Annotated in this window: 52 protein-coding genes and 2 tRNA genes (1 of these 54 running past the window's edge); 22 read left to right on the forward strand and 32 right to left on the reverse strand. The window is 34.6% G+C overall.

The window, feature by feature from the left end:
- Positions 1 to 333 precede the first annotated feature (333 nt).
- Together IWX84_RS05330 and IWX84_RS05335 are read right to left on the reverse strand one after the other, a co-directional pair.
- Positions 334 to 837, reverse strand: coding sequence for an SRPBCC domain-containing protein (locus IWX84_RS05330; RefSeq protein ID WP_196849720.1), 504 nt, complete (start codon positions 835 to 837; stop codon positions 334 to 336).
- A gap of 277 nt (positions 838 to 1114) precedes the next feature.
- Entirely contained in the window at positions 1115 to 1513 is a 399-nt protein-coding gene (locus IWX84_RS05335; RefSeq protein ID WP_196849721.1) for an NUDIX hydrolase, read from the reverse strand.
- Between the two features lie 321 nt (positions 1514 to 1834).
- Between IWX84_RS05335 and IWX84_RS05340 the strand changes: the two genes are divergently transcribed.
- Entirely contained in the window at positions 1835 to 3379 is a 1545-nt protein-coding gene (locus tag IWX84_RS05340) for a hypothetical protein (protein ID WP_196849722.1), read from the forward strand.
- 177 nt (positions 3380 to 3556) lie between these two features.
- Here IWX84_RS05340 and IWX84_RS05345 read toward each other — a convergent pair whose 3' ends face one another.
- The 7 genes from IWX84_RS05345 to IWX84_RS05375 all read right to left on the reverse strand — a co-directional run bounded on the left by IWX84_RS05345 (position 3557) and on the right by IWX84_RS05375 (position 8688).
- Positions 3557 to 3823: a hypothetical protein gene (locus IWX84_RS05345; RefSeq protein WP_231385421.1), complete on the reverse strand. Its 267-nt coding sequence runs from the start codon at positions 3821 to 3823 to the stop codon at positions 3557 to 3559.
- A gap of 393 nt (positions 3824 to 4216) precedes the next feature.
- Complete coding sequence (locus IWX84_RS05350) at positions 4217 to 4966, reverse strand: hypothetical protein (RefSeq protein ID WP_196849724.1); 750 nt, start codon at positions 4964 to 4966, stop codon at positions 4217 to 4219.
- Positions 4967 to 5121: 155 nt separating this feature from the next.
- Complete coding sequence (locus tag IWX84_RS05355) at positions 5122 to 5340, reverse strand: hypothetical protein (protein WP_196849725.1); 219 nt, start codon at positions 5338 to 5340, stop codon at positions 5122 to 5124.
- Between the two features lie 416 nt (positions 5341 to 5756).
- Positions 5757 to 6305, reverse strand: a complete 549-nt coding sequence (locus tag IWX84_RS05360) for an REP-associated tyrosine transposase (RefSeq protein ID WP_196849726.1) — start codon at positions 6303 to 6305, stop codon at positions 5757 to 5759.
- Between the two features lie 290 nt (positions 6306 to 6595).
- On the reverse strand, positions 6596 to 6877 hold the full coding sequence (locus IWX84_RS05365; protein ID WP_196849727.1) for a hypothetical protein: 282 nt from the start codon (positions 6875 to 6877) through the stop codon (positions 6596 to 6598).
- A 167-nt stretch (positions 6878 to 7044) separates the two neighbouring features.
- Complete coding sequence (locus tag IWX84_RS05370) at positions 7045 to 8082, reverse strand: ATP-binding protein (protein WP_196849728.1); 1038 nt, start codon at positions 8080 to 8082, stop codon at positions 7045 to 7047.
- 6 nt (positions 8083 to 8088) lie between these two features.
- Complete coding sequence (locus IWX84_RS05375) at positions 8089 to 8688, reverse strand: response regulator (protein WP_196849729.1); 600 nt, start codon at positions 8686 to 8688, stop codon at positions 8089 to 8091.
- A gap of 458 nt (positions 8689 to 9146) precedes the next feature.
- On the opposite strand from IWX84_RS05375, the gene IWX84_RS05380 reads away from it, so the two are divergent.
- The 5 genes from IWX84_RS05380 (at position 9147) to serB (ending at position 15178) form a co-directional block, all read left to right on the forward strand.
- The gene (locus IWX84_RS05380; RefSeq protein ID WP_196849730.1) at positions 9147 to 10472 is read left to right on the forward strand and encodes a trigger factor; all 1326 of its coding nucleotides are present in this window, start codon (positions 9147 to 9149) and stop codon (positions 10470 to 10472) included.
- Positions 10473 to 10891: 419 nt separating this feature from the next.
- Positions 10892 to 11566 carry an ATP-dependent Clp endopeptidase proteolytic subunit ClpP gene (clpP, locus tag IWX84_RS05385; RefSeq protein WP_126458632.1) on the forward strand — a complete coding sequence of 225 codons (675 nt, stop codon included), beginning with the start codon at positions 10892 to 10894 and terminating at the stop codon, positions 11564 to 11566.
- 86 nt (positions 11567 to 11652) lie between these two features.
- Positions 11653 to 12885 (forward strand): ATP-dependent Clp protease ATP-binding subunit ClpX, encoded by a 1233-nt coding sequence (gene clpX / locus IWX84_RS05390; protein WP_196849731.1) that lies wholly within the window; start codon positions 11653 to 11655, stop codon positions 12883 to 12885.
- A 290-nt stretch (positions 12886 to 13175) separates the two neighbouring features.
- Entirely contained in the window at positions 13176 to 13406 is a 231-nt protein-coding gene (locus IWX84_RS05395) for a hypothetical protein (protein ID WP_196849732.1), read from the forward strand.
- 542 nt (positions 13407 to 13948) lie between these two features.
- A complete protein-coding gene (gene serB, locus IWX84_RS05400; protein WP_196849733.1) occupies positions 13949 to 15178 on the forward strand; it encodes a phosphoserine phosphatase SerB in 1230 nt (409 codons plus the stop codon).
- A 320-nt stretch (positions 15179 to 15498) separates the two neighbouring features.
- On the opposite strand, the gene IWX84_RS05405 is transcribed toward serB, so the two are convergent.
- Positions 15499 to 16023 (reverse strand): ORF6N domain-containing protein, encoded by a 525-nt coding sequence (locus tag IWX84_RS05405; protein ID WP_196849734.1) that lies wholly within the window; start codon positions 16021 to 16023, stop codon positions 15499 to 15501.
- A gap of 118 nt (positions 16024 to 16141) precedes the next feature.
- Entirely contained in the window at positions 16142 to 17668 is a 1527-nt protein-coding gene (locus IWX84_RS05410) for a GH3 auxin-responsive promoter family protein (protein WP_196849735.1), read from the reverse strand.
- A 256-nt stretch (positions 17669 to 17924) separates the two neighbouring features.
- Here IWX84_RS05410 and IWX84_RS05415 point away from each other — a divergent pair, with 256 nt between their 5' ends.
- On the forward strand, positions 17925 to 18719 hold the full coding sequence (locus tag IWX84_RS05415) for a DUF2797 domain-containing protein (RefSeq protein WP_196849902.1): 795 nt from the start codon (positions 17925 to 17927) through the stop codon (positions 18717 to 18719).
- 54 nt (positions 18720 to 18773) lie between these two features.
- Here IWX84_RS05415 and IWX84_RS05420 read toward each other — a convergent pair whose 3' ends face one another.
- Both IWX84_RS05420 and sppA read right to left on the reverse strand, forming a co-directional pair.
- Positions 18774 to 21371 (reverse strand): AsmA-like C-terminal region-containing protein, encoded by a 2598-nt coding sequence (locus tag IWX84_RS05420; RefSeq protein ID WP_196849736.1) that lies wholly within the window; start codon positions 21369 to 21371, stop codon positions 18774 to 18776.
- 176 nt (positions 21372 to 21547) lie between these two features.
- On the reverse strand, positions 21548 to 23308 hold the full coding sequence (sppA, locus tag IWX84_RS05425) for a signal peptide peptidase SppA (protein WP_196849737.1): 1761 nt from the start codon (positions 23306 to 23308) through the stop codon (positions 21548 to 21550).
- Positions 23309 to 23444: 136 nt separating this feature from the next.
- Between sppA and folK the strand changes: the two genes are divergently transcribed.
- A complete protein-coding gene (folK, locus tag IWX84_RS05430) occupies positions 23445 to 24578 on the forward strand; it encodes a 2-amino-4-hydroxy-6-hydroxymethyldihydropteridine diphosphokinase (protein WP_196849738.1) in 1134 nt (377 codons plus the stop codon).
- Between the two features lie 16 nt (positions 24579 to 24594).
- On the opposite strand, the gene IWX84_RS05435 is transcribed toward folK, so the two are convergent.
- The 3 genes from IWX84_RS05435 to IWX84_RS05445 form a co-directional block, all read right to left on the reverse strand.
- Positions 24595 to 27678, reverse strand: coding sequence for a T9SS type B sorting domain-containing protein (locus IWX84_RS05435; protein WP_231385422.1), 3084 nt, complete (start codon positions 27676 to 27678; stop codon positions 24595 to 24597).
- 102 nt (positions 27679 to 27780) lie between these two features.
- Positions 27781 to 28317 (reverse strand): RNA methyltransferase, encoded by a 537-nt coding sequence (locus tag IWX84_RS05440; protein WP_196849739.1) that lies wholly within the window; start codon positions 28315 to 28317, stop codon positions 27781 to 27783.
- A gap of 73 nt (positions 28318 to 28390) precedes the next feature.
- Positions 28391 to 28849, reverse strand: a complete 459-nt coding sequence (locus tag IWX84_RS05445; RefSeq protein ID WP_196849740.1) for a DUF1573 domain-containing protein — start codon at positions 28847 to 28849, stop codon at positions 28391 to 28393.
- Between the two features lie 161 nt (positions 28850 to 29010).
- Between IWX84_RS05445 and mutS the strand changes: the two genes are divergently transcribed.
- The 6 genes from mutS (at position 29011) to IWX84_RS05475 (ending at position 33206) form a co-directional block, all read left to right on the forward strand.
- Positions 29011 to 31617 carry a DNA mismatch repair protein MutS gene (gene mutS, locus IWX84_RS05450; RefSeq protein WP_196849741.1) on the forward strand — a complete coding sequence of 869 codons (2607 nt, stop codon included), beginning with the start codon at positions 29011 to 29013 and terminating at the stop codon, positions 31615 to 31617.
- A gap of 148 nt (positions 31618 to 31765) precedes the next feature.
- A tRNA-Gly gene (locus tag IWX84_RS05455) sits at positions 31766 to 31841 on the forward strand.
- 11 nt (positions 31842 to 31852) lie between these two features.
- Positions 31853 to 31938 (forward strand) — tRNA-Leu (locus tag IWX84_RS05460).
- 51 nt (positions 31939 to 31989) lie between these two features.
- The gene (locus IWX84_RS15540; RefSeq protein ID WP_196849742.1) at positions 31990 to 32271 is read left to right on the forward strand and encodes a GIY-YIG nuclease family protein; all 282 of its coding nucleotides are present in this window, start codon (positions 31990 to 31992) and stop codon (positions 32269 to 32271) included.
- Between the two features lie 95 nt (positions 32272 to 32366).
- Positions 32367 to 32648 carry a GIY-YIG nuclease family protein gene (locus IWX84_RS05470; protein WP_196849743.1) on the forward strand — a complete coding sequence of 94 codons (282 nt, stop codon included), beginning with the start codon at positions 32367 to 32369 and terminating at the stop codon, positions 32646 to 32648.
- Positions 32649 to 32858: 210 nt separating this feature from the next.
- Entirely contained in the window at positions 32859 to 33206 is a 348-nt protein-coding gene (locus IWX84_RS05475) for a DUF1508 domain-containing protein (RefSeq protein ID WP_196849744.1), read from the forward strand.
- A gap of 161 nt (positions 33207 to 33367) precedes the next feature.
- Here the strand turns inward: IWX84_RS05475 and IWX84_RS05480 are convergent, their stop codons facing one another.
- Together IWX84_RS05480 and IWX84_RS05485 are read right to left on the reverse strand one after the other, a co-directional pair.
- Positions 33368 to 33610, reverse strand: a complete 243-nt coding sequence (locus IWX84_RS05480; RefSeq protein WP_196849745.1) for a hypothetical protein — start codon at positions 33608 to 33610, stop codon at positions 33368 to 33370.
- 282 nt (positions 33611 to 33892) lie between these two features.
- On the reverse strand, positions 33893 to 35134 hold the full coding sequence (locus IWX84_RS05485) for a 3-deoxy-D-manno-octulosonic acid transferase (protein ID WP_196849746.1): 1242 nt from the start codon (positions 35132 to 35134) through the stop codon (positions 33893 to 33895).
- Positions 35135 to 35311: 177 nt separating this feature from the next.
- On the opposite strand from IWX84_RS05485, the gene IWX84_RS05490 reads away from it, so the two are divergent.
- Together IWX84_RS05490 and galE are read left to right on the forward strand one after the other, a co-directional pair.
- Positions 35312 to 36442 carry a DegT/DnrJ/EryC1/StrS family aminotransferase gene (locus IWX84_RS05490; RefSeq protein ID WP_196849747.1) on the forward strand — a complete coding sequence of 377 codons (1131 nt, stop codon included), beginning with the start codon at positions 35312 to 35314 and terminating at the stop codon, positions 36440 to 36442.
- A 54-nt stretch (positions 36443 to 36496) separates the two neighbouring features.
- Complete coding sequence (galE, locus tag IWX84_RS05495; RefSeq protein ID WP_196849748.1) at positions 36497 to 37510, forward strand: UDP-glucose 4-epimerase GalE; 1014 nt, start codon at positions 36497 to 36499, stop codon at positions 37508 to 37510.
- Positions 37511 to 37602: 92 nt separating this feature from the next.
- Here galE and IWX84_RS05500 read toward each other — a convergent pair whose 3' ends face one another.
- The 11 genes from IWX84_RS05500 to IWX84_RS05550 form a co-directional block, all read right to left on the reverse strand.
- Complete coding sequence (locus IWX84_RS05500) at positions 37603 to 37854, reverse strand: hypothetical protein (protein WP_196849749.1); 252 nt, start codon at positions 37852 to 37854, stop codon at positions 37603 to 37605.
- A 115-nt stretch (positions 37855 to 37969) separates the two neighbouring features.
- Positions 37970 to 38842 (reverse strand): ACP S-malonyltransferase, encoded by an 873-nt coding sequence (gene fabD / locus IWX84_RS05505; protein WP_196849750.1) that lies wholly within the window; start codon positions 38840 to 38842, stop codon positions 37970 to 37972.
- Positions 38843 to 39084: 242 nt separating this feature from the next.
- Entirely contained in the window at positions 39085 to 39312 is a 228-nt protein-coding gene (locus IWX84_RS05510; protein ID WP_196849751.1) for a (4Fe-4S)-binding protein, read from the reverse strand.
- A gap of 2 nt (positions 39313 to 39314) precedes the next feature.
- Complete coding sequence (locus IWX84_RS05515; protein ID WP_196849752.1) at positions 39315 to 39722, reverse strand: OsmC family protein; 408 nt, start codon at positions 39720 to 39722, stop codon at positions 39315 to 39317.
- 36 nt (positions 39723 to 39758) lie between these two features.
- Positions 39759 to 40034 carry a GNAT family N-acetyltransferase gene (locus IWX84_RS05520; protein WP_196849753.1) on the reverse strand — a complete coding sequence of 92 codons (276 nt, stop codon included), beginning with the start codon at positions 40032 to 40034 and terminating at the stop codon, positions 39759 to 39761.
- Positions 40035 to 40055: 21 nt separating this feature from the next.
- Positions 40056 to 40772 (reverse strand): pirin family protein, encoded by a 717-nt coding sequence (locus IWX84_RS05525; RefSeq protein WP_196849754.1) that lies wholly within the window; start codon positions 40770 to 40772, stop codon positions 40056 to 40058.
- A gap of 175 nt (positions 40773 to 40947) precedes the next feature.
- Positions 40948 to 41523: a Crp/Fnr family transcriptional regulator gene (locus IWX84_RS05530; RefSeq protein ID WP_196849755.1), complete on the reverse strand. Its 576-nt coding sequence runs from the start codon at positions 41521 to 41523 to the stop codon at positions 40948 to 40950.
- Between the two features lie 5 nt (positions 41524 to 41528).
- Positions 41529 to 41855: a DUF6370 family protein gene (locus IWX84_RS05535; RefSeq protein WP_196849756.1), complete on the reverse strand. Its 327-nt coding sequence runs from the start codon at positions 41853 to 41855 to the stop codon at positions 41529 to 41531.
- A 2-nt stretch (positions 41856 to 41857) separates the two neighbouring features.
- Positions 41858 to 43018 carry a formate-dependent phosphoribosylglycinamide formyltransferase gene (gene purT / locus IWX84_RS05540; protein WP_196849757.1) on the reverse strand — a complete coding sequence of 387 codons (1161 nt, stop codon included), beginning with the start codon at positions 43016 to 43018 and terminating at the stop codon, positions 41858 to 41860.
- Positions 43019 to 43276: 258 nt separating this feature from the next.
- Positions 43277 to 44461, reverse strand: coding sequence for a pyridoxal phosphate-dependent aminotransferase (locus IWX84_RS05545; protein WP_196849758.1), 1185 nt, complete (start codon positions 44459 to 44461; stop codon positions 43277 to 43279).
- 77 nt (positions 44462 to 44538) lie between these two features.
- On the reverse strand, positions 44539 to 45636 hold the full coding sequence (locus tag IWX84_RS05550; protein WP_196849759.1) for a fatty acid desaturase family protein: 1098 nt from the start codon (positions 45634 to 45636) through the stop codon (positions 44539 to 44541).
- Between the two features lie 108 nt (positions 45637 to 45744).
- On the opposite strand from IWX84_RS05550, the gene rsmG reads away from it, so the two are divergent.
- Positions 45745 to 46374 carry a 16S rRNA (guanine(527)-N(7))-methyltransferase RsmG gene (rsmG, locus tag IWX84_RS05555; RefSeq protein ID WP_196849760.1) on the forward strand — a complete coding sequence of 210 codons (630 nt, stop codon included), beginning with the start codon at positions 45745 to 45747 and terminating at the stop codon, positions 46372 to 46374.
- 172 nt (positions 46375 to 46546) lie between these two features.
- On the opposite strand, the gene pruA is transcribed toward rsmG, so the two are convergent.
- From pruA to IWX84_RS05570, 3 genes are all read right to left on the reverse strand, one after another.
- The gene (gene pruA, locus IWX84_RS05560) at positions 46547 to 48175 is read right to left on the reverse strand and encodes an L-glutamate gamma-semialdehyde dehydrogenase (protein WP_196849761.1); all 1629 of its coding nucleotides are present in this window, start codon (positions 48173 to 48175) and stop codon (positions 46547 to 46549) included.
- 296 nt (positions 48176 to 48471) lie between these two features.
- A complete protein-coding gene (gene apaG / locus IWX84_RS05565; RefSeq protein WP_196849762.1) occupies positions 48472 to 48858 on the reverse strand; it encodes a Co2+/Mg2+ efflux protein ApaG in 387 nt (128 codons plus the stop codon).
- Positions 48859 to 48940: 82 nt separating this feature from the next.
- Positions 48941 to 50200 (reverse strand): DUF5103 domain-containing protein, encoded by a 1260-nt coding sequence (locus IWX84_RS05570; RefSeq protein WP_196849763.1) that lies wholly within the window; start codon positions 50198 to 50200, stop codon positions 48941 to 48943.
- A gap of 175 nt (positions 50201 to 50375) precedes the next feature.
- On the opposite strand from IWX84_RS05570, the gene IWX84_RS05575 reads away from it, so the two are divergent.
- The 5 genes from IWX84_RS05575 to IWX84_RS05595 all read left to right on the forward strand — a co-directional run.
- Positions 50376 to 53186 carry a M16 family metallopeptidase gene (locus IWX84_RS05575; RefSeq protein ID WP_196849764.1) on the forward strand — a complete coding sequence of 937 codons (2811 nt, stop codon included), beginning with the start codon at positions 50376 to 50378 and terminating at the stop codon, positions 53184 to 53186.
- 256 nt (positions 53187 to 53442) lie between these two features.
- Positions 53443 to 53847: a hypothetical protein gene (locus IWX84_RS05580; RefSeq protein WP_196849765.1), complete on the forward strand. Its 405-nt coding sequence runs from the start codon at positions 53443 to 53445 to the stop codon at positions 53845 to 53847.
- 169 nt (positions 53848 to 54016) lie between these two features.
- A complete protein-coding gene (locus IWX84_RS05585; protein ID WP_091202687.1) occupies positions 54017 to 54538 on the forward strand; it encodes a DUF6252 family protein in 522 nt (173 codons plus the stop codon).
- A 95-nt stretch (positions 54539 to 54633) separates the two neighbouring features.
- Positions 54634 to 54861 carry a hypothetical protein gene (locus IWX84_RS05590; RefSeq protein WP_196849766.1) on the forward strand — a complete coding sequence of 76 codons (228 nt, stop codon included), beginning with the start codon at positions 54634 to 54636 and terminating at the stop codon, positions 54859 to 54861.
- Positions 54862 to 55041: 180 nt separating this feature from the next.
- Positions 55042 to 57671 carry the 5' portion of a T9SS type A sorting domain-containing protein gene (locus tag IWX84_RS05595; RefSeq protein ID WP_196849767.1) on the forward strand. It continues 169 nt past the right edge of the window, so 2630 of the gene's 2799 nt are visible here — the first part of the coding sequence; it begins with the start codon at positions 55042 to 55044; its stop codon lies beyond the right edge, outside the window.

Genomic DNA, 57671 nt, shown 5'->3' on the forward strand with positions numbered 1-57671 from the left:
CCTTCGTTTGTTCCTTGCAAGACAAAGATATTGACTAATTGCGTATGTTTGTAAAACTTAAAATGTTAAAGTCCGATTATTAGGGGGCTAAACCATCCGATTGTGCGAATAAAGTTAAATTGGAAATTAAAATTAAAAAAGTAAATAGTGCTTTCATAGGATTCTTTTTAAGTGCATTACAACCGTTTTTATCTGTTCTATTTTAAAAGTCAAAAAAGTACATTTCGCGGTCCCATACTATTTTATTTGGCGTTCTTTGAAAACAAACAACAACCTTGCGGCAAGCCTATATTAGTTATGTTTAATATATGGTTTAACTAGCAAATTTTCTTTCTACTGTTGTTGTGATAAAGTTTCCAACAGCTTGTCCAAGAAGTTCAATGTCATCGTAAAACCTCCTTGGAAGCCCATTTCAATCATCTTCTCGAAGCGCGCAAGGGATTCGTTTTTAATAATAATACTAACTTTTGTAATTCCGTTTTGTTCGCTGAAATTCAAATCCCAATCAGAACCGGGTAATTCTGCGTTTTCATCCTTGTCTGCAAAAGCATTATTCATTTTGAAATTAGTTTTTGGACTAATAGAAGAATATTCCTGAATTGACCAATGCTTTTGTCCTTCCGGGCTTACCATAGCATAAAATCGTCGTCCGCCAACTTTGAAATTCATAAATTTTGTTTTGGATTCCCAAGGAGTAGGTGCCCACCATCGGTCAAGAATTTCTTGTTTGGTAAAAGCATCCCATACCAGAGAAAGATCGGCAGCAAATTCTCTGTTTACGAATACAGTTTTGCTTGCTTTGTCAACGGTAAAATCAAATAACAAATTAGTCTTCATTTTTCGGAATATTAAAAAGGTTATTAGTAATTGTCGATTTGCTTGGTCGTCCTAAATTACTGCTGAATTGTGGATTAATAGAATAAAGTGTCACCAAAACAAGCGGATAGAAGTTGATAATTCTACCAAATAGCATCCTTTTTCGGTTTATCAAATATAACAATTAATCGTACAGCAAATAAATCATTGTCTTTATTTGGTGTTAGTTTGTAGAACGAGAAAGCCAAGTTCTAGAATAGTACACCATCTAGCGCATGCCCTCAAAAAAATAATATTGTCAGTCTAATAAATTATGTTGTTTCAGATAGTCAAAAATTAATTTATCCACTTCTGAAATTTTGTCTTTGTCCGCGTATGTAAGCCACATTATTTCTTCAATTTCTGAACTTGCTTTTAGTTCTCCGGAAAATGCACCAGAATAACAAGTCATTTTTACCAAAACGCCTTCCGGATGTCCGTGAGCTTGCGCTTCAAAAACGCCAACAAATTTTAATGTATTTGTATCAATACTCACATTAAGTTCTTCTTGAATTTCTCTCACTAAAGCTTGCTGGTCCGTTTCGCCAATTTCTCTTTTACCGCCAGGAATATAATATTTGTCCTTTCCATAACTTTTTGTAGAGAGAATGGATTTGTTTTGCATTTCAATCCAAGCCAGTTTGTCAATTGATTTCATATATGGATACTGTTTTAGTTTTTGAGTGTTTTGTAAGTGTTCCTATTGTTGACGTTTGTGAATGTAACAAAAATGTTAGCATGAAACTAGCTATTCCAGTATAGCCGAAAATGCACTTCCTTTTTTGTTTAATTCTTTTGCGATTAATGATACTTTTTTTTGTAATTATTTTGCAGCTATGCTAAAATCCACTTATATCTTTATAATTCTATATATCAGTTGGTTAAAATTAAATTTTACTTATTTAAACAAAATATTAGTTGGATTTAAAAAAAAATAATATTAAATTTGTTTAACATTAACCTGAAAATAATAAACAAAATGAAACATTTAAAAAAAAGTCTAGTAGTACTAGTGATGTTGGTTCCCTTCATTTTTAGTAGTTGTAACAATGATGATGATGCTCCAGCCCCAACAGTTTTGAATTCAAAAGTGTATGATTTAGGTGCGGTTGGGACTTCGGGAGTAACCGGAACAGCAACTGTAATTGAAAAAAGTGATGCCACATTAAGTATTGAATTAGATTTAAAAAACACTGTTGCAGGTGGTTTACATCCCGCACACATTCACTTGAACACGGCTGCTGAGGGTGGCGATATTGCACTTACCTTAAAACCGGTCGATGGTACGACTGGAAAAAGTGTTACTACATTCAAAGCACTGGATAACGGCAGCCCCATCACATATCAAGGGCTACTTGATTTTGACGGGTACATCAATGTGCATTTGAGTGCCGACAAATTGACTACACTTGTTGCACAAGGTGATATTGGACAAAATGACCTTACAGGGGTTTCTAAAGTATATCCTCTAGGCAGCGTCGCTGTTCCGGCAATATCTGGTACTGCTACTTTTTACAAACGAGTAAATGGAGAAGCATTAGCGATAGTACAATTACAAAATACTCCAGCTGGTGGATTGCACCCTGGACACATCCATACCAATACAGCCGCTCAAGGAGGTGGAATTGCTTTTTCATTTAAGCCCGTAAATGGGGATACAGGATTGAGCGCAACTAACGTCTCTAAACTAGATAATGGTACTGCTTTTGGGTACGATCAAGTATTGGCCTATAATGGCTACATCAACTTTCATTTAAGTGCAACTAATTTAGCTACGCTAGTTGCTCAAGGGGATATTGGTCAGAATGAATTGACTGGCAAAAAAGTAAGTTACGTATTAGCCCAAAAAGACGTTGCCGGTATCAATGGAACGGTTGAATTTGCGGAACGTGTCAACCAAACGACATTGGTAACCATTAAACTTGTAGGCACTCCTGCTGGCGGAAGTCATCCAGCGCACATTCATGAAAACAATGTTGCTACATCAGGAAATATCATTGCTGGTTTGAATCCTGTAAACGGAGACACTGGGATTAGTAAAACACAAGTAGCTAGTTTAGTAGGCGGTGCTGCGGTAACTTACACTCAGTTTTTAACACTTAGCGCTTATGTGAATGTCCATTTAAGTGGTGCTGATTTAACTACCATAGTGGCGCAAGGGAATATTGGTTCAAGCGTAGGAAGTGGTTCTGGAAGTGTGGAAACAAAAACTTATAGTGTAACCAATAGTGGGACTACTGCTTATATTTTTAACGGTGAAGGATTAACTAACGTAAGCAATCCAAACTTTACTTTTAAAAGAGGTGGCACCTACACTTTCAATGTTAACACTCCGGGTCACCCTTTCTATTTGAATACAGTACAAGGAACTGGTACAGCCAATGCCTTTACCTCAGGAGTTACAAATAACGGTGCAGTATCAGGATCAGTAAAAATCGTTGTTCCTGCAAATGCTCCAAATACCCTTTATTATAACTGTGAATTTCACGGTTTGATGACGGGAACGATTACCATTACCAACTAGTTTTAAATTTGTAGATTGTAAATGGGGGATGGTAAAACATCCCCTTTTTGCGTTTTTAGTAGCGGAGTAAAGTAGGATTGCTTCTCTATTTTAGGATGGTACGTACTTGTTGACCAAAGCAGAACGGCTGCTCGAGCAGGAGAAATAATTGTCGTTGTACGCGCTTATTTTTCTATTTTAGTTGCCGGCAAAAGGAGTCCCGAAGATACCAACAGCTAGTTCTGCCCATACAAGCATCAAAGCTATACAAACGACAGCGCCAGCTATAAATCTGGATCGGGTTGTTTTTACTTTTTGCAGAATAAGTTCTAATGCAAGTCCGGAACTAAACAGTAAAACAGCTGCTGCGATAAAGTCAAAGAATGTCCATTTTACTTCATCAGTGAATTGCATGGCTACCAAAGGAACGAGTAGTATAAAAGCTATGCCAACTAAAATAGCCAACAGTCTTTTGTTGGAGGTAATCGGTATCGTTGGATTCTTTTTCATGTTAGATATTATTTAAAAGTGTTTTACTTTATAATTTTTGCCGTCAGAAGCAGTTGCCGAGAAAACCTCGGTAACTGAATTTTCTTCTTATTAATTAGATTCAAAAATATTTTTTAAATACAATGAAACATCATCGGTACTACTATCAAACAATGCCGCCATCGCTTTTTGCGAGAGCCATAACATTTCGTTTTGCAATAATACATCCACACGAACTTCGCCGGTGGCAAAATCTCCCGACTTTGTGACAAATCCAATATACCATTAACACTTTACACTTGCTGTATTTTATTTGCTCATTATTGTGGGCGCAAAGTCAGAGACATTTACGCAGCTTATACGACAAATTTATTCTTTGAATGAACACTTTGCGGAGCGGGATTGAGAATCTGTCGAAAGATTTTCAACCTTTTTTTTATCATTTATAATGAATCGATAAATGAGATAAAACGAAGTGAAATGCAATATTCTATCAAAGGTGTTCAAAACTACATCTTCAATAAAATAAGTTCCAATAGCGGCAAAAATATCGTTAAAAATTAAAGCAAATGCACCAAAAAAGTAATAGTACGCTTTTTTGTTTCCAAATTTCCCCAGATATAAAACTGCTGTAACTCCAAGAAATACAGCTACTATTGCATTAAAAATCAAAATGATGTTAAGAAAATTATCATCAATAATAGACATTAAAACATATAAGATTGCTACTAAAAACACACAATTTATGACTAATATAAAAAGTGAAAATCCTTTTGGTATCGTGTAAAGTTTTTTAGTTTTGATTGAATTGTAGCCTAAATTTATTATTGCTGAATAACAAAAGAAGGATGCCACTAATGCAGTTCTGTACAGCGGTATTGCATCTTCCCACAACAAAAGTAATATCTCATTTAGATAAAAGAAAAAAACGTATAAATAATAATTTAGAGTAAGTTTCTCAAAATTACTCAATACGGCATAAATTATAAAAGTTGGAATTATAAAAGGTTTAATATAAATTATATGTGCCGGATTATAAAAAACTCCAGCACAAAAATAGACTATTAATAGAGTAATAGGTATAAATATTAATGATCTTCTAGTATTGATTGTGTACATAGATGTTAAGTTTGACGACATTGTTGATAGCGGGACGCTCGCCCTCGCGGGGCAAAACTTTTCAAGTTTCTGCTGGCAGGTTTTAATTTTTAAACTTCGTTCTGCTACTTCAACGTGTTTGGACCTAAATTGCTTATTTAAAATATTTCAATTTTTTACAGAATAGGAATTCCTATCCAATGCATAATAAGCATTATTACAACAGTTATTCCAAAACTGCACAAAGTAAGAATTCGCCAATAAACAGACCTTCCATTCCCAAATCTCCAAATTCGTTCACCAGCTTCTTCTCTGTTTGATTTTAAAGTATATTTCGCCAGTATATATGTTGAAACAATAAAAATTAGAATTGCAATTATCCAAAATTTCATCATAATTTATATTTTTAAAATGCTGTTAAATTTACGCCTTTTTTCCAAAATATTACCAACTTTCCTGCTGCGCAAAGTCTCTCGACTTTGTACCAAATCCTATATGCTGGTAACACTTTACATCAATTGATTATTGGCTCATTATTGTGGGTGCAAAGTCAGAGACGTTTGCGCAGCTTAAACGATAAATTTATTTTTTAAATGAACACTTTGCGGAGCTGTGGGGCGCAAATTCAGAGACGTTTACGCAGCTTATACGACAAATTTTTTCTTTGAATGAACACTTTGCGGAGCTGGGTTCTTCGTGTTTTGCTATCCATTCAATTTTCATTATTTAATATTTTTTGATTAACATTTTTTTTTTTGCTTTTGTTGAAGCGCCGCTAGCGCGAGCGTCCCGCTCGTGCCCATTATCAAAATCAATTCAAATCAATTTCTAAGATGGTTTGATCATTGTTTCCATAATTTCTCGCACTGCTATACTTCCAATCTATTGGATCTGTTACAAAGCCAGATTCTACGGGATTGTAATGTATATAATCAAGTTTTTGTTCAAAAACCTTTAAGGACCAAATTTCAATTGGATGATTATCTTGTTGCCAAAATTGTCTATTCGTCACATTACTATTCTTTTTACCTGCTCGTTCCATCATCCAGAGCATCCATTCTCTTCGGCTTTCTTGAGTATTTTCTTCGATTGTTTGGAGCATTTTTTTTGATGTAAATCCTTTGAAATCTCGCATCAGTCCCGAAGGATCACCATTTCCGGAACGAAAAATTAAATGAATATGGCTTGGCATAATACAATATGCGTAAATTTCCATTGCTTTATTTTTTCTGCAAAAGTCTAATGATTCAATGATATTCCCAAAATACGCATCTCTAGTAAATACATCGATCCAATTTACTGTGGCAAAGCTTACAAAATATGCTCCTGTACTTTCTCCAAATTTATATTTTGTGCTCATAGATTTAGCTTTTGGTTTTCTAACTCTTTTTTGTGGGCACGAGCGGGACGCTCGCGCTAGCGGGGCAATGAAACATTATCAGTACTACACCCAAACACTGCCGGGATGGCTTTTTGCAAGAGTCATAACATTTCGTTTTGCAATAATACATCCACACGAACTTCGCCGTTTGGAGCAGAATATAATAGGAAATTTTTTAAATTTTCATCCATTGTTGTTGAGTTTCAATTTAATCAATTGGTTTCGTCAGTTTGTTTTTTTTAAACCAATAAATGAAGTGGTTTTATTTCTCATAAATTTATGTCTTTTTCGCTAATTCCATTTAAGTTCATAAGGGAGAAAATAGTTTTTTCGGTTTTTTTGCAAAGCGAAACTAATTTTTTCACGTTTTCATCTTCAACATTTTCAAAATGAGAGAGAGTAAAACTATATTCTTCTCCAATATCAAAAGCACTTTCGATACCACTCATTTCTCCCGACATTGCAAGGTTTACAATTTGTGTAAAAATGATATCTCTTGCTTCAACTAGATTCTTAATCGTTTCGAAAATTTCATGTTTTTTGTCTCTCATTTTTTATGTTTTGTTGATTTACGTTGAGTTCCTGTAAGCTTGCATATAATGTTTTGCTACTTACCGCGGTTGTGAACTTTTTAAAACGAGTACTTTCGGCTGAACGTAATCGTCATTAAAAACTGAAATTTTACTAAACCCACAATCTCGCTAAATGGCGTTTAGGGCTAGTACTTTTTGAAAGATAGATTGAATCGATTTTCGCTAAATTGTATTCCTCTTAATTTTTCCGAATTCTCACCACAAACAATTTCAAATGTACCTTCATTTAATTCCATCATTTGTTTGATTCTCCACATTCCAATTCCATCACCACTTTTCCCAATTGATTTCGCTAAGCTGCCAGATATACCTTCTAAAAATATTTTCTCTCTTTCTAATGGACTAATATATAAACTTATCATTACTATAGATAAAGTAATTGAATCGAGATTGTCAACAAAATTAATATCTATTGTAGAATTTGGTTTTGCATATTTTGACGCATTTTCGATTAAATGATAAAAAGCAACCTGAATTGTCTCATAATCGAACTTTACTTTACCAAAAAAATCGTTTACTTGAACGTAAATTCTGTTTTTTGTGAAATCTGCAAAAAAAGTATGCAGAACATTTAGCAAAACATTTCGAACTGACCAACTTCTAATTTCAAGAGATACTGCATCAGTTCTATCAAGTTTTCTGTAAATTGAAAATTCTGACTTCATGTGTATATTATGTTTAGCAATTCTTAAAAACATCATTGATGCTTTTTTTGAATTTCTCTTTAGTTCATTTTCAATATACTCAATTTGTGTCCGCCAATTAGAAGAAAGTATTTCTTGAGGGATTAAGTCATAAATTTCTTGGATATTGTGTGCGTTTATTGAAGTTAAATTATGTACTAGGCGATTTACTTTTTGCTGCTCAGATTTCTTTATATCATCCTCAATTTGCTTTTTCGGAATTATAAGGTCGTAATAGGCATAAGACAGTCCTTCTAATTTACTTTTAAATAGTTTTGTTGTTTTAGTTGTGTCACAACATAAAAATGTAATGCCTTTATTATTAGTTATTTTACCTTGACGTCTTTCTCCGCTATATTTTGGACAATTTGGAATTAAATTGCCTCTTGTATTATTATTGTCAAAACAGACCTTGCATTCTTTTTCTAAATTATCGGAAATTACAACACCAGAAAAATCTATAATTGAAAAATGTTTCATATCTGATTATTTAGCAAATTCCTCAATTAAATTAATAAACTGATATGGTTCAGCATTTTTTGATAAGCACCCATCAACTTCTCTTAAGGCTCTATGAAACCTATCTCCAGTAATTTCTGCGGAATACAAAATGATTTTTTTGCTCTCATATTTCTTTTTTAATGCTGAGGCCAATCCTAACCCTTGATCTTGAAACATAGTAGTTCCAACTCCATTAATATCAACAAAAATAATATCTGCTTCATTAACTTTAGGGTCATCAAGGTCGATAACATCTTTTACAGATTTGGTATTTATCCATCCAGATTTTTTTAGAATTGACACCATTTTATATTCTGTATGATTATCGTCAATAAATAAAATTTTAGTTTTTCCTTTTAATCGATCATCAGTATTTTCTGTACTTGATTTGTCAATTTGGTTTGTATTTCCCATAATATTATTAACTACGAAAGAATTAGTATTTGTGTTTGTACTAGGTGTATTGATTATTGGAATTTCTTGTTTCTGATTTTTATGTGATAAAAAAAATGTGATAATGTAGCCAATTATTAAAACTCCGACTCCGCTAAATATCCATTCGTAATTATTTCTAATGATTTCCATTTTTTATTTTGGTTTGTTTTTTGGTTAAATTATTTTTCATTATTTATTTCAAGCTTTACCTAGTATTAGCCCTAACTAGCATATAACATCAAATGTATACAACTTTTTTCGCTTTTGGTGTAATACTTGTAATTTTTTTCTGTCTTTTAGTATTCGTTGTCAACAATTAGATTGTGTCTTTTCTGTTGGAACTTTCTAACTTTTGACTTCCCAGCGTGAAGGATTGCAGTGGAAATCCTTTTATGAAGCGTAGCGTAATAAAAGATTGCAGCGCAAAGCCTGACGCGCCGCAGTGAAACGAAGGCGGGACACGCCCAAAACAATCGAAATATCCTAGATTTCTGGCTTTAGAATCCGCTGAAATTCAATCAAGAAGGTTCAGCGGTAAAAAACTTGGTTGGCTTGGAAAAATTTTATAATTTTGCACACCGAATTTATAATGTAAATTAAAGAAGAAGATGGATATCAAAAGAGTAGCAATAGACGCAGTAAACGAGACAATTGTAATGACTGTAGTTCCTATGGATTACAAAGGTCAAGTAGCAAAAAGAATAAACGAAAAAATGCCTTTGGCAACCGTTAAAGGATTTAGAAAAGGGGCTGTGCCTAAAGATCTTGTTGAAAAACAATACGGGAAAGCGATAAAACAAGAAGAAATTACTAAAGTAGTTGACTTGGCTCTAGAGCGTTTTGTACAATCAGAAAGATTAAACCTTCTTGGAACGCCACTTGCTAAAGTAAACGAGGATTTCTCTTGGGATGCTGACGAATTGGTTTTTGAATATGAAATTGGTTTAGTGCCTAACTTCACTTTAGACTTAGAGGCTAAAAACGACATCGTAAAATATGTAGTTTCGGCTGATGATAAATTGATTGAAGGTCAAGTGGAAAGAATCCAAAAACAATTTGGTAAAGCCATTCCTCAAGAAGTGGTTGAAGCAGGATCAGATATTACTGGTACATTCACAAATGAAGAAGCTGGAATCAACAATGCAACGACTATTGCTTTGGAACTTTTCAAAGACAAAGCGACTGCTGATAAATTCATCGGTAAAAAAGTAGGCGATGTGGTTACGGTAAATACTAAAGGTTTATTTGAAGACGCTCATCAATTGATGGACGTAATGAAAGTAGGTCATGATGAAGTTCATACACTTGAGGTTGATGTAGATTTTACTATCGAAGCAATCAACGGTGCTGAATTAGCAGAATTGAACCAAGAATTGTTCGACAAACTTTTTGGAGCTGGAACGGTAGCTTCTCTAGAGGAATTGAAAGCAAAAATCAAGGAAGATGCTGAAAGCCAATTTGCGCAACAAGCTGACCAAAAATTATTAGCTGATGTTCAGGATTTCTTGATCGAAAATACAAAATTCGACTTGCCATCTGAATTCTTGAAAAAATGGTTGCAAACTGTAGGTGAGAAAAAATTGTCTCCAGAAGAAGCTGAAGTAGAATATGCAAGATCTGAAAGAGGATTGCGTTTTCAGTTGATCGAAGGTAGAGCAATGGCTACAAGCGATATCAAAGTTACGTTTGAAGACTTGAAAGCATTCACAACTAAAAATATCCGTCAACAAATGGCGCAATTCGGACAAACAAATCCTACTGACGAAGAAGTTCAAGGAATTGTAGCAAGAGTTTTGTCTAACCAAGACGAAGTAAAAAGACTTTCTGACCAAGTTGTAGGAGAGAAAATGCTTGAATTATTTAAAGAAAAAGCAAATCCAACGACTAAAGAAGTTACTTACGACGAATTTATTGCTGCGTCTTACGGAGAATAAATCGAGTCTGTAATGTCGTAAAGTCGAAAGTCAAAAGCCCTAAGAGCGCAAGTGATTATTAAAACTTTATGATTTTATTACAGATTGTAAACAATAAAAAATAGTTATATTTGAGCGTCAGAAAAATATTTTTTTGGCGCTCTTTTGTTTGAATTTATTCTGGATTTTTTTTTCAGGAGCCAATCCAGCTATTCGTTGCAAGTTTTTTCATCTTGTTCCCTTTTTTCTAAGCAAGAAAAGGAGCTTCCGTTGGTCGCTCTTTTCGTGCAAGAAAAAATGAGACAAGATTTCAAAAAGCTTTTCACTGCTATCTGGGCTAAAAATAAGACATATTGACATTATTTGTAAAGAGGTACGACCTTTGCGTTATGTTTTACGACTTTCAAACTTAAGATATTCAAACTTTTAAACTTATATAAATGAACTACGGTAAAGAATTTAAAAAATTTGCTACAAAGGACCACGGCGTAAACTCCATGTATTACGATAAAATCGTAGGCGCAATGACTCCTAAAAACATGACTCCATATATCATTGAAGAACGTCAGTTGAATATTTCTCAATTAGACGTTTTCTCAAGGCTGATGATGGACCGAATTATATTCCTTGGAACAGGAATCGATGATCAAATTGCAAACATTGTTCAAGCACAGTTATTGTTCCTTGAAAGTGCAGATGCTTCTAAGGACATTCAAATTTATTTGAATTCTCCAGGAGGAAGCGTTTACGCAGGATTGGGAATTTATGACACAATGCAATACATCAAACCAGATGTTGCAACTATTTGTACAGGAATGGCAGCTTCTATGGGAGCGGTGCTTTTATGTGCAGGTGCAGCAGGAAAACGTTCGGCATTACCTCATTCAAGAGTAATGATTCACCAACCATCAGGAGGAGCGCAAGGAGTTGCTACGGATATGGAAATCAACTTACGCGAAATGTTGAAACTGAAAGATGAGTTATACAAAATTATCTCTCACCACTCCGGACAAACATTTGACAAAGTGCATACGGATAGCGAACGCGATTATTGGATGATTGCCGAAGAAGCAAAAGCATACGGAATGATTGATGAAGTTTTAGTAAGAGGATAAAAATAGTTACAAGTTTAAGGTTTAAGGTTTAAGGTTGCTGCGGGAACTTTAAACTTTAAACTTTTTAAACTTTAAACAAAAAAAGAATGGCAAAAGTAGTATTAGAGTGTTCGTTTTGTGGAAGAAAGAAACCAGAAACCAATTTATTGATTGCTGGAATCAATGCACATATTTGTGATAAATGTATCGAACAGGCACACGGAATTGTTTTAGAAGAATTAAAATCCAGCGGAAGTTCAAAAATCGTTGGTGATTTGATTTTGAAAAAACCAAAAGAAATCAGAGCGTTCTTGGATCAATATGTAATTGGACAAGACCAAACTAAAAAAGTAATGTCGGTTGCGGTTTACAATCACTACAAACGTTTGATGCAACAGCAATTAGACGATGAGGTTGAAATTGAAAAAAGTAACATCATCATGGTGGGACAAACAGGAACAGGAAAAACATTAGTGGCTAAAACCATTGCAAAAATGTTGGATGTGCCTTTAGCCATTGTGGATGCGACAGTTCTTACTGAAGCAGGTTATGTAGGGGAAGATGTCGAAAGTATTTTGACTCGTCTATTGCAAGCCGCTGATTATGATGTAGCCAAAGCCGAACGCGGAATCGTATTCATTGACGAAATAGATAAAATTGCGCGTAAAAGTGACAATCCATCTATTACTCGTGATGTTTCGGGTGAAGGAGTGCAACAAGCATTATTGAAATTACTAGAAGGAACCGTTGTAAACGTACCACCAAAAGGTGGACGTAAACACCCAGATCAAAAATTTGTTGAGGTAAATACACAGAATATTTTGTTTATCGCCGGTGGTGCTTTTGATGGAATCGAAAGAATTATTTCGAAACGATTGAATCGTCAAGCAGTTGGTTACAGTACTTCAAAAAATGTGGATAATATTGATAAAGACAATTTGTTGCAATATATTATTCCAAAGGATATCAAAGATTTTGGATTAATTCCGGAGATTATTGGTCGTTTACCAGTATTGACACACATGGATCCTTTAGACAGAGAAACCTTGCGTGCGATTTTGACACAACCTAAAAATGCCTTAATCAAACAATATGAGAAATTATTTTTGATGGATGATGTGGAATTCACCATTACAAATGAGGCATTGGATTTTATCGTTGACAAAGCATTGGAATACAAATTAGGGGCTCGTGGATTGCGTTCATTATGTGAAGCAGTCTTAACGGATGCGATGTATGAATTGCCAAGTTCTGATACTAAAATATTAGAAATCGACGTGGATTATGCCAAAGAAACTTTGAATAAAAATTTATTGAAACGATTGGAGATTGCTTCATAAGTTTTAAGGTTAGATTTAAATTAAAATAAAGCTCAAAAACAATCGTTTTTGAGCTTTATTTGTTTTAGAAGTGCACTTAATTAGAAGGTTTTATTTTTTGATTTTACTTGTTTTCTTTTTTATTTGAATTGTCTTTTAGTTTTAAAAAATGAGGGCGAAATTTTTTGAGCTGATTTAACTTGTACAATTAATGTGTTGGGAGTCAGTAGTTATTTTTAGATGTGTTAATAAACAATAGGCAGAAGTTAGCGTATTGTAAATTTGCTTAACTTTGTTAAAAATACAACAAAATGAATACTCAAGTCACAAAAATAGAATTGATTGAAATGCTTTTGAAGGAAAATAATCAGTCATCATTACTGGCGATTAAAAAAATATTGCAAAGTAGTTCTGAAAGCGAGACTGATGTGATTGAAATAAAAAAACAATTAGAAAAAAGCGAAAAACAATATCAAAACGGGGAAGGAATCGATTACGAAAGTATTCTAAACGAATCGGAAATGAAGTATTTTTCTAAATAAAAGTAGTTTGGACACCAATTGCTAAAGAATCCTATAATGAAATTGAGGAATATTTAATGGTTCGTTGGAATTTTAAAATAACTCAAGAGTTTATAATTTCGGTGAGGCAAATTATGCTTACGATCAAAAAATATCCGCATTGCTTTCAAAAATGGGAGCATGATAATTCTTATTTAAAAGGAGTTATAAATTCAAAAACAAGTTTCTTTTATACCTTAGAATCAGACGAAATTGTGGTTCATTTATTTTGGAAAAACCTCGAAAATCCTGAAAATTTAGAACAAAAATTAAAGTGATGCTTTTTTTGGTTTCAAAAGAGGGAATTATTTCATTATGGTAATATTAAATTGATTCAAACTACTGGAGATTGCATTCTAACAATTGCATTTTTCTCAAAAACAGAAGCCCGTTCATTCAATTGGACGGGTTTTTTTGTGGGTAACTTGAACTATTTGCTATTGTTTGAAAAAACAAAGGATATTCTTTTCTATAAACAAATAGATTGCCGATTTTTGTTACTGTTAAATCAATATGGAGTTAAAATGACAATGGAACATAAGGAGATTATTTTATTAAAAGTTTCTGGACAAGATAAACCCGGGGTAACTGCTGGTTTAACCTCTGTGTTGGCGACGTACAATGCGATTATTTTAGACATCGGTCAGGCAGATATTCATGAAACATTATCCTTAGGGATTTTGTTCGAAATTGAAGCAGGTTCTAGTTCTGCACCCGTTTTAAAAGACTTGTTGTTTAAAGCATATGAATTGGGGATTAAGGTGAAGTTTGTTCCCATTTCTATTGATGATTACGAAAGTTGGGTACAAACACAATCGAAACAACGGTACATCATTAATATTCTTGGCGAAACATTGGCTGCAAAGCAATTGGCTGCTGTTACCAAAATAATGTCTGACCAAAATTTGAATATTGATTCCATCAAAAGGTTGACGGGTAGAGCGTCTATTGTTATTAAAGAGGAATATCCTAGATCTTGTGTGCAATTATCTGTATCAGGCACAATTGTAGACAAGACTTTAATGACTGCCAATTTTATGGAGATTTCCAGATCTTTAGATGTGGATATTTCTTTTCAAGAAGACAATATGTATAGAAGAAACAGACGATTGGTTTGTTTTGATATGGATTCAACCTTGATTCAAACCGAAGTAATTGATGAACTGGCGGAACTGGCAGGTGTAGGGGAGCAGGTGAGAGCAATTACAGAATCGGCGATGAATGGTGAAATTGATTTTAAAGAAAGTTTTAAACAACGAATGGCATTGCTAGAAGGTTTAAGCGAAGATGTGCTGCAAACTGTTGCCGAAAATCTTCCCATAACCGTAGGAGCGCACCGCTTGATGAGAGCTTTAAAATATTACGGATATAAAACCGCTATTTTATCGGGAGGATTCACCTATTTTGGTCATTATTTGCAAAAAGAATTGGGGATTGATTATGTTCATGCCAATGAATTGGAGATTATAGATGGAAAATTGACGGGTAAATATTTAGGGGAAATTGTAGATGGCGACAAGAAAGCTGAATATTTACAAGCGATTGCCGAAAAAGAAGGGTTACACATCAACCAAACCATAGCTGTTGGCGATGGAGCAAACGATTTGCCCATGTTGAACTTAGCGGGTTTAGGAATTGCTTTTCATGCAAAACCTACGGTAAAGGAAAGAGCAGAAAGTTCTATTTCCAGCCTAGGCCTTGATGGTGTTCTGTATTTATTGGGTTATCACGACAGGCATATTGATATGATGTAGTTAAATGTCAAAATTATAAATCAAAAGCCTATTTCATTGATGATGAAATGGGCTTTTTCTTGATGTTGAATGGATTGTTTCTTATGTTTCTTTTGTATGAAGTATCTCTTTGTTTTCAATCTGTACGCATCTTTTCCCGCCGCGTCCACCACACACTTTTGATGAGGAACATGAAAAGATAAAAAACGTTATAATTACTAAGAAAGTTATTTTTTTCATTTTTAGACTTTTATTTTAACCTGCATATTTTTCAATTGTTCCAAATAATCTCAGCTCCGTAAAGTTTCTAACTTTGAAATAGAGATAATCTTGTAATCCTATCAATCATTTTTATATCCAATTTTTTTTCTAGGTTCAGTATTTTCTTTTTTATCAATCAATTCATCAAGATAATTAAAAACGAGTTCAATATTTTTGCTGTTGTTCGTCAATTTTTTTTTGATTTCTTCAATCTCAAGTTTCATACCCAGAGTATCGGTAAGCATTTCTCTTATTTTGGTAAATACGCGAATGATTTGGATATTGACTTTGATGGATGTTGCACTATTAAGCACGCTCGATAACATCGCTACTCCTTGTTCAGTAAATGCTAAAGGTGTATATCTTGTTCCTCCCCAACTTGAGGTGCCAAATTGGCTCCTCAAGTTTTCAAATTCTTGTTGGTTAAGTTCAAACATAAAATCATCGGGAAATCGTTCTATATTTCTGCGTACTTGTCTTTTGAGTTGTTTAGTTTCTACAGCGTAAAGTTCCGCCAAGTCTTTGTCCAACATTACTTTTTGATTTCTAATCAAATAAATTTTGCTACTGATGATTTCGTCAGGAATAGTAATTTGGTTACTCATATTTCATCGTTTTGTAGTAAAAGTAATCTTATTATTCAAACATTCCTACTCGATAAAGGTTCCAAATTTTATACGATATTATACATTCTGCTAAATAAACAAAGATTAGCTAGTTAATCTAAACAACAATTTTAACCTGCATATTTTTCAATTGTTCCAGATAATCTCTTTGGTTGGATAGTCTCGGGATTTTGTGTTGACCACCCAATTTGTCGTGTTCTTTTAACCAATCATAAAACAAATTTTTGCGCGCTACATTTATCACCAATGGATTCAATGTCATGTTATTGTATCGCTTGGCTTCGTAATCAGAATTTAGAGATTGTATGGCTTCGTCCAGTGCTTTTTGGAAAACGGCAATGTCTTTTGGGTTTTCTTTAAATTCAATCACCCATTCATGTGCTCCTTTTTCTTTATCAATCATAAAAATTGGCGCAACGGTATAGTCGACTACTTGGGTTTGTGTCATTTTACAGGCTTTGGCAATAGCCTGATCGGTATTTTCGACCATCAATTCTTCGCCAAAAACATTGATATGATGTTTGGTTCTGCCCGTAACCCGAATGCGGTAAGGATTTAAAGACGTAAATCGAACCGTATCGCCTATGAGATAACGCCATAAACCGGAATTGGTAGTAATCACCAAAGCATAATTTTTGAAAAGCTGTACATCAGCCAATCGAATTATTTTTTGATTGGCGGTGCCAAAAGTATCCATTGGAATAAATTCATAAAAAATCCCGTAATCCAACATTAGCAATAAATCACTCGAATTATTCAAATCCTGAATAGCGAAAAAACCTTCGGAGGCATTGTATATTTCGTAATATTTGAAATCTTTTTTTGGTAGTATTTTTTGGTATTGTTCGCGATATGGTTCAAAATTTACGCCGCCATGAAAATACACTTCTAAGTTGGGCCAGATTTCAAATAGATTTCCTTTACCGGTATCTTCTAAAACTTTATTCATTAAAACCAGCATCCATGAAGGAACTCCTGCAAAACTCGTTACGTTTTCGTTTTTGGTTTCTTTTATAATGGCGGCTATTTTGGTTTCCCATTCGCTCATTAATGATGTTTTATTACTTGGTGTGCTGCTGAACTCAGCCCAAATAGGCATGTTTTCGATAAGGATGGCAGACAAATCCCCAAAAAAAGTGTCATTGTCTTCATAAATCTGGGAACTTCCGCCTAGGCGAAGACTTTTTCCAACAAATAGTTCGGAGTCTTCGTTGTTATTCAAATACAAACACAACAAATCCTTACTTCCTTTATAATGACAATCTTCCAGCGCTTCATTGCTTACCGGAATAAATTTGCTTTTGGCATTCGTTGTTCCGCTGGATTTAGCAAACCATTTTATAGGCGTTTCCCAAAAAACATTTTGCTCTCCCTTTCTAGTTCTTTCGATCAAGGGCTGCAATTCTTCGTAAGTGGAAATAGGAATTCTTTCTGCAAAAGTAGCATAGGAGTTTATCGAAGAATATTCATATTTTTTACCTAAAACAGTATTTTTAGAGGACTGAATTAAATTCATAAGCAATTCTTCCTGAACCTCATTTGGATATTTCAAGAAAAGTTCGATCTGATGGATTCGTTGTTTTAAAACCCAGGAAGCAAACGAATTGATTATGGTTAAAGCCATATAGATTTCAGATTATTGATTAGCGATTTTAAATTTCAGGTTTTTTCTATTGGGAAAAGGCTGAAATTTAAGATTTGAATATCGATTGACAAATACTAACTTTGTCAAAATATCAAAAATAGTGTTTTTTTGCAAAAAACAATTCTATATCACAGTAAAGATTTGAACTCAGTAAAGGGATTCTACTAATCGGAATTCTACAATGGGATTGCTAAATCTAAAATCAGAAATCGCTAATCAACAATCAAAAATCACAATGACTTACGAAGGTGTACTTACCAAAATGCAAACGGAATTTGGAAATCCAATTCAATATTATCTGGTTTTTGAAAATAGTTTCTTGAATGTAAATCAATTATTGGACAAAAAAATAGAAATTAATTTTGTTGGTTACCATTGTTTGAATTGTGGAAAAAAGAAAAAAATATTCCGTCAGGGGTTTTGTTACGATTGTTTTTATTCCAGTGCAGCCGTTGGGGATTGGATTATGAAACCTGAATTAAGTACTGCTCATCTTGGGATTGCCGACAGAGATTTGGTTTATGAAGAAAAAGTACAGTTGCAACCTCATATCGTGTATTTGGCTTTGTCAAGCGAAGTAAAAGTAGGCGTGACCCGGAAAACACAAATGCCTACGCGATGGATTGATCAGGGCGCAAATGAAGCCATTTCGATTGTGGAAGTTCCAAACAGATATTTGGCCGGAATTACTGAAGTTGCCTTGAAAAATCATTATGCCGATAAAACGAATTGGAGAAAAATGTTAACCAATACGATTGAACATGTCGATTTGATTGCCGAAAGATTGAAAGTGGAGCATTTAATTCCAAAAGAAGTGCAGGAATATTTTTATTCGCAAAAGAATGATTTGTACGAAATGCATTATCCCGTTTTACAATATCCGAAGAAAGTAAACAGCTTAAGTTTAGACAAAACACCGCAATTTCAAGGAAAACTCACAGGAATAAAAGGTCAATATCTCATTTTTGAAGACGGAACGGTCTTTAATGTCCGTAGTTCCGAAGGATATGTAGTAACGATTAATGTATAAAAAAAAGCCTAAAAGTTAAATTACTTATAGGCTTTGTTACTGGAATAAATAAAGTTAATTAGTTTTAGTAGGCTCCTCGACTTTTTTCTTTTTATTAAATAAGCCATTGAGTAAATCGGTGGCTTTTGTTTTTACGTCTTCTTTTGTTGTTGAAGTTTTTGTCGTATCGCTTGGTTTCTTGTTTTTATTTATATAATCCGTTAATGCAGACGTTCCTTGTTTTACCAGTCTTTCTTTTTGTTGGTTAACAAGTTGAGTCGTTAGTTTGGTCACAGCAGTGTTAATATCAGTTGTGATTTTTGGATTTGTAAAATTACCTGATAATACAGCATTTATGGGAAAGCTTTGTAATTTTGCGGCATCGGCAGCGGATAGTTTTGCTATCAGTGCATTGGCTTCTGAGCCCAAATATTTAGCGGGAACATCAAATTTCAGGTTGTAATTCATGCTTTGGTCAAAACCGTGCGTTCCTCCGATAGTTGCTTTGATATCTTTGTAATTAATATTAAATGGCTTTACATTTACTTTTCCGTCCTTGAAAGTAACGGCTGCTTTCAAATCATTCAAATTGATTTTACTGACATCAATAAATTTCAAATTTGAACCTAACGCTGTCAACAAAGTGGAATTTGTGGAATTTACAGTAGTAGAAAGCAATTGTCCTAATAAATCTCCAGTAAGCGTTTTTAAGTCCGGAGTAAGAGCAATAGCGTCAAGAAATCCGTTGAGTTTGATGGTTGAATTTAGCTTTCCATTGATGATTCCGGCAATTGGTGCTATTTTTTTCAACATGTTCAGTTGCGTGAATGATTGCGCAATATCGACTTGATTTAAATTCAAACTCATGTCGAAAACAGGTGTTTTTCCTTTTGTGGAAACGGCTCCGTTCACCCCAATCGTTCCACCAAAAACAGAGGTTTTTACATTTTGTAAAGTGACTTTTTCGTCCTTTACAATCAATTTCCCAGAAACATCTTTCAATGTTAAATTGTCATATAAAACCGTATTCGCTTTTGCGGTAAGGGTGCAGTTCAAGAAAGCAGGAATCTTCATTGCTTCTGCTTTTTTGGTTTGAGTTTTAGTAGTTTCACCCGCAGTCATAAAATCACTAACCGCCAATTGCTTGGAATTCATATAGAAGTTTCCTTTTAATTCTTGGTTTCTAAATATAAAACCATAAAAGTTCTCCAAAACCCCAGTTACGCTAATGTCACTTTTTCCAGTGGTTGCATCAAATTGCTTTAAATCGACCTGACTTGGATTAAACTGAACCATTGCATTACTAATATTCATGGTTTTCCCGTTTTCATCGGCATAATTAAAACCGGACAAACTCATGGTCCCAGCATTGTTAATATTTTGATATTGATTTTTCTCCACTGATTCCATATCAAATTTAGTGGTTACATCAGCATTTAAAATACCGGATAATGGTTTTTTTAGTTTTATTGGATATGCTTTGGTCAGGTTGGCCAAATTGATGGTGCCTTTTAATGCCGCATCGATTATAGGGTTTTTAGTGATGTTTCTAATATTTGCTTTGGCATTGAAAATATCCTGGTCTATTTTGAACGAAAGTTTGTCAAGATTGACATAGGTGTCATTTAGAATTCCTGTTTCGTTTATAATTTTAGTGTCAATTACAATATTCTGAACTGATTTTGGTAAATTAGGATATTGAAAGGAAGCATTATTTGAGGCAATCGCTATATTGAATTTAGGAACTGTTGTGTCAGTATACAAGCCTTTGGCAAAACCAACAACAGTAAAATCGCCCGTTGTTTTCACCTTGTCTAGACTCGAAGCATAAGCAGCGGGAATAATCCCGAGGAAATTTTTAAAGGACGATGTAGGAGTTTTGAATTTTAAATCATATTGCTGACCTGCATCAACGAGTTGAATGAATCCATCAAATTCTAAAGGCAATTGATTGATTAATGCTTTGTTTTCTTTAAAAGTATATTTGCTGTTTTCTAAATCAATCCCCAAAACGGCATCCAATGTCAAGGGTACATTTTTCATGTAATTGACTTTGTCCATGTCCAACGAGATTTTGGCTGTCGATTTAGTCACCAAATCTAATTTTGAAACCGCAAAATTTCCAGTTCCTTCATGATTTAAACTATCGATTGCCATTTTTATTTTTGAACTTTCGTCAAAATACTTGAACTTGAAATTTTCAATTTTATAATTTTGAATGTTTAATTTAAGTGGATTGCTTTTACCGCCGTCTTTATTTGTTTTGTCTTTTAAGGCGATATCATAATTTCCAATGCCATCTTTATTGAATATAATGTTGATTAAACCATTTTTAGAAGTTACTCCTTCAATGTTCATTGCTTCTTCTTTGCTTTTAAAAAGTTCCTTGATAGACATTTTTAAATTTAATTCGCCCAAAGAAACTAAAGTATCGCCAAGGAAAGGGGCTTTATTGATGATAACCAATTTATCAACAGTCACATTAGCATTTGGAAAATTTTTGAATAAACTCAAATTTGCATCTTCGAAGGAAACTTTGGCGTCAACTTTCTCATTGATAGCTTGCGTAATTTTGGCTTTTATCTGGTCTTTAAAAAAATAGGGAACCGCAAATAGAGCTACCGCGAACAGGAGAACTATAATTAAAATGATTTTTAAAATTGTTTTTAACATGCTTTTCTTTCTTTTAAATTAAATAAGTTTAGTAAAAATCCTACCTTACTACTTGCAAAAATAACCTTTAAAGATTTAGTAGTTTCTAATATTATGCTAAATAATAGTTTGTTGCAAAAAAAATCCGTTTGAGTAGGTACTCAAACGGATTCGTTTTTAGAATTTCGGTGAAATAATTATTGGATGTTAATTTCAAAAGGCATCATGGCTTGAACTCCTTTTTGCGCTTGCAATCTTTTTATTTGTTGCATGATTTTATAGTTTTCTTCTCCGATTTCTTCTTTGATAAAAGACGCTTTAGATTTTGCAAAAGGCAAATTTTCTAAAAGATCATTTAGGTTTTTTTCATATTCCGGATAGTTTTGTGTGCTGTAGTCTTTTATTTTTGATAATCTGGCCGCTTCACGAATGGCGTCATCCAACCCTCCAATTTTATCTACAAGACCTTCTTTCAATGCTTCAGAACCAGACCAAACTCTTCCTTGTGCTATGGCATCAACTTGCGCAAATGTCATTTTTCGTCCTTGAGCAACATGAGTTACAAAAGTTCGGTAAATATGTTCAATCTCTTCAAGAGTGACTGCTTTAAATTTCTCGTCTAATGGGACGAAAGGGCTGTAATTTGCAGCATTTTCATGAGTTTTTACCTGTTCAGTATGGACACCGATTTTTGTCGCCAAAGTCGTAAAATTAGGTAATATTCCAAATACTCCAATTGAACCGGTTATTGTATTTTTTTCCGCAAAAATAGTGTTGGCATTACAAGCGATATAATATCCTCCTGAAGCTGCGTAATTCCCCATAGAAACAACTACAGGTTTTACTTTTTTCGTCAGTTCAATTTCTCTCCAAATCAAATCAGAAGTTAAAGCACTTCCTCCTGGGCTATCAATGCGTAGTACAATCGCTTTTACATCTTTGTTTTTTCTTGCTTCTTGCAAAGAGCGACGCATGGATCCTTCTCCGATGGTATTTACATCACCTTCTCCGCTCCCAATTTCTCCTTGTGCATAAATGATTGCGATTTCGTTATTGCTTTCACTCATTTTTGAAGTAGTAGCTACTTTTTTCGCATAATCCAGAATGGCAACTTTATTGTAATCTTTGTCTTTATCTACTTTCAAAATGTTTTTAATGGCGTTGTGATAAACATCTTCGTAAGCAATAATGTCCACTAATTTCGCAGCTTTTGCCATTTCAGGAGTTCTGGCAAGAAGTCCATTTGCAATTTCATTTAATTTAGCCACCGATACATTTCTGCTTTTGGAAATATCAGCAGTTATAGAATTCCAAACTGAATTTAATAAAGCGGTAGTTTGTTCTCTATTGGCATCACTCATCTTATTTTCAAGAAAAGGTTCTACGGCACTTTTGTATTTTCCGTGGCGTATCACTTCCATTTTTACACCTGATTTTTCTTGGAAATCCTTAAAAAACATGATTTCAGCCGAAAGCCCTTTGAAATCCATGTCCCCAACAGGGTTCAAATATATAGTGTTGGCAACTGAATTTAAATAATATTCTTTTTGAGAATAAGAATTGGCATAAGCCATTACAAACTTCCCAGATTTTTTAAAATCTTCCAATGCGTCTCTCAATGCTTTGCTTTGCGCCATTCCTAAAGAAGAATTGTCATTCAAAATAGATATCCCTTTGATGTCATCATCAGTTTTTGCTTCGGCAACAGCATTAATGATATCAGATACTCCTATTTTTTTACCATCTGAAAAAATAGTTACCCAGGGATCTTTGTATTTCCCGGCATAGTCATTTTTTATATTTTCTAAATTTAATTCAATTACCGAGTTGCTTTTTACGGTTACTCCCTCAGATTCGCCACCAAAAATGGCTCCAATGATTAGTATCCCAAAAAAGAACAACATAAAAAAAACGAAGATACCGATGATGGTAGCCAATACATTTCCTAAAAATTTCATAGTTATATTTTTTTAATAAGTCTCAAATGAGGTTAATTTGTTACAGATTTAAGGTTTTAAATTCTAAAATTAGTTATCAACACTCTTTGCAAAGATACTTCTATTCTAAAATTCTTTTAGTTAATTTGCGGGTAATATGAAATCACAACATCAGGTCATTTTATCGCTAGGAAGTAATCAAGGCAATCGATTGGAAAACATCGAAAATTGCCTAGAATTAATACATCGGGAAATAGGAACGGTAATTAAAGTTTCCAGGTTGTATGAGACTCCTTCTTGGGGTTTTGATAGTGATGCTTTTTATAATTGCGTTTTAGTTATTCATACCACGAGCTCCGCCCAGAAAATTTTGACTCAGGTTTTAAAAGTGGAAAAGAAATTGGGACGGGTTCGCACTTCTGATTTAGGTTATCAATCGCGAATCATTGATATAGATTTAATTGCTTTTGATGAAGAAATTATTGAGTCAGAAAAACTTCAGATTCCGCATCCGTTAATGCAAAACAGGAAATTTGTTTTGTTGCCTATTCAGGATTTAAATTTGGATTGGAAACATCCTGTTCTCAAAAAGACAATTTCGGAGCTATTAGAATTCTGTCCAGATCCAAGTGTTTGTAAAGTGATTCAAAAGTTAAAAAATCCTTTGCAAAGTATTGCTTTGGAACAATTTAATTATGTTGCCTTTGAAGGAAATATTGGAGCAGGAAAAACGACATTGGCGACTAAAATTTCCGAAGATTTTAATGCAAAAACAGTTTTGGAGCGTTTTGCTGACAATCCTTTTTTACCTAAATTTTATAAAGACCAAAATCGATATGCGTTTCCGTTGGAAATGTCATTCCTCGCCGACAGATACCAGCAATTATCAGATGATTTAGCGCAATTTGATTTGTTTAAAGATTTTATTGTGGCCGATTATCATATTTTTAAGTCTTTGATTTTTGCCAAAATCACACTTGCTGATGATGAATATCGTTTATACCGAAATTTATTCGATATCATTTACAGAGAAATGCCTAAACCGGATTTATATGTTTATTTGTACCAAAATTCAGAACGATTGTTGCAAAATATTAAGAAAAGAGGCAGAAGCTACGAGCAAAAAATCCCGGCAGATTATTTAGATAAAATCAATAATGGCTATTTAGATTACATCAAATCGCAAACCGATTTAAATGTGTTAATTATTGATGTTTCGGATAGGGATTTTGTAAAAAACCAAGAAGATTATCTTTTTATTTTAGATGAAATCCAAAAGAAAATCAGCTGATAAGCATTTTTTATAATTATCGTTTTAGCGAAAAATGCCCTGTTTTTTCAAGACTTGAAGGATCAATTTTCAATATGTACCAATAATCAGTTGCCGGTAGTGGACTACCATTATATGTTCCGTCCCAAGTCAGTTTGGAAGCATTCAGTTTTGTAATTAAATTTCCATATCGATCAAAAATAGATACGTCGGCTTTGGGGTAATTAATTAACCCTTTTACTTCCCATACATCATTATATGTGTCATTATTCGGGGTGAAAAACTTTGGCGTTATTAGAATAATAAAATTCTGGGTGTCATAACTACAGAAACTCGTTTCTCTCACATAAGCGGTTTGTAGACCACTTGGCACATTAAAAAATACATTTGAACTTTGGTAATCAATTCCATCGACTGAGTATTCAAAATAATTCTGTGGATTCTTCAAATAAATCGCCACTGTCGTTTCATTTACGTTCACATAATTTATCTCTGGAATGTCGTGTTCTATCACGGTGATTTTTTTTCGGCTTGTGCATTTTTCAGGAAATGGACTTATTATGTCTACAGTATAAGTTCCCAGAGTCTTAACAACAATTTGTTTAGTTGTTTCTCCAGTCGACCATAAATAGGACATATTTGGAAGTAAAGCGTCTAATGTTAAATCGCTTGATTTACATTTTGTCACTTCTTCATCCTTGACAATAGGAGAGGTATAAACTTTTATCTCTATAGGTTTTCGATTCGGCGAAATGCAGCCATTATTGTTGGCTTCCGCATAATAAGTGGTGCCCGTTGAGATATTTGGAATTGTAAAACTTGACCCAGTTCCTTCAATGGTACCGCCTGTTGGTGTCAAATACCAATTGATGATTCCTGCATCAGCAGTTGCTTGGAGGGTTACCGGTCCTGAACCGCATCTTGATACGGGTGTATTGGTTGAAGTTATTGCAGGAGGAGCGTTAATTGTTGCCGTGACTGGTGTCCGACTGGAGCATCCCGCATCAACATAATAGGTTGTGGTTGTAGTTAAAACTGGCGTTGTGTACGTGTTTCCTGTAGCTATAGAGTTTCCTCCACTTGCATTTGCATACCAGTTAACACTCCCATCGGAAGCTGTGGCTGTAAGCGTCACGCTTCCTGAACCGCACCTTTGTGCGGGAGTTGTACTCGTTATTTTAGGTATGGTGATGGTGGTACTTGCTGAAATATTAAGAATAGGATCTCCGGGCATCCCACCATACTCCACGATATAACCTTTAGATTGGTAATTTCCTGTTGCATCTCCATTTAATTGAAGATCATTCCACGAACCGGGTTTTCCAGGAACTCCTGAAGCCTTAACATGAGCATAATGTTCAATGTTATTACTATTATTAGGTTCGCCGGTATTCCAATTTGCATATGTTGGTGACGAACCATTTACTCCTCCATTCCAGAAAACAGTCCCGATTTCCGGACCAGTCATCCATTTCCATACTCCTTGAGTTTGTATATCGCTTCCTCCAATCCAACCATTTCCGGACGCTTGTGCTCCGCAAAGTTGCGCTTCATCGGCAGCGGTAATTGTGGCTAAATAACCTTGGAAACCATAATAATTTTTTAGAGCGGCAGCGTTTTTTGCATTTGTCCAAGATATCCCCGGACTGGAAACATATTCGTAGTAATGTCCATTTGATGGTAAATAATTAGCCTGGTCAATGCTAATCGAAAAATTTCGTGTTCCAGATGGAGTGGCAGAAGAATTTTTAAATTCAACATCTTTTATGGCAGCGACAAAGTCCGCATAGGATACTTGAATATTAATTGGGCTGTATAATTTTAGCTTTGCTGTTGTAGGATCCCAACTCGAAGTAATGGTAGGGTGCAATCCTGTAAGTGATAAAATATCTTGCCCGTTTACATAACCCGAAGAGATTTGAATGTAAATGGCATCAGTACTAGTGTCATCAGAATCAGTTATCGTTACGTCCGTCACGATTTTTAATGAGGTTCCAGAGCAATAAATTTGATTACCGCTAGCTGTAATTTTTGGGGCGGAATTACTGGTTGGAATTGTTATAGCGCTACAGGAATCAGAATAACTAGCTGTGGCATCTTTGTATGATAACCAGTTCGTGTTGGAATAAGGCGTACTATCTACTAATATGCAGGTTAGGTTGGGGTTAGAGATTAAGTTAAAAGAGAGAGTATTAATATTTGTATTGTTTCCGTTTTTTAAATTAAGGCTGGTTAATTGATTATTAGTACAAGCAAAATTAGTCAACGAAGTGTTTTTTGAGACATCTAAACTAGTTATCTGATTATTATCACAATACAAAAGAATTAAAGAAATGTTTTTAGAAACATCTAAACTATTTAATTGATTGTTCCAACAAGTTAAAGCTGTTAAAGAAGTATTCTTTGTAATATCCAAAGCAGTTAATTGGTTTTTAGTACAATATAATTCCTTTAAATACGTATTTTTAGTAACATCTAAACTAGTTAGTTCATTAAAAGAACAAGCTAAATAAGTCAAAGACGTATTTTTAATAACATTCAAACTAGTTAATTGATTATTAGTACAAACTAAAGAAGTTAAAGAAATATTTTTAGTAACATCTAAACTGGTTAATTGATTTGAATTACAACCTAAATTAGTTAAAGCAGTATTTAGCGTAACATTAAAACTGGTTAATTTATTATCATTACAATATAGAGTTGTCAAACCAGTATTTAGCGTAACATTAATGCTTGTAAATTTATTATTATTACAATCTAGATAAGTCAAAAAAGTATTTTTAGTGACGTCTAAACTGGTTAATTGATTATTCCAACAAGATAAATAGGTCAAAGAAGTGTTGTTCGTAATATCCAAACTAGTTAGCTGATTATTAAAACAATTCAATTTACTTAATGCCAAAAAATCCTGAATTCCAGTTAAATTAGAAATATTTTTATTAGAAACATCTAAACTAGTAAGGATGCTAATAGTAGCTGTAGTCACCTTTCCGTCAGGCGTGCCACTGTCAATTCCCATATCGATAAGTGCTTTTTCGAAATTCACATCTGGAATTACAGTATATTGAGCAAACCCGCAAAAACTAAAAAATAATAAAAGAATAAAATATATTTTTTTCATACAAAATCGATTTCTCAAAACGATTTTGTAAAAATAGTTAAGAAATATGCGAAATAAATGACGATGGTTAATTCTTTTTTGTAAAAAACTAAATGGTCAAGTTTATCGATTCCAATTTATTTTAGAAAATAAATCCCAAACGACAATGCCTGCGCTTACTGAAATGTTCAAAGAATGTTTGGTTCCTAATTGTGGAATTTCAATTGAACCATCACAAACAGCAACTGCTTCTTGAGATACTCCATACACTTCGTTTCCAAAAACTAAGGCGTATTTTTTGTCTTTTTCGACTTTAAAATCTTGGAGAAAAACGGCACTTTCCACTTGTTCTATAGCAAGTGTCGTTACATTTTCTTTTTTTAATTTTTCAATGACTTCAATTACATTGTCATTATGTTCCCATGAAACAGTTTCAGTGGCTCCAAGTGCTGTTTTATGGATTTCTTTGTTTGGTGGAGTAGCAGTAATACCACAGAGATATATTTTTTCTATCAAAAAGGCATCGGCTGTTCTAAAAACCGAGCCAATATTATGTAGACTTCTAATGTCATCCAGCACTAAGATAATAGGTGTCTTTTTAGATTCTTTAAACGCCTCAATTGATTTTCTTTCCAATTCGCTGTTTTCAAGCTTTCTCATATTTTTTTTGGGATTTGTGTCCAAAAAAAAGCTCCCGTCTTGGCGGGAGCTTTTTTTTTATTGTTTTTAAAAATTAGCTTTTCGGTGCATCATCTCCTAAAACGGTCCCTTTAATGGTAAGTGTTTTATTTGCTTGCCCAGTCGCATTTGAGGTTACTGTCACTGTTTTAGTGAATGGCCCTACTCTGTCAGTTGCATATTTCACACCAATAACACCTTTTGCGCCAGGAGCAATCGGTTCTTTTGGCGTTGTCGGAACTGTACATCCACATGAACCTTGAGTATTAGTGATGATTAATGGTTTGTTTCCGTTATTAGTAAAAACAAATTCACGTTTCCCGTCAGCATTATGTGCTACTGTACCATAATCGATAGTTTCAGTTACAAAAACCATTCCTGCTCCGTCAACTTTTGGAGTGGAAACCTTAGTTGTTTTAACTTTCATCTTCTTAGAAACTTTTGATGTCTCTTGCGCGTTAGAAGCTGTAACTCCTAATACTAGTAATAATGCTAGTGTAACTATTTTTTTCATTTTCTTTATTTTTTAATTAGTTAAACAAATTTAAAGAAAAAATCATGCCAATGACTTAATTTTTGCTTAAAAATATTTAATTTTTTTGGAGTCTTAATAATTGGCTTTAAATATATAAATTCGCTGATAGATTTTTTTTCATTTTTTAAATATAAAATAAGTTGGCATCTAAAGATAAACCGGTTAAAGAAACGCCATTAATGAAGCAATACAACGAGATCAAAAGGAAATATCCTGATGCGTGTTTGTTGTTTCGAGTAGGAGATTTTTATGAGACTTTTGGGGAAGATGCGGTACGCGCGTCTAAGATTCTTGGTATAACCTTAACAAAGCGCGGCGCAGGTTCTGAAACGGAAACAGCTTTGGCAGGATTTCCGCATCATTCTATAAATACATATTTGCCAAAATTAGTCAAAGCAGGACTCCGTGTAGCAATTTGTGATCAGCTCGAAGATCCAAAAATGACTAAAACCATTGTGAAACGTGGCGTGACCGAACTGGTAACTCCAGGAGTTTCCATGAATGATGAGGTTTTGCAGTCAAAAACAAATAATTTTTTGGCATCCATTTTTTTTGCCAATAAATCTATTGGAATTTCCTTTTTGGATGTGTCCACGGGTGAATTTCTTACTGCCCAAGGAAATGCAGAATATATCGATAAACTCTTGCAGAATTTTAATCCAAGTGAGGTTCTGATTCCAAAAAACAACAAAAATGATTTCCGCGAAATTTTTGGGGAGGATTATCATAGTTTTTATCTGGAAGATTGGATTTATAAGGAAGATTATGCTTTTGAAATCTTAACTAAACATTTTCAAACGGTTTCTCTGAAAGGTTTTGGAATCGAAGAATTGAAAGAAGGAATTATTGCTTCCGGAGCTATTTTGTATTATTTGTCCGAAACACAACACAATAGAGTACAACATATCACTGCCATTCAACGTATTGCTGAAGATGCTTACGTCTGGATGGACCGATTTACCATTCGCAATCTTGAATTGTATCATAGTTATAATCCAAATGCGGTTACCTTGCTCGATGTTATTGATAAAACGCTTTCACCAATGGGCGGTCGTCTGCTGAAACGATGGTTGGCTTTGCCTTTGAAAGACAGTCATAAAATACGAAGTCGTCATCAGGTGGTTTCTTATTTAAAAGAAAATCAGGACGTATTAAAAAATATTCAGCAGCAAATCAAGCAAATTTCAGATTTGGAGCGTTTGATTTCCAAAATTGCTGCGGGGAAAGTGTCACCTCGCGAGGTAGTGTATTTAAAAGAATCATTGGACGCCATTATTCCAATAAAGACTTTGGCGTTGCAAAGTCCTCAGGAAGCCGTAAAAGTAATTGGCGACAGTTTTCACAGTTGTGATTTACTGCGCGAAAAAATAAAGACGACTCTAAATCAAGATGCTCCGGTGGCTGTCGCCAAAGGAAATGCAATTGCGAAAGGAATTAGTGCCGAATTGGATGATTTACGAGCGATATCAACTTCCGGAAAAGAATTCTTGGAAGGAATTGAAAAACGAGAATCACAATTAACGGGAATTTCTTCTTTGAAGATTTCCTTTAATAATGTTTTTGGATATTATATCGAAGTCAGGAATTTACACAAAGATAAAGTTCCCGCGGAATGGATTCGTAAGCAAACTTTAGTGAATGCAGAGCGTTACATTACCGAAGAATTAAAAGAATACGAAACAAAAATCCTGGGAGCCGAGGAAAAAATCCATAAAATTGAAGTAGAGTTATTCGAACAATTAGTCGCTTGGATCGCTACATACATAAAACCGGTGCAAATGAATGCCAATTTAGTTGCACAGCTGGATTGTTTGTGTTCTTTCACCCAATTGGCAATCGAAAATAAATATGTTTGTCCGGAATTAGACGAAACATTTGAATTAGAAATCAAAAATGGAAGACATCCCGTTATCGAAAAACAATTACCTGTTGGAATGCCATATATCGCCAATGATGTTTTCTTAGATAGAGAGACGCAGCAATTGATAATGATTACGGGTCCCAATATGTCTGGTAAGTCGGCTATTTTGCGCCAAACCGCTTTGATTGTACTATTGGCTCAGATGGGAAGCTTTGTTCCTGCGGATAGCTTGAGAATGGGAATTATCGATAAAATATTCACCAGAGTAGGAGCCAGCGATAATATTTCGATGGGCGAATCCACTTTTATGGTCGAAATGAACGAAACAGCTTCCATCTTGAATAATATTTCAGACAGAAGTTTGGTGCTATTAGATGAAATAGGCAGGGGAACCAGTACTTATGATGGGATTTCCATTGCGTGGGCGATTGCGGAATTCTTGCATGAGCATCCTTCAAAGCCAAAAACCTTATTCGCGACCCATTACCATGAGCTGAATGAAATGAGTGAGTCGTTGCCGAGAATACAAAATTATAATGTTTCTGTGAAAGAATTGAAAGATACGGTACTTTTTATTCGAAAATTAGTAAAAGGAGGCAGTGCGCATAGTTTTGGAATACATGTGGCGAAAATGGCTGGAATGCCGCAGATAGTGATTTTGAAGGCTCAAAAACTATTAAAAAAGCTCGAGAAGAACCATTCAAGCGATGCACTAAACGGAATTAAATCTGCGAAGGATGAGATGCAAATGAGTTTCTTTAATCTGGATGATCCTTTATTGGAAGAAATCAAAGAAGAGATTTTAAATTTGGATATAAATACCATAACTCCCATGGAAGCATTGATGAAACTCAATGAAATTAAAAGAATGTTGACCAGAAAATAATTTCTTTCGTTTTAAAGTTTACGTTATCAGAATGTTACCTTTAATCTGTAAATTTTTTGTAAAAAAGGCTTGTGTAATTCAATAAATGTCCTAAATTTGCATCCGCAATACAGAACAAGTATCGCGGTTCTTTTTAAGAATTGAAAATGCGAAAATAGCTCAGTTGGTAGAGCGCGACCTTGCCAAGGTCGAGGTCGCGGGTTCGAGCCCCGTTTTTCGCTCCACACCACATAATGCTCGGATGGTGAAATTGGTAGACACGCTGGACTTAAAATCCAGTGAACAGCAATGTTCGTGCGGGTTCAAGTCCCGCTCTGAGTACTAGAAAAGCTTCAAACTACGTTTGGAGCTTTTTTTATAAAACAATTTTAAATGTATTTCATATATATAATTTATTCTAAAAAATTAGATAGGTATTACATTGGAACAACATGTAAAGTTGAAGTAAGATTTCGTGAGCATAATTCGGGGTTTTATAATGATTCATATACCGTAAAAGGGATTCCTTGGGAATTGAATTTAAGTTTTGAATGTGAGTCAAGTGAAAAGGCCTATAAGTTAGAGAAGTTTTTAAAAAGAATGAAGTCTAGGGTTTTTTTGGAAAAAGTCATAGTTGATCCGAATATTTTGTTAGATATTCAAAATAAATTATAATGTTTAAGGGGTTCAACTCCGAAGCTTCGGAGCCGCTCTGAGTACTAGAAAAGCTTCAAACTATGTTTGGAGCTTTTTTTATAAAACAATTTTAAATGTATTTCATATATATAATTTATTCTAAAAAATTAGATAGGTATTACATTGGAACAACAGATAAAGTTGAAGTAAGATTGCTTGAGCATAATTCGGGGTTTTATAATGATTCATATACCGTAAAAGGGATTCCTTGGGAATTGAATTTAAGTTTTGAATGCGAATCAAGTGAGAAGGCTTATAGATTAGAGAAATTTTTAAAAAGAATGAAGTCTAGAGTTTTTTTAGAGAAAGTGATCGTTGATCCGGATATTTTGTTAGATATTCAAAATAAATTATAATGTTTATAGGGGTTCAACTCCGAAGCTTCGGAGCCGCTCTGAGTACTAGAAAAGCTTCAAACTACGTTTGGAGCTTTTTTTATTTTATAGTAATTCCATTTAGATTTTATAGTTCTTAATAAAATGCGGCCTGTGTCGTTTTTTTGATGTGGTTTGGAAACAATTGTTGTCATTTAGAATTTGATGGCGTAATTCATTTTAAATAAGCCTATGGGAGCCTTTGTAATTAGTAAAAGATTTAATGACGAGTATAAATTTGTTTTTACTTCCAGAAAGGGAAAGATTATTTTTACTAGTTTGAGTTACGAACTTAAGTTTGAGTGTGAGGAAGATATTGAGAAGTTAAAAGAGAATGTCGACTCAGCAGATTTTTTAAAGTTTAAATCTTCCAATGGCAAGTATTATTTTAAATTGATGCTTAAGGGATGTCATCTTGCTATCAGTAGAAAATATACCACTTCATTGAGGCTTCAAAAAGGAATAGATGAAATTGTTCGCTATGGATCAATAGCCGAAATTTTAGATTTTTCGGTAAATGATTTTATTTTCGATGATTAGGCTTACTTGCGACGTGATGTATTAATAAAAAAGAGAGCAATGGGATTTTCCATTGCTCTCTTTTTTCTATCTATATGGCGCTTTAAAAACGTCAGTATAAATAATTAAAAAAGCCATCTCGCTAGGCGGATGGCTTTAAAATTTTTAGAATTGAATTCTAATTATTTTTTTGCAGCTTCAGTAGCAGTTGCAGCAGCTTTAGTAGCAGTTGCAGCAGCATCAGTAGCAACAGTTGAAGCAGAATCAACTACAGCAGCAGCAGAATCAACTACAGCAGCAGCAGAGTCAACAACAACAGCAGCAGAATCAACTACAGCAGCGTCAGAAGCAGGAGCTTCAGCTTTTTTACATGATACAACAGTTAAAACAGCAACTACAGCTAAACTTAAAAATACTTTTTTCATCTTACTTTATTATAAAAGGTTAATTATTAATTCGGGGCAAAGATATAAATTTTTTAATATGTAAAATATTTTTTTATTTTTTTTTTAAAAAATAATATTTAACCCCAACATTCTCATTACTAACAACTATTATGCCACGGGGATAATTTTGCTTAATATTCATGGTTATTTCAATGAATCATACTTGTCAGGCTTTTTTTATAATCTATTTTTATCCAATTATGGCGCAAAGTGTAACGAAATACAATAGATATTTAATGATTTAATGTGCTTAAAAAATTACTACAATTCAAAATTTGCAAGAGTATTCATGATAATAACGGTGGCTCCTTTGTTCATTTGTACAAAAGTGCTGCAGATATGACCTTTTTCTTGTCTCTCTACTTCAATTAGAATTAAGTCCCTAAAAGTGGTTTCTAATTCCTTTTTGTTGGAAATGGAAATACAGCCTTCAAGGTTCACTAGCGCCGTTGCTTCAGCAAAATGGGAGTAGTTTGGTCCAATAATTATCGGAACTCCATAAGTGGCCGGTTCGAGTATATTATGAACGCCAGGATTTCCAAAACCTCCACCAACATAAGCAATATCAGCATAACTGTAAATTTTTGTCAGTATCCCGATCGTATCAATGATAAAAACATCATAATCAGAAGGATTTCTGTCATTTTTTTCGCTAAACAGAACCGTTTTTTTAGTAATGCTATTTTTTAGTTGTTGAATTTGTTCTTCTTTTATGTTGTGCGGCGCAATTATAAATTTGACATTGTATTTATTGGAATTGATAAAATCAACTAATAAACTTTCATCTTTTGGCCATGAGCTCCCTACTACTATGGTTAGCGTGTCGTCTTTGAATTGCGAAATAAAATCTAAAGTATTGTCTTTTTCTAAAATTGCGGTAACTCTGTCAAAACGGGTATCGCCAGAAACGGCTACGTTAGTCTTGCCTAATTGCAGTAATAATTTCTTCGAGTTTTCATTTTGAACAAAAAAATAAGTGAAAGTGTCTAATGCTTTTCTGTAAAATCCACCATACCATTTAAAGAACATTTGATCTTCTCTAAAAATGCCAGAAATCAGAAAAGTGGGTGTGTTTAGTTCCTTAAGTTCATTCAAGTAATTCAGCCAATATTCATATTTAATAAAGAAAACCAGGTCAGGATGGACTATTTCCAAAAAATGTTTTGCATTTTTTTTGGTGTCCAAAGGTAAATATACCGTGGCATCCGCAACCGTATTGTTTTTGCGAACTTCATATCCCGAAGGCGAAAAAAATGTCACTACAATTTTGTGGGAAGGATATTTTTCTTTGATTTTTTCAATCACCGGAAGGCCCTGTTCATATTCGCCAAGCGATGCAGCATGAAACCAAATGGTTTTATCGGTAGGTTTTATTTTTTGTTCCAAAGTAGCAAAAACATCTTTTCGGCCTTCCACAAAAAGTTTAATTTTTGGACTGAAAAGAGCGACTAATTTCAAGGCTTGTGAAACAAAAATCACAAATAGATTATAAAGGAAAAGCATCGTTAAAAATTTGTGTGCTAAATTACATCACTTTAAATAATTTTCATTGTAATAAGTCATTAAATAACTATTTTTGTTCTTCGTTTCAAGAAAGCGTTTGTTGTGTTCCAGAACTTCAAGCTGTGAAAGAAAGTCATCCTTTGCTCCGTTTAAGGATAAATTTTAAAGAAAATCTCAATGAAAAAAATTCAAATGGTTGACTTAAAAAGTCAATATGATAAAATTGCAGCCACTGTAAATGCCTCTATTCAAGAAGTTTTAGATACCAATACTTATATTAACGGCCCAGAAGTTCATCAATTCCAAAAATCTTTAGAAGAATATCTAGATGTAAAGCATGTAATTCCTTGTGCAAATGGAACTGATGCTTTGCAAATAGCGATGATGGGATTAGATTTAAAACCGGGAGATGAGGTAATCACAGCCGATTTTACCTTTGCCGCAACTGTAGAAGTTATTGCTTTGTTACAATTGACTCCAGTTTTGGTAGATGTGGATTTAGTCAATATGAATATTTCTATCGAAGGAATAAAACGAGCAATTACTCCAAAAACCAAAGCAGTTGTACCAGTTCATTTGTTTGGACGTGCTGCAAATATGGAGGCAATTATGGCTTTGGCTGCAGAACACAATCTTTATGTTATTGAAGATAATGCACAAGCTATTGGAGCCAACTGTAATTTTTCTAATGGACCTAAAAAGAAAGCAGGAACGATAGGACATGTAGGATCAACATCATTTTTTCCGTCTAAAAATTTAGGATGCTATGGTGATGGTGGAGCAATTTTCACGAATGACGATGCCTTGGCACACAAACTTCGCGGAATTGTAAATCACGGAATGTACGAGCGTTATCATCATGATGTTGTGGGGGTTAATTCACGTTTAGATAGTATTCAGGCAGCAGTTTTAAACGCTAAATTACCTTTACTGGATGAATATAATAAAGCCAGACAAGATGCTGCCAGAAAATATTCTGCTGCTTTTGAAGGACATGAAAATATTGTTGCACCAAGTATTTGCGACATCTGTGACTGTCATGTTTTTCACCAATATACGTTGAGAATTATCAACGCGGATAGAGATGGTTTAATGCAACATTTGTTAGACAAAGGTATTCCATGCGCCATTTATTACCCGATTCCGTTACATGCGCAAAAAGCATACTTGGACGCAAGATATAAAGAAGAAGATTTTCCGGTTACTAATCAATTGGTCAAAGAGGTAATCTCTTTACCTATGCATACCGAACTGGATGACGAACAAATTAAATTCATTACCGATAGCGTTTTGGAATTTTTGAAATAACCCAGAGATGCGATTTATCGCGTCTATTTTTATGATATACAACAAAGAATTAAGATGAAAATAGTAGTAACAGGTGGTTTAGGATTTATAGGATCTCATACCGTTGTCGAATTACAAAACGAAGGGTTTGAAGTACTGGTTGTAGATAATCTTTCTAATACTTCCTTGAGTGTATTAGACGGAATTGAGGCGATTTCCGGAAAAATTCCCGCATTCGAAAAGCTGGATTTACGCGAGAAGGATAAAGTGCAGGATTTTTTCATGCGTCATCACGATATTTCGGGCGTAATACATTTTGCTGCTTCAAAAGCGGTTGGTGAAAGTGTTGAAAATCCGTTATTGTATTATGAAAACAATATCAATGCATTGGTGTATGTTTTGCAGGAATTACAAAAAAAACCCGAAGCAAGCTTTATTTTTAGCTCCTCTTGTACCGTTTACGGTCAAGCCGAAAAAATGCCTATTACTGAGGATGCATCGATTCAAACCGCGATGTCTCCGTATGGAAATACAAAACAAATAGGAGAAGAAATAATCACTGATGTTGCTAAAGTGTCTAATATTAGTGCCATTTTGTTGCGTTATTTTAACCCAATAGGCGCGCATCCTTCAGCTGAAATTGGCGAATTGCCTATTGGAGTTCCTCAAAATTTAGTGCCTTTTATTACTCAAACCGGTTTTGGTTTGCGCAAAGAATTATCTGTTTATGGCGATGATTATCCTACGCCTGATGGAACTTGTATAAGAGATTATATCCACGTTGTAGATTTGGCGAAAGCCCATGTTATAGCTTTGCAAAGACTATTGAACAAAAAGAATCTTGACAAAGTGGAGACTTTTAACTTAGGAACAGGAACAGGAAGTTCTGTACTGGAAGTTATTCAAACATTCGAAAAAGTTAGCGGTAAAAAATTGCCTTACAAAATCGTTGCTCGCAGAGAAGGAGATATTACTTCGGCTTATGCCAATACGGATAAAGCGAATACCGTACTGGGCTGGAAAGCGCAATCGACATTAGAGCAAGCGATGGAAAGCGCCTGGAAGTGGGAACAGAAAATTAGAAGTTAGATTTCAGGTTTCAAATTGCGGAAGGCAGATTCCAGATTTAAAAATAAAAAAAAATCCCAAATTATCGAGATGATAGTTTGGGATTTTTTGAATTACTTCTTAGCAGCTTCTTTTAATTTTTCCGCCGCATTATCAAGTTTTTCGGCACTTTTTTCAAGAACTTTAGCTGTTTTTGATTGAGTGGAATCAATTGCCGTTTCAACTTTTGTGGAAACAGTATCCATTTTTTGTTCTACTTCATCTCCTACGGCTTGTGAAGCATCTTCAATTTTATCTTTTGTTTTGTCTTGGCAAGAAATCATTGCAACAGCCATAAAAGCTAATGCTAAAATTGTTTTTTTCATTTTTGTTGTGTTTGAGGATTAATAAATATAACGTTTTATCCTGATGTTTTCCAAATATAAAAAAAATCCCCATCAACTTTCGCTTATGAGGATCATATATTTATTAAAACTGTAATTATGCGTTTGCAGTCACTGCTTCTTTGTTAATTTTTCCTATCAATCCAGCTAATACTTTTCCGGGACCAACTTCTGTAAAAAAAGTGGCGCCATCAACAATCATTTGTTGTACGGATTGTGTCCATTTTACTGGAGCTGTCAATTGTGTAATCAGGTTTTTCTTAATCTTAGCGGGGTCAGAAACAGCAGTTGCCGTTACGTTTTGATACACTGGGCAAATAGGAGTAGAGAAGGTAGTTGCTTCAATAGCTGCGGCCAGTTCTTCTCTTGCCGGCTCCATCATTGGGGAATGAAATGCGCCACCAACAGGTAATAACAAAGCTCTTTTTGCGCCAGCGGCTTTCATCGCTTCACAGGCTTTTTCTACTGCGGTGGTTTCTCCTGAAATCACTAATTGTCCCGGGCAGTTATAATTGGCAGCGACCACGATTCCGTCAATCGAAGCGCAAACTTCTTCCACGATGTTGTCTGCTAATCCTAAAACCGCCGCCATAGTCGAAGGTTTTATTTCGCAGGCTTTTTGCATCGCCAAAGCACGTTGGGAAACCAATCGCAATCCATCTTCAAATGATAAAGCACCATTCGCCACCAATGCTGAAAATTCTCCCAAAGAATGCCCCGCCACCATTTCTGGTTTGAAATCTTCCAAAGTTTTAGCTAAAATCACCGAATGTAAAAAAACCGCCGGCTGTGTGACTTTGGTTTCTTTCAATTCCTCGGCCGTACCTTCAAACATGATATCTGTGATGCGAAAACCTAATATGTCATTGGCTTTCTCGAATAATTCCTTTGCTAATGGGGAGTTTTCATATAAGTCTTTGCCCATTCCTGTGAATTGTGCGCCTTGACCTGGAAATACGTATGCTTTCATAAAATTTTGTTTAAAGTTTAAGTTTCAAGTTCTCAATATGAAGAGAAATTAAACCGACTGCAAAAATAGTATTTTTTTTAGGAGCACCAACTTTTGTTGGTCTTATGAGCATTCCTCCTGCTGTACGCTGCAATCTCTGCGAGGATTTCCGCTTCCATCAGGGCTAAAAAGAAACTGATTGGGATTTCAACAAACAAAAAAAGCGCTGTATTTCCACAACGCTTTTCTTTTCAAAATAATATTTATTTTTTATTCTCGTAATATGATAAGGCTCCCGATGGACATTTTTTTACCGTATCAATAATTTTCTCTGTCGAAGAACCTTCAATTTTAATCCAAGGTTTTTCTCTAGGCTGAAACACTTCCGGATTATTGCGTACGCAGTTGCCTGAGTGAATGCATTTTCCTGATTGCCATACCACGGTAACTTCACCATTGGTATATTCTTTTTTAATGTCTTTAGGATCCATAATTATAATTTGGTGTTAATGGTTATATTTCCTTTCAAAATTTTAGAAACGGGGCATTTATTTGCAATTATCAGTAATCGTTCTTTTTGTTCTGTAGTAATTTCTGTTGAGAAAGTAATACTTCTGGAGATGGTAGTTGTCAATTCATCCCCAGTTTCTTGTGTAGCATTTAATGTAATATTGATTTCGGGGATCACCCAGCCTTTCCGGTCAATATACATGCGCAAGGTCGACAAAGTGCAGCCTGCAAGAGAGGCGAGGAACATTGAGTATGGATCTGGACCAAGATCATTTCCATCTATACTTTTCGGTTCATCCATAATAAGCGAACCGTTTCTCCATGAAATGGTACATAAATATTTTTGTAATCCAATATGACCGGTGATGTCTTGTTCTAATAAATTTGTCATAATTTAATTTTAAATAATTAGTCGGTTCCGCGCTGATTACAAGACGTCTCTGAATTCGGGTGTTTTATCAAACACACTTTTGGCAAACGGACATAAAGGAAGAATGGAGATGCCTTTTTCTCGAGCAAATTCGACTGCTTTTTCTACCATCTTTTTTCCAAAACCCTTTCCGTTATTGCCCGGGTTTACTTCGGTATGATCAATGATGATTTTATTTTCGCCAGCAAAAACAAACGTCATTTTTGCTTCGATTTTATCCTCAATCATTACATAAAAGTATCCTTTTTTATCGTTGTATTCTAATTCAACCATTTCAGTGGTAATTATATTTTGTTATTGTTGCATTGGGATTTCCATCAATAAAAATTCCGCATCTGAAGTCGCTTTAATATCCAAAGAATTCGTGTCCCAAATCCCAAAACCATCTCGAGTCTCTAATTCTTGTCCGTTTATAGTTATAGTACCTGAAAGGATAAAGGCATAAACGCCATTTCCTTCTTTTTTAAAATTGTAAGGTACTGAAAAGTCTTTGTCAAATTTACCCAAATGAAACCAAGCATCCTGATGAATCCAAACACCGGCATCGTCTGCATTTGGTGAAAGAATTTGTTGCAATTTGTTTTTTCGGTCTTCAGGGTTTAAAGTGATTTGCTGGTAACGGGGTTCCACATTTTGTTGGTTTGGATAAACCCAAATTTGCAATAATTTTGTTCTTTGATCCGCATTCGGATTGAACTCAGAATGTTTTACTCCAGTCCCGGCGCTCATGACTTGAATATCGCCACTTTTAATGGTCTCGGTATTGCCCATGCTGTCTTTGTGCGCTAAATCGCCCTCAAGAGGAATGGTGATAATTTCCATGTTATCGTGCGGATGTGTTCCAAAACCCATTCCGGCTGCAATAGTGTCATCATTTAGAACACGAAGTGCGCCAAACTGAACTCTTTCAGGGTTGTACCAATTGGCGAAACTAAAACTATGATAAGCATTCAACCAACCGTGATCAGCATGACCACGTGTATTTGCTTTATGTATGATTGTATTTTCCATAATGTAATAAATTTAGTAATTATTATGATACAAATTTACAATCATTGAACGGAGTTGGCACTTAATGTAGATTAAGAAGTTAGTTTTCAGTTTTCAGTCGCAGTATTCAGTCATCCTGCAAACTGCAACTGTACTTATTCATTTTCACACTGCTACTGAAAACTGCGACTGAATACTACTTCTTAAGTAACCGACTTTTCATCTTGCTAAAGAATTCGGGTGTTACGCCAATATAAGAAGCAATTTGTTTTTGCGGTACTTTTTGAATTAGGCTAGGATATCTTTTGCAAAATTTTTCAAAGCGCTCTTCTGCTGATAAACTTAAATTATCCATCAATCGTTCTTGGTTGGCTACCAATGAATTTTCGGTTAGAATTCTAAAAAAGCGTTCGAGCTTCGGAATATCAACATACAATTGCTCTTGGTTCTCTTTTGATAACGAGAGTACTTCGGCGTCTTCTAAAACTTCAATAAAAAGATTGCCGGGTTTTTGCGAAATTAAGCTGTACATATCACCAATCCACCAGCCCTCACAAGCAAAATTTAAAACATGTTCTACAATGTTATCGCTGATATTGAAACTTCTCAAAATTCCAGAGTCTACAAAATAAGAATGTTTGCAAACTTGTCCTGAATTTAACAAAAGACTTTTGGCTTTAAAATGATGCGTTTCAATTTTAGACAAAAAAAGCTGCTCTTCTGCTGGAGTAAGAGTTACATGCTTGGTAATATTTTGAAGAATCAAAGACAACCTTGTTATTTTTTCTTTTCCTCAGGAAGTAATTTAAATTTTGAAACTACAAAACGGTTGTCTTTTATTTCACCAACAACTTCGGCTTTTCTAACAGCTGCACAAAAGCCGTCGTTCGCATGTGCATCACCATGAGAATCGATGGAAGTTCCGTCTACAAAATAACTTTTTCCATCAATACGGACTGCTAATTCACATCCTTTTCCTTCCATTCCAAATTGACATTGTCCGCAAGCAGCGTCGACAATTTGGGTTTTAGATTGGTCTTTTTTGTCTTGCGCACTTATTATTGCTGTAACAAATAAAAATGTGGCTACTATTAATTTTTTCATGATTATGGATTTACTTTTACTAAGGTAGCTGTTTTTTTGGCTTTTTCGACTATTTCTTCAATTGGCGTTTCTAAAGTATCATTGACTAAAACTACGCCCATTCTTCTAAATGGTCTTGCTGTTGGTTTGCCAAAGATTCTGAAGTCCGTTTTTGGTAAAGCGGCAATGTTTTCTATTCCAGAATACGTTGGATTTGTTGAATTTTCTGAAGCTAAAATAACGGCACTAGCTCCGGCTTTTTCTAATGTAATTTCGAAAATTGGTAAACTCAAAATGGCTCGTAAATGCAATTCGAATTCATTGAAGTTTTGCGTCCCGGCTAATGTTACCATTCCTGTATCGTGCGGACGAGGCGATAATTCCGAGAAATAAACCCCATCATCTGCCAAGAAAAATTCTACGCCAAAAAGTCCTGCGCCACCCAGAGCTTCGGTTACTTTTTCGGCCATGTCCTGTGCTTCGTATAAATCGGCATCTGAAATTCTGGCAGGTTGCCAGCTCTCCTGGTAATCACCGCGTTCTTGTCTATGACCAATAGGAGCACAAAATAAAGTTGGGTTGTTGTTTTGAACAACGGTCAATAAGGTGATTTCCGAATTGAATTTGACAAAGGCTTCTACAATTACTTCCACCACATCGCCACGGGATCCTTCCACGGCATACTTCCATGCTTTTTCAATATCGGCTTCGGTTTTTATGGAAGATTGTCCTTTTCCTGACGAACTCATTAATGGTTTTACTACGCAAGGCATTCCCACGGCTTCAACTCCTTTTCGTAATTCATCGGCAGTGGTGGCATATCGATAAGCGGCCGTTTTTAGACCCAATTCTTTGGCAGCCAAATCACGGATTGCTTTTCTATTCATCGTAAAGTTAGCCGCTTTCGCAGAGGGAACCACAGTAATACCTTGTCTTTCGTAATCGTAAAAACGTTCGGTGCGAATGGCTTCAATTTCAGGAACGATAATATCAGGTTTATGTTTCGCTACGATTTTGTCCAAAGCTTCTCCGTCCAGCATGTTGATGACTTCGTAACCGTGAGCAACTTGCATTGCCGGAGCGTTTTCGTAGCTGTCCACTGCAATTACTATTTGTCCGATGCGTTGTGCGGCGATTACAAATTCTTTTCCTAATTCGCCTGAGCCTAGTAAGAGTATTTTCATGTTTTTTGTTTTTTTGTAGGGAGAGGTTGCGACCTGTCCGTACAATCAATTGTTCGTGCACGGAATCTTTTTTCAGCGTAAGGGATAGAGGCGATATCCTCGTAGTGAAACGGAGAGATAAAGCCGAAAGCCCGACCTATGCTGTAACGATAGTGAAAGCATGGTTACGCCCAAATCATTTTATAAACAAAAATAGTTTAAAATCTAAAGTGTGAAACTTTAAACTTTAAACTATTTTAAACTTTAAACTAAATATTTTTATGCTACTGCTTCTTTAATTCTTCTTAATGCTTCTTTTAGTAATTCTTCGCTCGTGGCATAAGAAAAACGGATGCAATCTGGGTTTCCAAATGCGTCACCTGTTACGGTTGCTACGTTAGCTTCGCCCAAGAGGTACATCGAGAAGTCATTGGCATCTTTGATGAAAGTTCCTTTTAATGTTTTTCCGAAGAAAGAAGATACGTCTGGAAATACGTAAAAAGCACCTTCAGGAACATTGATTTTTATACCGGGAATATCTTTCAATAAACCAACCACTAAATCTCTACGGCTATGAAAAGCGTCAACCATATATTTTAAAACACTTGGATCAGCATCTACAGCCGTAATGGTAGCACGTTGTGCAATACTGTTAGCTCCGCTAGTTACTTGGCCTTGAATTTTGGTACAAGCTTTAGCGATAAATTCCGGTGCGCCAATGTATCCAATTCTCCATCCTGTCATGGCAAATGCTTTTGCAACACCGTTTACAGTAATAGTTCTTTCCAACATTCCTGGAATTGAAGCGATACTGCAAAAATTTCCAGAGAAATTGATATGCTCATAGATTTCATCGGCAACCACGTAAACATTTGGATATTTCTCCAATACTTTAGCTAAAGCGGTCAATTCTTCTCTATTGTACACAGAACCACTTGGATTACAAGGTGTGCTGAACCACATCATTTTTGTTTTTGGAGTGATGGCAGCTTCTAATTGTTGTGGTGTAATTTTGAAATCACTTTCTATAGATGTAGGAACTTCTACGGGAACTCCACCTGATAATTTTACAATTTCGAAATAACTAACCCAGTACGGTGCAGGTAAAATTACTTCGTCACCGTCATTTAACATTACTTGTGCAATGTTGTATAAGGATTGTTTTGCTCCAGTTGAAACTACAATTTGGGATGGTTTGTATTCTAAATCATTATCTCTTTTGAATTTTCTACAGATTGCTTCTTTTAATTCGGCATAACCTTCTACTGGAGAATACGTGCTATAGTTTTCATCGATGGCGCGTTTAGCAGCTTCTTTAATGAAGTCGGGCGTATTGAAATCGGGCTCACCTAAACTTAAACTGATAATATCTTTTCCTTGTGCTTTTAATTCTCTGGCCAAAGCAGCCATTGCTAATGTTTGCGATGTCGATAAGTTGTTAATTCTATCTGAAAGTGGATTCATTGTAATAGGTTGTAGTTAGTTTTTTATTTTATTTATTCTATTGTAGAGAGGTACTGCAGTGCGTTTTTACGGAACAATTACGCACTGATAGCTGGTTTTTGTCCTAACTCTTTCAAATGTTTGAAATGAGCAACAACGGCACTTCGCATTGTTTTGTATTCGTAATAAGGCAAGTTGCATTCTTGAGCAGTTTCTTTCACAATTTTTGCAATTTTACCGTAGTGAACATGACTTATATTTGGAAAAATATGATGTTCTATTTGGTGATTTAATCCACCGGTGTACCAGTTTACGATTGCGTTTTTTGGAGCAAAATTTGTTGTGGTGAATAATTGGTGAATAGCCCAAGTATTATCCATTTCGCCCAATTCATTTGGAGACGGATTAGTTGTTTCGTCCACAACGTGTGCCAATTGAAATACAATACTTAAAATTAAACCAGCGGTGTAGTGCATGATAAAAAATCCAATAAGAACTTTCCACCATGTAATTCCAATAACTATTGGTAAAACAATCCAGATAGAAATGTAAATTATTTTAGTAATGATTAATGTGGTCCATAGTACTTTCGGACTTTTTAATTCTCCGTACGATAATTTCCTTTTTATATAATTACGCATCTGTTTAAAATCGGTGGTGATAGCCCAATTGAAAGTTAGCAATCCATATAAAAATACAGAGTAATATTGTTGGAAACGGTGGAAGTTATGCCATTTTGCGTCTTTTGTAAAACGAATAACACGTCCTGCGTCTAAGTCCTCATCGTGACCCGGAATGTTTGTATAGGTATGGTGCAAAACGTTATGTTGTACTTGCCAATTGTGAACATTTCCTGCCAAAACATAGATAGTTCCGCCCATGAATTTATTAACCCAGTTTTTATTAGAATAGGAACCATGATTACCATCATGCATCACATTCATTCCCACTCCAGCCATACCTATACCCATGACAATTGTCAATAATAAGTGCGCCCAAAAAGGCATATCAAGGGTTAGGATAAGAAAATAGGGTGCTAAAAAAACAGTGATCAGAATAATGGTTTTCAAATGAAGTTTCCAATTCCCTGTTTTTGAGATGTTGTTTTCCTTAAAGTAGTTGTTTACCCGTGAGTTAAGTGTTCTAAAAAACTTTAGATTGTCTTGCTTTGCAAAAGTAGGAGCGGTCTGGTTCATATAAATTTTAAATAATTCCCAAAGATAAATATTATAAATTTCAACTCTGCAAAATTGAGTTAAATATTTCAGACTTAAAAATAGTACTTTTGTTAAAAAAATTGAACGATGGACGAGATTCTTAAGTATTTTCCTAATTTAACCGATATTCAAAAAGAGCAATTCGAAAAATTGAATGTTCTTTACCACGATTGGAACGAAAAAATCAATGTCATTTCTAGAAAAGATATTGACTCTTTGTATACCAAACATATTTTACATTCTTTGGGAATTGCCAAAATTATAAAATTCGAACCTGGAACGTACGTTCTTGATGTGGGAACTGGAGGCGGATTTCCTGGTATTCCTTTGGCGATTCTTTTCCCGGAAACACGTTTTCATTTGATTGATATTATAGCCAAAAAAATCAAAGTGGTTCAGGCTGTTGCCGAAGGGTTAGAGTTGAAAAATGTAAAAGCGGAACAATTGCGCGCCGAACTGGTGAAAGGCGATTTCGATTTTATCGTGAGTCGAGCGGTAACGAATATGCCTGATTTTGTTTCTTGGGTGAAAGACAAAATCAAAAAGAAAAATAAGCACGAACTGAAAAATGGGATTCTGTATCTAAAAGGCGGTGATTTAACCGAAGAATTAAAGGATTTTCCAAAAGCCACTCAATACGATTTATCCGACTATTTTGAAGATGAGTTCTTTGAGACTAAGAAAGTCGTTCATGTACCGCTGAAGTTTACGAGTTAGGTCATTACGATGAACGAAGCAATCGCATTTGTTACTCTCATCATGCGATTGCTTCGTTCATCGCAATGAAAATAAAAAAACAAACCCCACAAGAATCGAGTTCTAGTGGGGTTTGTTATTTATAAAGTTTTTAAGGCTTTCGACTTTTGACTTTCTAACTTTAAGACTAATTTTACTCTCCTAAATACGGATATCTATAATCAGTTGGCGTAATGAAAGTTTCTTTAATAGTTCTTGGCGAAGCCCAACGCAATAAGTTCAATGCAGAACCTGCTTTGTCATTCGTTCCTGAGGCTCTTGCACCACCAAAAGGCTGCATTCCAACTATGGCTCCTGTAGGTTTATCGTTGATATAGAAATTACCGGCAGCATTTTGCAATTTGGTAGTCGCTTGTTCAATAGCATAACGGTCTGTACTAAAAACTGCACCGGTTAAAGCATATTCTGAAGTGGTGTCTACTAATTCCAAGGTTTCTTCCCATTTGTCGTCTTCGTAAACGAAAATCGTCATTACAGGTCCGAATAATTCGGTTTCCATCGTAGAATAATGTGGATTTGTCGTAACGATAATGGTTGGTTCAACAAAGTAACCAACAGATTTGTCATAATTTCCTCCAACGATAATTTCAGCATCAGCATCTTTTTTGGCTTGGTCGATAAAACCAGCCAATTTGTCGAACGAACCTTCGTGAATAACTGCTGTGATGAAATTTCCAAAATCTTCCGGAGAACCCATTTTCATCGATTTGGTATCGGTGATTAATTGTTCTTTGATTGCTGGCCACAAACTTCTAGGAACATACGATCTTGAAGCTGCAGAACATTTTTGACCTTGATATTCAAAAGCACCACGAACAATTCCTGTTGCCACTTGTTTTGGATTCGAACTTGGATGTGCGATGATAAAATCTTTTCCACCAGTTTCTCCTACAATCCTTGGGTACGTTTTGTAATGGTGAATATTAGTTCCAATTTTTGCCCAAATATCTTTAAACACATGAGTTGAACCTGTAAAGTGAATTCCTGCAAAATCACGACTTGCCAAAACAGTATCCGTAATCATTAAAGCATCTCCAAAAACGACGTTGATAACGCCATCAGGAACTCCTGCTTCTTTAAATACTTCAATAATGATTTGTGCAGAGAAAACTTGACTGTCGCTCGGTTTCCAGATTACAACATTCCCCATCATTGCAGCACTTGCAGGAAGATTTCCGGCAATAGCGGTAAAGTTAAATGGAGTAATCGCGTATACAAAACCTTCAAGAGGTCTGTACTCTAAACGGTTCCACATATCCGAATTGGATTTTGGCTGGTCATTGTAAATTTGCGTCATAAATTCTACGTTGAAACGTAAAAAATCGATCAATTCACAGGAAGCATCAATTTCGGCTTGATGGATATTTTTTGATTGCGCAATCATTGTTGCAGCATTTATTCTTGCTCTGTATGGACCTGCAATCAATTCAGCTGCTTTTAGGAAAATAGCGGCACGTTGTTCCCAAGCCATATTTGCCCACGCCGTTTTTGATTCTAATGCATTTGCAATTGCTTTTTCAACATGAGCTTTTTCGGCTAAATGATAGGTTCCTACGATGTGCTTGTGATCGTGAGGAGCGGTCATGTTTTTAGTGTTTCCAGTTCTAATTTCTTCGCTTCCAATATATAATGGCACATCGATTTTAGAATTCCACATTTTTGTGTAAGCTGCTTGAACAGCTGCTTTTTCTGGTGAATTTGGCGCGTATCCTTTTACTGGTTCGTTTACCGCTTTTGGTACATGAAAAAATCCTTTTAACATATTTGTAAAATTATAAAATTAGAAATCCTTGTAGTGTGTTTTTTAAATAATGCACAAAAGTACGAAGGATTGTTTAAAGAAATGACATTTAATGCTGTAAACTAAAAGCACTAGATTTAGATGGTAGTGTTTTAGCCCAGATAGAAATGGAAAGCTTTTTGTGGTCTCGTTATATTTTTTCTTGTGAAATAAGAGCGACTTTAGAAGCTCCTTATTTTACTTAGAAAAAAATAAATGAGGCGACGAAAACTTGAAATGGATAGCTGGATTAGCTTCTAAAGAAACTGGAAAAAATCCTAATTTAAAGCGAAAGGAGCACACAGTCTAAAAGTAGGCACAATTACTTTAAAGTTTTTTGTGGTGGTAAAATTGATCATGTTGAAATAACCTTTCATCGCGCCATAAGGCGATGACAGCAAACAACCTGAACTGTAAGTGTGAAATTCGCCTGGTTTTAGCACTGGTTTTTTACCAATTATACCTTCGCCATCTACGATTTCTGAATCATTTAGGGAGTCGAAAATTTCCCAATGACGAGAAATTAATTGAACGGAATCTTTACTGTGATTTTCGATTGTAATTTGATAACTAAAGGCAAAATGGATCTTATAGTTCTTGAAGTAGGTGCCTTCAAAACTAGTCAATACTGATATTTTTATGCCTCTTGTTATTTGAGAAACCATAATAAATAAATGATTTAGGTGCTTAATACTGACAAATTTACAAAAATTTGATTTCGTAGAGCCAATTTTAGAAAAGTTTTTTTTAGTTGATGATGTTTAACGAATTAGCGACTCCTTTCCCAATTACTCGATCATAGCGATCATTGTTTTCGCGGTAATAAACGATTATAGAATATTCATTTTCTGTTTGATAGAAATTTCCGTCAATTGCATTTTCATCGTCAATAATTCCTTTGTTGTCTGCAACTGTATATTTGAAATTTGTAAATCCTTGTTTTATTAAAATGGCTTTTTCATAGATTCCTTTTTGGGCATTGAAATCCATTTTATATTCGGGTGTCAGGTTGTAATTGTTGAACATGCCGGTAATATATATGTCTTTGCTCAGCCTGAAAGTTGGTGCCGAAAGACTAAAATAAACCCAAGCATAATCACCCTCAATTTCATTATTGGCGGCATTTAGATTCTTAACAACAAAATTTCCGTTGATATCTTCTGTTACGGAATAAGGGAAATTAGTTCGGGCATTATTGGTGTATAGATACGAACTGTAGATTTCATTATTTGAATTTACTCGGGCAACATTATTATTTGCAGCTCTAATGTCTTTGTTTTCAAAATAGCAGAACTCATTTCCTGCCCAAAATTGGGTTTCAGCATCATATTTGTAAATTAAATCGTTGGCAATGGTGTATTGCGGAACGATATTTTTAACAGCATTATTGAACTGTCCGTTTTGAAGTAAAACTACTTTTATGTTTTTCAACGGATTTTGAAATGTAATCGTATTTGATTTTACCGCAAATTCCAAGTTGTGTTTAAAATCTAAATTGCTGACCGTTCGGGCTCTTTTTACCTGAATAGGAACGGTTGCCACATCTTCATAAAAGATGAATTTTCTGGAGAAAACAACTTCTTTTTCTTCATTTAAAACTTTCAGTATATAATTTCCGCTAATTAATAATTGAGTAACTTGATTAGGAATTGATAGTTTGTAATGCGAATAGATTTGTAAAGTGTTGAATGAATTAGTGTAATCTGAAATTCTTTGATTGTCAAAACCTTTTAAGTATTCGCTTTTAGGAATTTCCGAATGCTTCCAGTTATAATCGCAATGGGTAATTTCATAATAATAGTTGGCCTCGTTACCAAAAAGATCATCAAATTGTAATTGAAATCCTTCTCCTAGTTTAAAAATCGGAATTACATTTTGATTGCTTTGCGTAAAAGAAACTGTTTTTATATTATAAGGTGACGCTATTTCTTTTTCTACTTGCGCGAAAGTGCAATAGAATGAAAAAAGCAGGAATAACGAAAATATTTTGAGAGCGGTTTTTGTCATCTTATTATAGCACTTAAATAATGTAAATATAGTGATTAGGATTCATTTTAATTAGACCGACTTTCTACGCGAAATAAAAATTTTTATTTGTGAGTAATTTCTGTTAAATATTTCATAATAATCGATTGTATGCAAAGTTATCTGTTTAGTTTTGAATAAAAATAAACCAAACTTTATGAAACAACTTAGTAAGTTAGCTTTAGGGATGTTGCTCATTCCCGCAGCGATTTTCGCACAGGAAATTGATTACTCAAAAACAATTCCTTTTAATTCCAGTGTAAAAACCGGAAAACTTAAAAATGGATTAACCTATTACATCAAGAAAAATGCCAAACCTGAGAATAAAGTCGATTTGAGACTTATTATCAATGCCGGTTCAATTCTAGAAAATGACGATCAACAAGGATTGGCTCACTTTATGGAGCACATGAGTTTTAATGGGACGAAGCGTTTTCCAAAAAACAAATTGGTTGATTATTTACAAAGTATTGGTGTGAAATTCGGGCAACATTTAAATGCTTACACAAGTTTTGATGAAACGGTTTATTTTCTTCCAATACCGTCAGACAGTCCGGAAAAATTAGAAAATGGTTTTAATATCATTGAAGATTGGGCTTTTAATGCCAACTTGACTCCTGAAGAAATTGATAAAGAAAGAGGTGTTGTTCTTGAAGAATACCGTTTGGGTTTAGGGGCTCAAAAAAGAATGATGGGACGTTATTTGCCAAAAATGATGTACAATTCACATTACGCAGATCGTTTGCCAATTGGTAAAAAAGAAATCTTAGAGAACTTTAAATACGACAAAATTGTAAGTTTTTATAAAGACTGGTACCGACCAGATTTAATGAGTGTTATTGTTGTTGGCGATATTGATGTGGCCGAAATGGAGAAAAAAGTGATTGCTCACTTTTCAAACTATCAAAATCCGAAAAATGAAAAACCCAGAAAAACTTTTGAGGTACCCAATCATAAAGAGACTTTCGTAGCAATTGAAAGCGATAAAGAGGCGACAAGCGCACAAGTACAGTTAGTGTATAAAGATTCTGGCTTGCCAAAACCGGTAGTTACTTTGAAAGATTTTAAAGATGATTTGGTTGAAGGATTGTTCACCACCATGTTAAACAATAGATTGAATGAATTGACAAATGCTGCAATACCTCCTTTTATTTATGGATATTCCTATCATGGGGGAACTTATGCTAGAAATAAAAAAGCGTATCAATCTATTGCAATGTCACAAGAAGACAAGCAAATAAGTGCTTTGAAGGTGTTAGTTACTGAGAATGAAAGAGCGAAAAAATTTGGATTTACCCAAGGAGAATTAGATCGATCAAAAGCAGAGTTTATCGCCACTATCGAAAAATCGTTCAATGATAGAAGCAAAACAAATTCTGAAAATTTTGTAGCGGAATATCAGGCTAATTTCTTAGAAAAACAGCCTACTCCAGGAATTGAATGGACATTTGCTACCATGAAACAACTTTTGCCTACAATTGGGTTAAATGATGTTAATGGCTATATTAAGGAATATATCAAAGATGATAATCGCGTTATTGTTTTAACAGGGCCGGAAAAAGCGGGACTTAAAAAACCTTCAGAGCAAGACGTTTTGAATGCATTGAAAGTGAATGTTGATGAAATTAAACCTTATGAAGATGTGGCTGTGGCCAAGGGTCTTATAAGACAAGATATTGTTTCTGGAACTATCGTTAAACGTGAGAACAATGATAAAATTGGGACAAAAACGTTATTTTTATCTAATGGAGCAAAAGTTACTTATAAAAATACCGACTTTAAAAATGATGAGATTCTTTTTGAAGCAGTAAGTTTCGGTGGAAGCAATTTGTATTCAAATGATGAAATGAAAAAAGTTCAATTTGCTAATGGAGCCTTGGCAGAAGCCGGATTCTCAGGATTAAAATTGAATGATATCAATAAATTTATGACGGGTAAAATTGCACGAGTAAGTCCATATATTGGTAGTGCTACCGAAGGTTTAAGAGGGAATGCCACTCCCAAGGATTTAGAGTATTTGTTCCAAATGACGTATGCGTACTTCACGGATTTAAACTATGATCCTGAAGCTTTTGAAGGCTTTAAACAAAAGCAGTCTAGTTTCTTTAAGAATATGGCTTCGCAACCACAAAACTATTTTCAACAAGAGTTTTATACTTATCTGAATAAAGAAAATCCAAGATTCAACGGAATTATGCCGACGGATCAGTCGTGGGCTGCAACAGATTACAAGTTAGCCTACACTAAATACAAAGAGCGTTTTGCCAACGCTGCTGATTTTGAGTTTTATTTCGTTGGAAACATTGACGATAAAATTATGGAAGCATATGCCGTAAAATATTTAGCATCTTTGGCTACTACTAATAAAAAAGAGAAAGCAGTAGATTTAGGATATAGAATGTTGAAAGGAGATTTGAAAAAAGTGGTTAATAAAGGAACAGATCCTAAAAGTAATGTAACTATTATGTATTATGGAGATGCAAAATATTCTGCTAAAGATGCCATGAGTATGCAAGCTTTAGGTGAAGTTTTGACAATAAAACTAATTGAACAATTACGTGAAAATGAAAGTGGCGTTTATGGTGTTTCGGCACGAGGAAGTTTAAATAAAATTCCAAATGGATCCTACAACTTTTCAATTGGGTTTCCATGTGGACCAGATAATGCTGAAAAATTGACAGCTTCTGCTTTAAAAGAACTTCAAAACATTATTGATAAGGGACCAGATGAAAAAGATGTGGCTAAATTTAAAGAAGGGGAGCTGGCTGATTTCAGAAAAGATAGTAAAGAAAATAGATATTGGTTGTCTAATTTTACTAAATCCTATACGAATGGAAGCAGCGCTGAAGAAGTTTTGAAATTTGAAGAAACGGTCAATTCGGTAACGGCTAAGGATATGCAAGATATTGCAAAAAAATACCTTACAAAAGATAAAGTAATTGGAATACTAATGCCGGAAAAAAAATAAATCAATTTAATTATAAACTAAAAACCTGCTAAAATTAACTTTAGCAGGTTTTTTTTATGGTAGAAATTATAGTAGGACGATTCGCTGTAATTATTAACAATAACAGACTTTAAATACAAACACATTGGAGTTAAAGTAATTATTAATTAACACCGCACTTACATTAACTTGTTGCAAGAAAGACGACAGCAAACCACAAAACCCAATAGACCAATTACCTCCTGCTACACAAATTGGCGCAAATACTGCTGGATGCTTGTTAGATGGAAAAGCCTTTTTACCAAAGGGCTATTTACCTACAGGTAATTTAGTTTGTAATTATATTGATGGAAAAGATTTCACTGTTAACCTCGCTCAAAAACTAAATAATCAAACAATATTAATAGGCATTATAAGCAATAATCAAAGTTTAGTTGTTGGTCAAACGTACATTTTAAAAGAATATGGAGCAAATTCTCAATTTGGGGAATATAATATATATCAAAATATTGGAGATTTGCGATATAAAACAACTTCAACAATCACAGGCGAACTAAAAATAACCAATCATAATTTTAATAAAGCAATACCGTCTGGTACTTTCTGGTTTGATGCAATAAACTCTGAAGGGGAAAAATACAAGTACGCGATGGTCGATTTGATAGGGAATATTAAAAATTAATTATAAAAAGTAAGATTGGCAAAAAGATAATTTTACAAAGATCAAATTAAACAACACCTCACATTTATATAATTTAAAAAATCATTAAGATCAAATAGTTGCAATAAAATTAACTAAAAATTAACACGTAAAAAGTATATATATTTTATTTTTAACAAAAACTTAACCAATGAAAAACCTACTATTTTTATTCGCAACAGTTCTTATATTAAGTTGTTGCTCTACAGATGACAACAAACCGAAAAAGCCAATAGACCAACTACCTCCTGCTACACAAACAGGTGCAAATACTGCTGGTTGTTTAATAAATGGTGAAGCATTTTTACCAAAAGGAACTGGAATAATATTAAATTGTTTATATCAAGACGGATTGAATTTTGGATTAAGAATTACTGAAAATATGAATGATACTTCAAGATCAATTTATATCTCAACTTTAAATCAAAATTTAGAAATAGGTAAAATATACGACTTACAGGAATATAATTCTAAATGGGGGCAGTTTGTTGTATTTACGGGAGGTATCGGTAAAGATGATTACAGAACAACCTTAACAATCACTGGCGAACTAAAAATCACTAATCATAATTTTAGCAAAGCAATACTATCGGGAACATTTTGGTTTGATGCTGTAAACTCAAAAGGAGAAAAAATTCAAGTTCGTGAAGGTCGCTTTGATATGGAATATTAAAACTAATTATAAAAAAGTAAGATTGGCAAAAAGACAGTCTTACCAAAATCAAATTGAACAATATCTCATCTTTATTTAATTTAAAAAACAAATTTATGAAAAAAATTACATTCCTCCTTTTTGCTTTTTTATTTTCTATATTTTCAAATGCGCAACAAGACATCAATACGACTTTTGCAACACAAATGAACACTGTATTTGGATCGCTGGACAAAACCAAAATACCACACGGTATTCTGCTCGATTATGGTATGGAGTTTACCAATGTACCTGCTTACAATGGTACACTTACAGATAGTACGTATTCAGACAAATCTAGTTAAAATCAAATTTATAACACATTACTTTCTAGCAGAGTACGAGAAGTAAGTACGGCCTGGATAACTCCTACAGAATATGACAACAGATGGAACGGCAATAGATCAATAGGTGTTATCGCCTTGAGTGGGCTGTATTTTAAGTACGCTCAATTTGCAGATAATGCCCTTACGACTAATAAGATTATGTTGTCCAACAATAAATTTTATGACAAGGTAATCAACGGAGTATGGCAAAATCCATATCAAGAGTTGCAAACTTTTGCAATGGCAGCGCCCATCAAGCAATATGATGAATTGACTATGCAAGTAAAAATTCCTTCCAATATATTTATCTCTAATTATCAAAACCTAATAACAAGCATACAAATAGATTTTGATAATGGACAGGGATACGTAACAGTGACGTATAACCAAAACATTACGGTTAATTATACCACATACGGGACAAAAATTTGGAAATACAAACTGAATCTCAGTAATGGTACAGCTTTGTATAACCAATCAAGGATGAAAATAGGCAAAAATCAGGTAAATGGACAAACAGGACCTCCAGTTCCTCCACCCTGCCAAACCTGTAGAATTTCTCCAACAGAAAGCCCAATAAGTATAACAGCTGCAATTCCTTATCTAGGCGGATTAGGAACTGTAAAGCTGACGATTGATTATGCTGGGGATCCTAGTCAGGGACTTAAGAGACCGCTAATTGTAGCCGAAGGATTTGATCTTGGTGTAGTTTTGAATCCTGAAAAAGCATATGGGAATAATACCTATTCTGGAACATTTCAACCAAGTCTTCTTGAAAGCGGAGTTGAATTAAAAAATCTACTTTACGAAGACTACAAACAATACGACATTGTCTATGTAGATTGGAATAATGGCGTAGATTATATGCAACGTAATGCTTATGCCCTTGAGGCGGTCATAAAATACGTGAATGACCGTAAAGTTTTGAGCGGGAGTACCACTAAAAATGTAGTTTTAGGACAAAGTATGGGTGGTGTTATTGCTCGTTATGCCCTTGCAGATATGGAGCAGCGAGGCGAAAATCATCAAACCAGTCTGTTTATATCACACGATGCACCGCAACAAGGGGCTAATATTCCGATTTCTTTTCAGTATATGTTTCGTCACCTTAAAAGTCAGTATGTAAAATCTCCTTTACTATTGTATGGTGGTGAAGTTTATCTTCCCATGAATACAGATACCCAACCTGTTTCTTCTTATTTGTCTATTCTCGACGCTCCAGCTTCTAAACAATTAATCGGCAATTTTGTAAATTCTAATTACGCAATAGACAATTGGGAAAACACCTCATTCTATGATGAATTAAAAGGAAAAGGGCTTGCAAATAGTGGTGGCTATCCGTTACAATGCAGGAATATCGCGATCAGTAATGGTAGCGAATGCGGTACAACTCAAAACTTTAATCCAGGTGATGACTTGGTCAATATTCAATTAAACAAAGGATTGTCTTTTTGGGGTGATTTATTCAGTTTGATTTACAATCCTTTAGGAGGATATATTGGTGGAACATTTGTAGATTCTGATCTTTATGGGGTAGCAGTTTTAGGACTATTCCCTGGGCACTCAAAATACAATGTCGATTTTAAAGCTAAATCATTATATGATACTTCCGGTAACGAGATTTACAAAGGACGTATGTCATATACCAAGAAAATTCTTTGGGTTTTAAATGTCACGGTTGATATTACTAATGTAACAAAAAACCAACCTTTGGGAATTTTACCTTTTGATACTTATGGAGGTGGCTATTTTGATACAAATACTCTAGCTGGAACTGTTAATAGCCCAAATCTAATTATAAAAGATCGTTTTGGTTTTATTCCAACAGCAAGTGCTCTAGATATTGGTAAAAGAAACATAACCTTAATAGATGAAGACTACAAAAAATCATATGTTGGGGCAATACCACTTGTTTCTCCCAAAAATAGTCCGTTTGCCAATTTCGTCACAGATTTTGATATAGTAAACCCAAACGCACACAACAAACAACACATTTCATTTAATCCCAGAAATGGAAAATGGCTAGCATCTGAACTAAACGCATTGAGCAATCCGTATACTAATCCAGAATTAGCAAATTGTTCCTTTATGTGTTCAGGAAATTCAGCATCACAAATCACTGGAAACGATGCCGTTTGTGGGACGAGTGTTTTTTCAGTTCCAAGCGGTGCTGATTCATATAATTGGTCTATAACCGAAGGTGGGTATCTTGCTAATTTAACGGGTAACAACACGTCGACTGTAACCCTAACAATTAATAATGGAAGTGGTTACGTAACTCTGCAAGTAATATATGGTAATGCTATTTGTGGTGGCATTACAATAACTAAAAGAATTTGGGTAGGTGCGCCACAAATTACAGGACTAATTTGTCCAAATCAATCTACAATATGTAGTGGCACTTTTTGCCAGCAAGAACTAGGGTTGCCTTCTTTTGATTTAACAAATAATGTTGAGGCAAGTGTTATCGGTATGACTGATTTAGAAATTGGAGAAAAAACAAATTGGGAATGGGAAAGAATTAATGCAAACATTGTAATTGCTCAAGACACTAGGGGAAATGAAATTTATATAGCTCCTAATTATATTGGACAAACAGGTGTTAGAGTTCGAGCTAAAAATAATTGTGGGTGGAGCGAATGGAGTGAGTTGTATTTTGAAGTTGTCGATTGTAGCAATAATTTAATGAGACTATCAGAAGACGAAAAAACATTTTTGGTTTATCCAAATCCTTCAAATGAAAAAGTAAACATAGACTTAAGAGATGCAAATAATCTTCCGGAAAAGAA

The organism is Flavobacterium sp. CG_9.10 (assembly GCF_015752245.1).
GTDB lineage: Bacteria > Bacteroidota > Bacteroidia > Flavobacteriales > Flavobacteriaceae > Flavobacterium.

Bases quoted from the DNA above. Each gene is read 5' to 3' on its own strand.
- IWX84_RS05535 (WP_196849756.1), bottom strand. From the start codon at position 41,855: ATGAAAAAATTAATAGTAGCCACATTTTTATTTGTTACAGCAATAATA.
- IWX84_RS05415 (WP_196849902.1), top strand. From the start codon at position 17,925: ATGACTTACGAAGGTGTACTTACCAAAATGCAAACGGAATTTGGAAAT.
- IWX84_RS05570 (WP_196849763.1), bottom strand. From the start codon at position 50,200: ATGACAAAAACCGCTCTCAAAATATTTTCGTTATTCCTGCTTTTTTCA.
- IWX84_RS05575 (WP_196849764.1), top strand. From the start codon at position 50,376: ATGAAACAACTTAGTAAGTTAGCTTTAGGGATGTTGCTCATTCCCGCA.
- IWX84_RS05365 (WP_196849727.1), bottom strand. From the start codon at position 6,877: ATGAGAGACAAAAAACATGAAATTTTCGAAACGATTAAGAATCTAGTT.
- IWX84_RS05375 (WP_196849729.1), bottom strand. From the start codon at position 8,688: ATGGAAATCATTAGAAATAATTACGAATGGATATTTAGCGGAGTCGGA.
- IWX84_RS05520 (WP_196849753.1), bottom strand. From the start codon at position 40,034: ATGGTTGAATTAGAATACAACGATAAAAAAGGATACTTTTATGTAATG.
- IWX84_RS05380 (WP_196849730.1), top strand. From the start codon at position 9,147: ATGGATATCAAAAGAGTAGCAATAGACGCAGTAAACGAGACAATTGTA.
- IWX84_RS05435 (WP_231385422.1), bottom strand. From the start codon at position 27,678: ATGAAAAAAATATATTTTATTCTTTTATTATTTTTTAGTTTTTGCGGG.
- IWX84_RS05500 (WP_196849749.1), bottom strand. From the start codon at position 37,854: ATGAAAAAAACAATTTTAGCATTAGCTTTTATGGCTGTTGCAATGATT.
- apaG (WP_196849762.1), bottom strand. From the start codon at position 48,858: ATGGTTTCTCAAATAACAAGAGGCATAAAAATATCAGTATTGACTAGT.
- fabD (WP_196849750.1), bottom strand. From the start codon at position 38,842: ATGAAAGCATACGTATTTCCAGGTCAAGGCGCACAATTCACAGGAATG.
- IWX84_RS05585 (WP_091202687.1), top strand. From the start codon at position 54,017: ATGAAAAACCTACTATTTTTATTCGCAACAGTTCTTATATTAAGTTGT.
- IWX84_RS05440 (WP_196849739.1), bottom strand. From the start codon at position 28,317: ATGAGAAAGCTTGAAAACAGCGAATTGGAAAGAAAATCAATTGAGGCG.
- pruA (WP_196849761.1), bottom strand. From the start codon at position 48,175: ATGTTAAAAGGATTTTTTCATGTACCAAAAGCGGTAAACGAACCAGTA.
- sppA (WP_196849737.1), bottom strand. From the start codon at position 23,308: ATGAAATTTTTAGGAAATGTATTGGCTACCATCATCGGTATCTTCGTT.
- IWX84_RS05480 (WP_196849745.1), bottom strand. From the start codon at position 33,610: ATGAAAAAAGTATTTTTAAGTTTAGCTGTAGTTGCTGTTTTAACTGTT.
- IWX84_RS05470 (WP_196849743.1), top strand. From the start codon at position 32,367: ATGTATTTCATATATATAATTTATTCTAAAAAATTAGATAGGTATTAC.
- serB (WP_196849733.1), top strand. From the start codon at position 13,949: ATGACAATGGAACATAAGGAGATTATTTTATTAAAAGTTTCTGGACAA.
- IWX84_RS05590 (WP_196849766.1), top strand. From the start codon at position 54,634: ATGAAAAAAATTACATTCCTCCTTTTTGCTTTTTTATTTTCTATATTT.
- IWX84_RS05395 (WP_196849732.1), top strand. From the start codon at position 13,176: ATGAATACTCAAGTCACAAAAATAGAATTGATTGAAATGCTTTTGAAG.
- IWX84_RS05510 (WP_196849751.1), bottom strand. From the start codon at position 39,312: ATGGATCCTAAAGACATTAAAAAAGAATATACCAATGGTGAAGTTACC.
- IWX84_RS05445 (WP_196849740.1), bottom strand. From the start codon at position 28,849: ATGAAAAAAATAGTTACACTAGCATTATTACTAGTATTAGGAGTTACA.
- IWX84_RS05405 (WP_196849734.1), bottom strand. From the start codon at position 16,023: ATGAGTAACCAAATTACTATTCCTGACGAAATCATCAGTAGCAAAATT.
- IWX84_RS05355 (WP_196849725.1), bottom strand. From the start codon at position 5,340: ATGATGAAATTTTGGATAATTGCAATTCTAATTTTTATTGTTTCAACA.
- clpP (WP_126458632.1), top strand. From the start codon at position 10,892: ATGAACTACGGTAAAGAATTTAAAAAATTTGCTACAAAGGACCACGGC.
- IWX84_RS05350 (WP_196849724.1), bottom strand. From the start codon at position 4,966: ATGTACACAATCAATACTAGAAGATCATTAATATTTATACCTATTACT.
- IWX84_RS15540 (WP_196849742.1), top strand. From the start codon at position 31,990: ATGTATTTCATATATATAATTTATTCTAAAAAATTAGATAGGTATTAC.
- IWX84_RS05410 (WP_196849735.1), bottom strand. From the start codon at position 17,668: ATGGCTTTAACCATAATCAATTCGTTTGCTTCCTGGGTTTTAAAACAA.
- IWX84_RS05490 (WP_196849747.1), top strand. From the start codon at position 35,312: ATGAAAAAAATTCAAATGGTTGACTTAAAAAGTCAATATGATAAAATT.
- IWX84_RS05330 (WP_196849720.1), bottom strand. From the start codon at position 837: ATGAAGACTAATTTGTTATTTGATTTTACCGTTGACAAAGCAAGCAAA.
- IWX84_RS05545 (WP_196849758.1), bottom strand. From the start codon at position 44,461: ATGAATCCACTTTCAGATAGAATTAACAACTTATCGACATCGCAAACA.
- folK (WP_196849738.1), top strand. From the start codon at position 23,445: ATGAAATCACAACATCAGGTCATTTTATCGCTAGGAAGTAATCAAGGC.
- IWX84_RS05475 (WP_196849744.1), top strand. From the start codon at position 32,859: ATGGGAGCCTTTGTAATTAGTAAAAGATTTAATGACGAGTATAAATTT.
- IWX84_RS05360 (WP_196849726.1), bottom strand. From the start codon at position 6,305: ATGAGCACAAAATATAAATTTGGAGAAAGTACAGGAGCATATTTTGTA.
- IWX84_RS05370 (WP_196849728.1), bottom strand. From the start codon at position 8,082: ATGAAACATTTTTCAATTATAGATTTTTCTGGTGTTGTAATTTCCGAT.
- IWX84_RS05485 (WP_196849746.1), bottom strand. From the start codon at position 35,134: ATGCTTTTCCTTTATAATCTATTTGTGATTTTTGTTTCACAAGCCTTG.
- clpX (WP_196849731.1), top strand. From the start codon at position 11,653: ATGGCAAAAGTAGTATTAGAGTGTTCGTTTTGTGGAAGAAAGAAACCA.
- rsmG (WP_196849760.1), top strand. From the start codon at position 45,745: ATGGACGAGATTCTTAAGTATTTTCCTAATTTAACCGATATTCAAAAA.
- purT (WP_196849757.1), bottom strand. From the start codon at position 43,018: ATGAAAATACTCTTACTAGGCTCAGGCGAATTAGGAAAAGAATTTGTA.
- galE (WP_196849748.1), top strand. From the start codon at position 36,497: ATGAAAATAGTAGTAACAGGTGGTTTAGGATTTATAGGATCTCATACC.
- IWX84_RS05340 (WP_196849722.1), top strand. From the start codon at position 1,835: ATGAAACATTTAAAAAAAAGTCTAGTAGTACTAGTGATGTTGGTTCCC.
- IWX84_RS05525 (WP_196849754.1), bottom strand. From the start codon at position 40,772: ATGGAAAATACAATCATACATAAAGCAAATACACGTGGTCATGCTGAT.
- IWX84_RS05335 (WP_196849721.1), bottom strand. From the start codon at position 1,513: ATGAAATCAATTGACAAACTGGCTTGGATTGAAATGCAAAACAAATCC.
- IWX84_RS05550 (WP_196849759.1), bottom strand. From the start codon at position 45,636: ATGAACCAGACCGCTCCTACTTTTGCAAAGCAAGACAATCTAAAGTTT.
- IWX84_RS05515 (WP_196849752.1), bottom strand. From the start codon at position 39,722: ATGACAAATTTATTAGAACAAGACATCACCGGTCATATTGGATTACAA.
- IWX84_RS05420 (WP_196849736.1), bottom strand. From the start codon at position 21,371: ATGTTAAAAACAATTTTAAAAATCATTTTAATTATAGTTCTCCTGTTC.